This window comes from Dyella ginsengisoli (genome assembly GCF_044904665.1).
GTDB lineage: Bacteria > Pseudomonadota > Gammaproteobacteria > Xanthomonadales > Rhodanobacteraceae > Dyella_A > Dyella_A ginsengisoli.
The window spans coordinates 281,127-338,797 of sequence record NZ_JADIKM010000002.1 but is presented as its reverse complement, the minus strand read 5'-3'; the positions used below and the strand labels follow the sequence as shown (position 1 = coordinate 338,797).

The following is a 57,671-nucleotide window of genomic DNA, read 5'->3' as shown; positions in this document are numbered from 1 at the left end:
GCCGGGTGACATTCCGGCGTTCGCCCACGCGCTGATCGAAAAACTCGCCGCCTGACATCCACCGTAGGAGCGCACAGGGTGCGCTCCTACAGGGTCTGCGCCTGCCGATGCTTTTCAGGCCTTCTGCTTCAGCGCCTTGAGCACATCCTCCGGGCGGATCGGAATGTGCCGCAGCCGTGCGCCGGTGGCAGCGAAGATCGCATTGCCGATCGCCGGGCCGACCACCGTGGTGGCCGGTTCGCCGAGCCCGACCGGGACCTCGGTGCTGGGCAGGAACTCGATCGCCAGCGCCGGCACGTCCATCGTGCGCAGCGGGGTGTAGCGGTCGAGGTTGGTGTCGCGGATCTGTCCGCTGTCGAACGCGTTGCCCTCGTGCAGCGCCATGCTCAGGCCCCACAGCGAAGCGCCCTGCACCTGCGCCAGTGCACTGTCGGGATGCACCACGGTGCCGGCGTCCACGGCGAGGAAGAGTTTTTCCACCGTCACCTTGCCCGTGGCGCGGTCCACCTTCACCCGCGCGGCGCAGGCCACCCAGGTCGGCATGTCGCGTTCCTGGCCGAAGCTGGTGGCAACGCCCAGCCCGGTGTCGGCCGGCAGGCCCCGGCCCCATCCGGCCATCTCGGCCACGTGCCTCACCACCGCCGCCTGCCGCGCCGCGCCGCCCACCGCGTTGGGCGCGTTGCCGGCGTTCTTGCCGGTGGCGTCGAGCAGCTTGAGGCGGAACTGCACCGGGTCGGCGCCGACCTTGTGCGCGGCCTCGTCCATGAAGCTCTCCAGCGCCCAGTTGGTCCAGCCGGGGCCCACCGAGCGCAGCCAGCCGGGGCGGAACGCGCGGTTGGCCAGATCGTTCGACAGCGCGCGCACGCGGTGCTTGCCCACGGAGTACCAGTGGTCGGCGCCGGAAATGGAGAACGGATCGTACGGCTCGCCGTTCTTGCCCTTGGGCATGAAGCCCGGAACCAGCACCTTGGTCGGCCAGCCGGCGGCCGCGTCATGCTGCATGGCGACCACGTGGCCGTCCTTGTCGAACGCCATGCGCAGGCGCTGTACCGAGGGCGAGCGGAAGGAGTCGAAGCGCATGTCGTCGGCGCGGGTCAGGGTGAGCTTCACCGGCTTGCCCACGGCCTTGGCGGCCAGCGCTGCCGGCACCGAGTAGTCGCCGTTGAGCCGGCGACCGAAGCCGCCACCGAGCAGGTAGGTGCGCATCACCACCTGCTTCTCGTCCACGCCCAGCGCCTTGGCCAGGGTGGGCAGGATCAGCGACTGCCACTGGTTGCCGGTGTGGATCTCCCAGATGCCGTCCTTCTCCAGCGCCAATGCGTTCACCGGCTCCAGCTGAAAGTGGCTCACGGCGGCGGTGGTGTAGCGCTGCTCCAGCGCCGAGGCGGCGTTGGCGAACGCCGCGTCCACGCCCTCGTCGTCCACCACGGTGGAGCCGGCCTTGGGGTCGGCGATGAGGCGGTTGGATTCGTCCTCCAGCTCCTTGTCCGAGACGCTGGCGGTGTCGTCGTTCTGCCAGGTCACCTTGACCTTGGCGGCCGCCTGCATCGCCGCCCAGGTGGAATCGGCCAGCACCACCACCCAGCCGGGCACGGTGTTCGAAGGATCCTCCAGCGTGATCGAGCGCAGGTAGCCCTTCACCGACTTGGCGTCGCTGTCGTCCACCGCGACGACTTTGGAGCCGTTGCGGGTGGGCGGGATCTTCGGCGCGCCGTAGAGCATGCCATCGACTTCGGCATCGATGCCGTACACGGCGCTGCCGTTGGTCTTGCCGGGCACGTCGAGCGCGGCGGTGTCGACGCCGACCAGGCGCCGTTCGGACGGCGGCTTGATCGGCATGGCCTTCAATTCATCGGCCGAGAACGTGCGCGCGAGCTTGCCGGCCTGCACGATCTGCGCGTAGCTCACCGAGCGGCTGCCCGCATGCACGGCGCTGTTGCGCGCGGTGCAGGCGGCGGGTTTGGCGCCGAGCAGGCGGGCGCCTTCCTCGATCATCGCGATGCGCCCGGCCGCACCGGCCTGGCTGAGTTGCGGAAAGCTCTGCCACACCGACCAGCTGCCGCCGGTAACCATCGTGCCCCACTTCGGGTCGGTGTCGACGTGGTTGATGCGCACCTGCGACCAGTCCGCCTCCAGTTCGTCGGCGAGGATGCGCGCGAGCGCGGTCCCCACGTGCTGGCCCATCTCGGCGCGGATCACGTTCACCGTGATGGTGCCGTCCGGCGCGATGTGCACCCACAGATTGGGGTCGTAGCCGCCGCTGGCCAATGCCTGGGCGGGTGACTGTCCCGGCAGCAGCACCGAGGCGTGGGCGAACGCCATCATCAGGCCGCCACCGGCCGCGGCGGCGCCGATCAGGAAGCTGCGCCGCGACGGCGAGGCGGGCGCATCGGTGCCCGGATCGTGGCGAAGGAACTTATTCATGGCTCGCTCCCTGGATCTCGGCAGCGGCCTGCTTGATCGCCTCGCGGATGCGCGGGTAGGCCATGCAGCGGCAGAGATTGCCGCCCATCACCTGGTCGATGTCCGCGTCCGTGGGCGTGGGGAAATCGCGCAGCAGCGTGGCCGCCTGCATGATCTGCCCGCTCTGGCAGTAGCCGCACTGCGGTGCCTGGGTGGCGATCCACGCCTTCTGCAGCGGGTGGTCGCCGCTGGGCGAAAGCCCTTCGATGGTGGTGACGGTTTGCCCGTAGGCGGCACGCACCGGCGTCACGCACGAGCGGATCGCGCGGCCGTTCAAGTGCACCGTGCAGGCGCCGCACATGCCGATGCCGCAGCCGAACTTGGTGCCCTTGAGCTTGAGCGTGTCGCGGATCGCCCACAGCAGGGGCGTGTCGTCATCGACGTCCACCGTGACCGCTTGCCCGTTGAGTTGGAACTGGCTCATGGATCGAGGCTCCGCTGGATAGTGCGTGGAAGGGATTCAGTGCTGGCCGCTGGCGCCGCCGTCCGGCGTGCGCAGCGCAGAGACTTTGCTCGGAAGATCGGTCCACGGCGGCTCGTCGGTCTGCGTGCGGCGCAGCCAGGCGGCGAGCTGGGCGATCTCCTGATCGTTCAGCGCGTGCGCGTAGGCGGGCATGGCCAGGCCGGGCAGGCCTTCGTCGGTGCCCATGCCGTGCAGGATCACCTGGATCAGCGTCGACGGATCGGGGCTGGTCAGCGCGCTGTTGAGGCCCAGCTCGGGCCGCACCGCCGCCGGCATCGGGCCGCGGTTGTAGTGGCACGAGGCGCAGGCGGCTGCGTACAGGTGCGCGCCCGGATCGATGTCCGCGTTCACCGGCACACCGGCGCGCGTCATCGCCTGGGCCAGCGCGGCGTCGTTGCCGGTGCGCTTGGCATCGCCGCCCATGCGATCGGCGACATACACCGCGATCGCGTGGATGTCGCTGTCCGGCAATCGGGAAAGGCCCTGGTGGATCACCTGCGACATCGAGCCGGCCGCCACGCCGTGCAGCGCGGTGCCGCCCTGACGCAGGTAGGTTTCGATCTCCGCCGTGGTCCAAGCCAGCGGCGCGGGATTGGCGGCGGTGAGCGCGGGCGCGTACCAGTGGTCGACCACGGCGCCGGCGTAGCGCTGGTCGCCCATCTTTTCCGCGCCGAGCTGGTTGCGCGGGCTGTGGCAGGCCGAGCAGTGCGAGAGGCCTTCGGCGAGATACGCGCCGCGATCCCACTCGGCGCCCTTGCTGCCGTCCGGCGCGAACGCGCGATCGCGGAAGAACAGCAGCTTCCAGCCCGCCTGCAGCGCGCGCACGTTGAGCGGGAACGGGATGTCCGGCGCCGGCGTGGCCGCCTTCACCGGCGCGCGCGTCATCAGGAAGGCGTAGAGCGCATGCAGGTCTTCGTCGGTGACGAGATTGAAGTGCTGGTAGGGGAAGGCCGGGAACAGATGCGAGCCGTCGCGCGCCACGCCCTTGCGCATGGCGCGCACGAAAGCGGCTTCCGACCAGCGGCCGATACCGGTGTCCGGATCGGGCGTGATGTTGCTGGAGTAGAGCGTGCCGAATGGCGTCGCCATGGCGTAGCCACCGGCATAGGGCTGGTCGGCGCGGGCGGTGTGGCAGCTGGCGCAGTAGCCGGCACCGGCGAGCATTTCGCCGCGCGAGACCAGGTCGGTGGCGAAGCTGTTGGCCTGCGGTGGCGCGATGGGATCGATCGTGCGGCGCCACGCCAGCGCGAACAGGCCGATGACGGCGAGGACGAGGAGTGCGACGAACCCGAGCAGAAGACGTTTGATCATGGCGATGCCTGCCGTTCCTTGAGTAAAGGCGTTGGACGAACGAGATCGTTCCACGTGCAGCGCTGCTTTCGCGGGCCGTCCGGCATGCATCCCCCGCGCGACGGTTGCGTCGCGCCCGCATGGCGGCCTCGACGCACTCTACGCCGAAGCCGCGGCAGTTTCATGGCGCTGGCGCGCCTCAGTCCTCGTCCGGATGCGGCTTCCACGATTCGCTCAGCTGCTTCTGCACCGGCGGCGGCACCGGTTCGTAGTGGCTCAGCTCCATGCTGTAGCGGCCGCGCCCGCCGGTGACCGCGCGCAGCTCGGTGGCGTAGTCGCCCAGCTCGGCCAGCGGCGCCTGCGCGCGGATCAGCAGCTCGCCGCCACGCTGCAGGTCGGTGCCGAGGATGCGCGCTCGCTTGCCCGCCAGGCCGCCGGTGATGTCGCCCACGTGCTGCTCGGGAATCGCCACCTCCACGTCCACGATCGGTTCGAGCACGATCGGCCGCGCCTTGCCCACCGCGTCGAGGAAGGCCTTGCGGCCGGCGCTGATGAAGGCGACTTCCTTGGAGTCGACCGCGTGATGCTTGCCGTCCAGCACCGTCACGCGCACGTCCTGCAGCGGGAAGCCGGCCAGCGCGCCGTGGTCCATCGCCTGGCGCACGCCCTTCTCGATCGCCGGCAGGAACTGGCCGGGGATCGCGCCGCCCTTCACCGCGTCGACGAACTCGAAGCCGTCGCCCCGCGCCAGCGGCTCCACCTTCAGCAGCACTTCGCCGAACTGGCCGGCGCCGCCGGTCTGCTTCTTGTGCCGATGGTGGCCTTCGGCCGTTGCGGCGATCGTCTCGCGGTAGGCGATGCGCGGCGGATGGCTGAGCACCTCCACGCCGTAGCGCTCGCGCATGCGTTCGAGGGTGATCGCCAGGTGCAGTTCGGACAGGCCGCGCAGCACCGTTTCGTTGAGCTCGCGCCGGTGCTCCACGCGCAGGCAGGGATCTTCCTCGGCCAGCCGCGCCAGCGCCTGCGCCAGCTTCTGCTCCTGGCCCTTGTGCTTGGGCTCCAGCGCCAGCCCGGCCATCGGTTGCGGAAACGCCATCGGTGCGAGCTGGATGCGGTCTTCGTCGTGCGAGTCGTGCAGCACGGCGTCGAAGTGGATGTCGTCCACTTTCGCCATCGCGGCGATGTCGCCCGGCACCGCCTGCTCGATCTCCACGTGGCGATTGCCCTCGATGCGCAGCAGGTGGCCGACCTTGAACGGCTTGCGGCCATCGTCGACGAACAGCTGGCTGTCGCGGCGCACCGTGCCCTGCCACACGCGGAAGATGCCGAGCTTGCCCACGAACGGATCGTTGACGATCTTGAACACGTCGGCGACCACGTGGCGCGCCGGATCGGCGCGCACCTCCACCGGCTGGTGGCGCGCATCGAGGAACGGCGGCGGATTCGCCTCACCCGGATGCGGCAGCAGCCGCTCGGCCAGTTCCAGCAGCTCGGCTGCGCCGGCGCCGGTGCGCGCACTGACGAAGCAGATCGGCAGCAGATGCCCTTCGCGCAGGCACTGCTCGAACGCATCGTGCAACTGCGCCGGCGTGATCGCTTCCTCGCCGGTATCGAGATACGCGCCCATCACCGTCTCGTTGATCTCCACCACCTGGTCGAGGATGCGCTGGTGCGCCTCGGTCAGCGAGGAGAAGTCGGTGACACCCTCGCGGTGGAAGAACGCGTCGAGCACGCGCGCGCCGCCGTCGGCCGGCAGGTTCACCGGCAGGCACTCGGGGCCGAACGCCTCGCGCAGTTCGTCTACCAGCGCGGGCAGCCGTGCGCCTTCGCTGTCGATGCGGTTGATCACCAGCACGCAGGCCAGGCCGCGTTGGCGCGCGTGCTCCACCATGCGCCGGGTGCCGTGCTCGATGCCGTTGGCCGCGTTCACCACCACCGCCACCGTGTCCACCGCCGCCAGTGCGGCCAGCGCCGGTCCGCGGAAGTCGGCGTAGCCGGGGGTGTCGATCAGCTGGATGCGGCAGTCGCCGCGCGTCACCGCGGCCAGGCAGCTGTCGATCGAATGCCCGCGCGCCTTCTCCTGCGCATCGGTGTCGGAGAACGTGTTGCCGCGCTCCACCGAGCCGGTGGCCTGGATCGCGCCGCCGGCAAACAGCAGCGCCTCGAGCAACGTGGTCTTGCCGCTGCCGGCGTGCCCGGCCAGGGCGATGTTGCGGATCTGCTCCGTGCGATGGCCGTGGGCGTTCATGACGACCTCCGATGCTTCAGCACGCGAGCGGTACGGAAGCCGGCCCACCGCGCGCGGCGCGGCGACCGGCGAACGTGGTTGGCGAGCGGGGTGCTCCTCGATACGGACATGACAGAACCCTCCCTGGCGCAAGCGCGGGTCCCGTGCCGGCATGAACGGCGCCGCACGAGGCCGCGTGGCGCGGCAGACGTTGGCGGGCCGTCATGGCTGTCCGCGGCGCGTGGGCGTCGGGGCGGTCATGGCGGAGAGGCGGCGAAGGCCGCGCGCAGAGGGTTCTCCCATCCCCGCACGCGGTCAAGCTGCACTGCGGCTGGCAGCGGGAACCCCGCGCGGCGCCCACGGTCTGTGCAACGCGCGATTCACGCGGCGTTTGCGACGGGCTCGCATGCTGGCGAGTCCGCATTCCCCGCCAACCCCGCCGAGGCCGATCATCGAACGCACGCCGCCGCTCGACCCGCATCGCTGGACGCCCGCGCCCGGGCTGGTGCCGCTGGATCCCGCCACGCGCGAGCTGCTACGCACGCTGCGTGATCGTCGGCCTTCGCGTGTCGAACGCCGGTCGCGCCTGCTGGCCTGGATGCTGGTGGTGGTCCTGCATGCGTTCTTCGCGGTGGTGCTGTGGCGCGAGACGCAGCCGGGTCCGCCGCGCGCGTTCGCGACCAGCGCCGCGACGTCGAGCGAGCCGGTGTTGCAGGTGCGCTTCATTCCGCGTGCCGAGTTGGCCGCGACCCGCGTCGCTCCGCCGCCCGCGCTGCCGCGTCCGCCGCCGCGGCCGAAGCCGGTGCGCGAGCCGCCGCGGCCGGACGCGATGCGCGTCGAGGTGCCCGGGCCGGCGCCCGCGGCGTCCAGCAGCGTGTCGCCCGCGCCGCAGCTGTTCGATCGCAACGGCGTGGCGCAGTTGCCCGCCGTATCCGCCAGCACGGCCGCGCCGGTGCCGGGCTACGTGCAGCGCAAGCCGACCGGCGACATGCAGGTGATGGATCACACCTCGCCGCTGCCGTACAAGGCCACGCGCTTCGAACAGTATTTTCCGCCGCCGGGCGAGAACGCGGCCCAGGCCGGGCTGCGCAAGGTGGTGGCGCCGCTGTTCAAGCAGCATGCGGTGAACCTGCCGCGCGGCGTGCACCTCAAGTGCAGCCTGCTCGGCGGTTGCTCCGATCCGCCCGCACCACCGCCGCCCAACGACGGCGACGAGCGCCTGAGCATGGCGCCGGCCGCGCCGCTGGCGAAGGATCCGCATCCGCCCGTGCCGCCTTCGCTGCAAACCTGCATTGCGGCGTGGCGCAGCGAAGGGCCGCTGCCCTACGGCTGCCCGGTGGACACGCCGGCCCGCGCGGTCGACGAGGAAGTGCGTCAGTGCATCGCGCTGTTCCGCGCCGGCAAACGCCTGCCCACGTGGTGCCCGGCCGACACCGTCCGGCGCGCGCAGGCGAAGGACGCGCTGCCAAAGAACGCGCTGCCGGACGGCAAGCGCTGAATCGCCGCCGCCGCGGCATCGTTGGACGGCGCACGCCGTTACACTCGCCCGCATGCCGCTGCCGCCTTCGGACCGCCCGGTCCGCCACCCCGTCGTGATGCTGGAATCGCCCCGCGAGGCGGCCGAGCGGGCGCGTGTCTACCGGCGCGGCACGCGGCAAAAGCCGCGCGACCGCTGGCTGCGCGCGGTGGCGCTGATCGGCAGCCTGCTGCTGCACTTCGCCGTGCTGGTCGGCGCGGTGCTCGGTCCCGCCTACGTGCCGCCCCCGCCACCGGAGCACCCCGGCGACGCGCTGCAGGTGCGCCTGATCGAGAAGAAGAAGGAAGAGCCGCCGCCCCCGCCTCCGGTGCGCGGCACGCCGCCGAAAGAGCGCGGTCCGGTGCACCGCGGCGGCGCTGCGCGCGTGGCCGTGCGCACGGCCCGGACCGACGCGACCACGCCCGAGCTTCCCGCCGTGCCCGCCGCCGAACCGATCCCGGTGCCCACGTTGCAGCCGCCGGTGATCGACGTGGCCAAGCGCACCAGCGTGCCGGTGGCGCAGCAGGCCGTGGCCGCGCCGCCCCCGCCGCTGAGCCTGCCCACGCCCGCACCCACGCCGGATCTCGCCCCGGTGCCGCTGGCCGCCGAGCCACCGACCATCACGCTGGATACGCCGCCTGCAGCCAAGCCCGTGCCGCCGGCGTTCCAGCCCGAGCCGCCGCGCAAGCCGCAGCTCGAAGGCAACCGCCCGATCCCGCCACCGGCCTCGCTGGCGATGCCCGAGTTGCCCGCACAGGCGGTGCCGACACTCGCGCCGCCGACCGTGGCGCTGGACACGCGTGTGCCGCCAGCCGTGGCGCCGACCAGCGTGGTGCTGGCGCGCCCGCAAGTGGCGGCGGCTGCCGCGCCGCCGGTCCCCGATCTGCAGCCGGTGCCATTGCCCGCGCAGGCCGCGCCCCAGGTCAACCTGCAGCCGCAGATCAGCGCGCCCGCGCCGATCGTCGTCGCCACCGAGCGGCCGCAGGTGCAGGCGCCCGCAATAACCGTGGCCGCCGCCGAGCCGCAGCTGGAGGCCGTGCCGGTCGCGCCGCTGGCGCCAAGCCTGATCGAACAGCCGCGCGCACCGGCGCCAGCAGCGCCGAAGTTGGACGTGCCCGCGCCGCCGGTGGCGGCGATCGCGGTGGCGCGTCCGGCGATCGCCCGGGCGCCTGCCGCCGTGGCGCCGACGCCCGCTGAGCCCGCGACGGCGCAGGCGGCCAGCGCGGCGCCGGCCACTGAAAAAAGCGCAGCGAACCAGGCGCCCGCCAGCGCGCCGGATGCCGCCGAAGCGCGCGCCGCCGATCAGCCCAGCGCTGCCGCGGGCGAGCGTGACGTCAGCACCGCGCCCGACGCCACGCCGCAGGGCAGCGACAACGCCACGCCCGGCTCGCCCACCGGCAAAGAGCAGTCCGCGCCGGTGATCGGCAAGGACGGCAGCCTCGTCTTGCCCGCGCCGGGGCAGGGCACTGGCAGGGAGCATGCCGGCAGCACCGCGGGCAACGCAGCCACCGGCGCCAGCAGCGGGCAGCCCGGCGACTACATCCAGCTCAAGCCGCACGGCGACGTGCAGATCATGGAGCACCGCGCCCCCAACCTCGGCTACAAGCCCACCCGCTTCGAGCAGGATTGGGCGCCCGAAGGGGAGAGCTCGATCGACACCGCGCTGCGCCACGCGGTGGAAAAGACCACGGTGAAGCACACCTTCCACCTGCCGCGCGGCGTGCGCATCGAATGCGGGGCGATGCCGCTGTTCCCGATGGCGCTGTTCGGCTGCCACAACCCCGACCCCATTGCCAAGGCGGTGGAGCCGGAGCTCTACCAGCGGCTCAACCTGCCGTCGGCCCCGCTCGCGCCGCCACCGCCCGCACCGGCGGCCAGCGTGCCGAAGCCGGCGGTGCCGATCCTGCTGGACAACACCGTGCAATGCGCCAACGCCCGCGTCGCCGGTGGCCCGCTGCCGCCCGGCTGCGCCAGCGCCGCGAACGCGCCGCCGAAGCCGCCGATCGCTCCGGCCCGCGCGTCCAGCTCGTGGGTGCCGGCGAGCGACCAGTTCCAGTGAGGGGGCGTCGATACGCGCGGCGCATGGGCGCGTGAGGTTTCCCCTGGGATTCGTGCGCATCGCAGTGGCTGGCTGTCGGGGCTGAAGCCCCTCCCACAGTTTCGGCAGGCGCCAGCGCATCGCGAGTGGTCCGGGCAGAGCCTCCTCCCGACATCCCGAAAGGCTGCGGTATCTGTGGGAGCGGCTTCAGCCGCGACGCCTTTCTCCGGAAGATGCGCGATGCCGCGGGTCTGTCTCAAGCCAGCGTGCGCTGCACCAGTGCAAGCAGTTCGCGCTCGATCGCGAACACGTGCGGGTCGTCGGCGCCGAGTTCGCGCAGGGCGTCGGCCAGGTGCAGCAGGTAGTCGCGGTTGGGTCCGCTGGGGCCGTGCGAGGCGGCGATCTGCCGGGCGATGGCCTGCTTGCTCGCGGGGCCGAGGAAAGCCGCGTTGTCGGCGGTGGCGATGTAGACCACGCCTTCCACGTCGCGGCCGTCGTCCAGCGTGAGTGCGGTGGCGAGGCGCAGGTAGCCGTTCTTCTCGCGGTGGTCGAGCGGGGCGAAGATGGCGGGCGTGATGCGGTAGGCCACGCCGGCGCAGATGGCGCTCTCGCGCGGCACCAGGGTGACCACGCGGCCGGGCGCATCGGGCGTGCCGCGATGGTCGTGCGAGCCCTGCCAGAAGCGGCGCGTCCAGCCGCGCAAACGGGCCGGCCGGCGCTCCAGAAAGGCGAAATCGGTCTTGTAGATCAGCGAGCCGTAGCCGAACAGCCACACGGTGTCGTGGTCGTCGAAGCGGGTCATGCGCCGGTTGATCGCGGTGGTGTCGAGCACGGCGGTCAGCGCTCGTCCGCCGGCGGCTCGATCGCCCGCAGCAGGGCGTGCAGCTGTTCGCGCAGCGATTCGATGTCGCCCGCGGGCAGGGCGATCTGGCAACGCATGCCGGCGGGGATCTGGCCGGCGCGACGCTTGAGCGCGCGTCCCTGCGGCGACAGCGCGATGCGCACGCAGCGCTCGTCGGCCGGGTCGCGCGTGCGGGTGAGCAGGCCGTTGGCTTCCATCCGCTTGAGCAGTGGCGTGAGCGTGCCGGAGTCGAGCATCAGCGCCTGGCCGATCTCGCCCACGGTGCACGGCGCGTGTTCCCACAGCACCAGCAGCACCAGGTATTGCGAATAGGTGAGGCCGAGCGCATCGAGCGCGGGCCGCGCCAGCCGGGTGACCCGGTTGCTGGCTGCGTACAGCGCGAAGCACAGCTGGCGCTTGAGGCACAGCGGCGAGGCGTCGTCGTCGGGCGGGGTAGAGGTGGGAGGTTTGGAAAGGGAGCGGCTCATGGCGCGAGGGTGCAGCACGCGCGCGGCGCGGACAAGCCATCGGATGGCCCGCCCGCGCCGCGCGGTGGGTCAGGCCAGCGCCGGGTAGTCGGTGTAGCCCTTGGCGCCGCCGCCGTACAGCGTGTCGGCGTCCAGCGCGTTCAGCGGCGCGTTCTGGCGCAGCCGGTGCGACAGGTCGGGATTGCTGATGAACGGACGGCCAAACGCCACCAGGTCGGCCTTGCCGCTGGCCACCGCGTCGATCGCCATGGCGCGGTCGTAGCCGTTGTTGACGATCCACGCGCCCCTGAACGGCTTGCGCATGGCGGCGTAGTCGAACGGCTGCGGCGCGCGGTCGCCTCCGGTCTCGCCCTCGATCACGTGGATGAAGGCGAGATCAAGTGTGGCCAGACGTTCCACCGCGCGATTGAACAGCGCCTGCGGATCGCTGTCGGCGATGTCGCCGAACGAGGTCAGCGGCGACAGCCGCACGCCGGTGCGGCCGGCCCCGATTTCCTTCGCCACCGCCTCGCACACTTCAAACAGCAGCCGGGTGCGGTTCTCGATGCTGCCGCCGTAGGCGTCGGTGCGCTGGTTGGACTTGTCGCGCAGGAACTGGTCGATCAGGTAGCCGTTGGCGGCGTGCACCTCGACCCCGTCGAAGCCGGCCTCGATGGCGTGGCGCGCGGCCTGGCGGTAGCTGTCGACCAGCGCGGGAATTTCGTCGAGTTCCAGCGCACGCGGCATGGAGACGTCGCTGAAGCCCTCCGCGGTGAACACCTTGGCCTCGGCACGGATCGCCGACGGCGCCACCGGCGCCTTGCCGCCGGGCTGCAGCGAGGTATGCGAGATGCGGCCCACGTGCCACAGCTGCAGCACGATGCGCCCGCCGGCGGCGTGCACGGCGTCGGTCACTTCCTTCCAGCTCTTTATCTGCCCGGGCGAATGGATGCCCGGGGTGGCGATGTAGCCCTGGCCTTCCGGCACCACCTGGGTAGCCTCGGCGATGATCAGCCCGGCGCTGGCGCGCTGGCTGTAGTAGGTGGCCTGCAGGTCGCCCACGGTGTTGCCCTCGCCCGCGCGGTTGCGGGTGAGCGGGGCCATCACGATGCGATTGGGCAGCTTCAGCTCGCCCACGGTGATCGGCTGGAACAGGACGTCGACGTCGGCCGAAGCGGCGTGATCGGTCATGGAAACTCCTTTTGGGGGATGGTTCGGAGGGTGCGGGCGCAGCGACCGGGAAACCGGACGGCACCGCGTCGGTGCTCGCTCAGGGATGGGGCTGGCTAGTCATGTTTCAAGCAATTGAATTGTGTGCAATGTAATGTGCTCACCCTGTGACGCTGCCTCGCCTCAGGCGTCGAGCCGAGTGCGGTGCCACCACTGCGAGAAGCTGGCGCAGGCGCGCTCCACCGGCGCGAACAGGCGCGGGGTGGGGCGCAGCGCGCCGTCGGCGCGAAGCTGGCGTAGTTCGCTACCCAGGTGCGGATCGTCCACGCCATGCACGCTGCGCGCGCCGGCCAGCGCCACGTGCAGCGACGCCACGTCGCCGTACCAGCAGTGCGCCGCAAGCGAGTCCTGCAGCCCGGCCACAAACGCCCAGCGCCCCGGTGACCACGGCCAGCGCGCGTGCCATTCGGCCACGGCGATGGCCACCGTCACCGTGCCTTCGGGCAGATCGGCCGGCGGCGCGCGCAGCGCCCAGGGGTGAATCAGCCACACGTCGCGGCCGGCGACAGCCCGTGCATCGGGTGCGGCGTAGCCAGCGTGCGCGGGCGGCGCGTGCAGCAGCGGCGGTTCGTCCAGCGCGGGATCGGTCAGGCGGATGCCCGCGGCAGCGGCGGCATCGGGATGCCGCGCCATGCGGTCCAACGCCTCGTAGCTGCGGTCGACCACCGTGCCGGGGCTGTGCCAGTCGCGCGGCGCGTACCTGGCCACATTCTCGGCATTGAACAGATACGGCTTGTGGCTGCCGGTGCCGGCCACCCACTGCCAGCTGAGGTGATTGCTGGCCAGGTCGCCGTCGAGCAGGTGGCCGTAGAGCCAGTCGGCGCCCGCACGCCAGTGCACCTTGCGCAGGTGCACCACGTAGCTGGCCAGCCACATGCGCCCGTGGTTGTGCAGGTAACCGGTGGCGTACAGCTCGGCCACCGCGCGGTCGACCGCCGGCACGCCGGTGCGGCCTTCGCGGAGGTCCGGCGGCAGCTCGCGCGCGTAGGCCGTCTCCGGCAGCGGGCCGTCGTGCAGCGAAGCGAAGATGGCGTCGCCGCGGTGGCGCCACACGTGGTGGAAATACTCGCGCCAGCCGAACTCGTAGACCAGCTTGTGCTGCGGAGCCAGCGCGAAGCGTGCGGCAATGTCGGCGTGCACGTCGGGCAGGGTCAGCACGCCGTGGCTGAGGTAGGGCGACAGCCGCGTCACCGCGCCCTCGATCGCATTGCGGCTGCGCGCGTAGTCGGCCGGGCGCACGGCGGCGAGCCGGGCGAGCGCGGCTTCGCGTGAGGCGGGAAAGAAAGGCGTGCTCATGCGAACAGGTCGGCTTGCGGGGAGGGAGCGGCGTCGCCGGAACCGCGTCGACGCCGGGTGGTGGGCGGCAGGCCGCTGCGGCGCGAACCGTGCCGGGCCTGGATCGCCTGCGCCTCGTCGCGCGCCTGCGGCTCGCGCCGGATCGCGTACAGGCGCCGTTTCGCCTCGGCCACGGCCAGGCGCTCGTCGACCACCGGCAGCGGGTAGTCGCTGCCCAGCACGCAGCCAGCGCTGCGCTGCTGCGAGGGCGCCATGCGCCACGGCTCGGCCAGCAGCGGCAGCGGCACGCGCGCGAGCTCCGGTACCCAGCGGCGGATGAACACGCCGTCCGGGTCCTGCTCGCGCGCCTGCTTGGTCGGCGAGTACACGCGCAGCGTGTTGATGCCGGTGGTGCCGCTCTGCATCTGCATCTGGCTCCAGTGGATGCCGGCCTCGAAGTCGAGGAACTGGCGCCCCAGGAACAGCCCCGGCTCGCGCCAGTGCAGCCACAGGTGGTAGGCGGCGAAGCTCACCAGCATCGCGCGCATGCAGGCGTCGACCATCGGATAGCCGGTCTGCCCGGCGCACCACGCCTCGAGGCGGGCGCGGTCGAACGCGCCCTCGCGCAGCCCGTCCGCGCTGCGCGCGAGGTTGCGGAACTCCATGGACGGCTGCGTCTCCAGCTTCTGCATGAAGTGGCAGTGCCAGCGCAGCCGACCCGCGAAGCCGCGCAGTGCGCGGCGCACGAACGCATCGTCGCTGCGCGCGATCGCCGCCTCGGTGGCGTGATGCACCCGACGCAGCGAGAGCATGCCGAAGGCGAGGTAGGGACTCAGCCGGCTGCCGCCGGTTTCGGCGCTGAGCGGGCTGGAGATCGCCTTCAGATAGCGGTGGTCGAGGAAGCTCGTCAGCGTGGCCTGCGCGGCCGCTTCGCCGGAGCGCTGCAGCGTCCTGCCGTGGGCGGGAAGGCCCAGTGCGCGCAGGTCCGGCACGTCGTCGTTCACCAGCGCGGCGGCGCCGCGCCAGCGGGCCGGCATGTCGACCGGCACGGCGCCCATCCGCGCCTGCCAGCGGCGTGCCCAGCCGTCGCGCGTGCGCAGGCGTCGCACCACGCCGGTCTGCGCCCATTCCTGCCATCGCACACCGCGTTCGCGACACCAGGCGGCGACGGCGCGGTCGCGCTCGAAGCTCCAGCCCGGGCCGGTTTCCTCGTGGCTGAGCAGATGGGTGAACGCAAACGCTGCGCGCAGCGCGTCGAACACGGCACGCACCTCGCCCACCCGCACCAGCAGTGGCAGGCCGCGTGCGGCCAGCGTGCGGCGCAGTTCGCCCAGACCCTCCAGCGCGAAGGCGACGTGCTGGCTGTCGCACTCGGCGCTGGCTAGCCACGCCGGCTCGATCACGTACACGGCGGCGGCCGCGTCGAACTGCGCCGCCGCGGCGAGTGGGGCGTGGTCGTCCGTGCGCAGGTCGCGCTTGAGCCAGATGAGAGCGGTTTGGGGCATGGCCCCAAGGTACGGACGGCAGCGCGGTCGGGATGCGGCGCAGTGGATCAGGCGAGCGTGGGCGGACCGCACCGCGCGGGTGCGGCTAACGGCCGGCCCGCTGTCCTCCGACTTCCGCGCGCCTCGCCGTGGCCGTGCCTGGCCGCTCTCCACGCGCGCTTCGCGGCCGAGTCTGCCCCGGACCTGGTCCGGGGCAGGACGGCGTGAATCACAGCAGGCGCAGCAGTTCCTTCATCAGTGGCAGCCGGCGCACGCGCACCGCCGTGGCGCGGAACACCGCGTTGGCCAGCGCCGGCGCAGCGGTGGGCATGGCGAGGAAGCTGGCGCCGGTGGGCGGGCGGTCGTCGTCGGCCACCACGATCACCTCGACCGTGTTCGGCAGCTGCGCCATCGTGGCCAGCGGGTAGGCCTTCCAGTCGTGCTGCTGCACCTGGCCGTCCTTCACCGTGATGGCGAGGTTGAGCGCCTGCGAGAGCGCGTCCAGCGTGGCGCCGGCGAGCTGGCCTTCCAGGCCCTTGGGGTTGATCACGCGGCCGACGTCGGCGACGCAGACGACGCGCTCGATGGTCAGCTGCTCACCTTTCATGGAGGCCTCGACCGCGTGGGCCACGTAGGCACCGCCGAGATGCCAGCTGGCGATGCCCAGGCCGTTGACGGTGTGCAGCCAGTCGCCCCAGCCGATGCGTTCGGCGGCGAGCTTGAGCACGTTGGCGAGGCGACCGGTGTCGAGCGCGCCGCCGTTGGGCAGCGGCAGCTGGCGCGCTTCGCCAAGCAGGCGCAGGCGGGTGTCCAGCGGGTTCTCGCGCATCACGTGCGCGATCTCGTCGATGAAGCTCTCCACCGCAAACGCGTTGGCGACGTCGGGCATGCCGCGCATCGGGCCTCGCGGCGTGGCGGACTGCAGGGCATACCAGTCGCTGCGGAAGTTGGGCACCAGCCCGCCCGGCAGCTGGCCGGCGCTGGCCTCGGACATCCACAGGCGATCGTCCGGCACGCCGCGGCCGACCAGCGCGGGCGCGCTGGCGATGCGCTGGTTCCAGGCAGTCACCTTGCGCTTGCGATCGATCACCGCCTGCATCGTGTGCACGCTGCCGGAGCGGTAGAAGTCGTGGGTGAGGTCGTCCTCGCGCGTCCACAGCAGACGCACGGGTTTGTCGAGCATCTTCGCCAGCATCACCGCTTCGGCGACGAAGTCGTGGTCGAGCCGGCGACCGTAGCCGCCGCCCACGCGCGGCACGCGGATGTCGATCTGCGCGGCGGTGAGGCCGGTGAGGCGCTGCACCACGGTCCAGGCGTCCTGCGGCGCCTGGGTGGGGATGACGAGTTCGGCGCGGTCCTTCTCCAGCCGCACCGTGCAGTTCATCGGCTCGGCGGTGGCGTGCGCCAGCCACGGCTGCACGTAGGTGGCCTCGATGCGGCGGGCGGCCTTCTTGCCGGCGGCGATGACGTCGCCGTCGTCGCGTACGCGCGTGGTCGGCGCGGCGTCGGCGGCCGCCAGCAGTGCGAGCGCCTGCTGTTCGAGCGCGGCGGTGGATTCGCTGCCGGCGGCGCCCGGTTTCCACTTCACATCCAGCGCGGCGCGGCCCTGCAGGGCCGCCCAGGTGGTTTCCGCCACCACTGCCACGGCAGCGGAGCGCGGCGTGGCGCCGACCGACTGGCCCGCTTCCGGCGCCAGTTGCAGCACCTTCAGCACGCCCTTCACGGCGAGCGCCTTGCTGGTGTCGATGCGGTCCAGGCTGCCGTCGGGCCACGGGCAGTGCAGCAGCACCGCAACCACCGCATCGCCGGGCGCGTGGTCGATGGCGAAGCGCGCGGCGCCGGTGACCAGCGCCAGCGCGTCGGCGTCGCCCGCGGGTTGGCCGATCAGCGTGTAGCGGTCGGGCGTCTTCAGTGCGACGGGGGCCTTGGGCGGATCGATCCGCGCGGCGGCCTGGGCGAGGCTGCCGTAGTCCAGGCGGCGGCCGTCGCGGCTGATCACGCGGCCGGCCTCGCAGCGCAGCTGGTCGGCCGGCACGCCGAGCTGGCGCGCGGCGGCCTGGGCGAGCAGCCAGCGGGCCAGGGCGCCAGCCTGGCGCAGGTCGTTCCACGCCGCCGGCACCGAGCTGCCGGTGCCGCCGAGCTGGTGGCCGTAGACGAAGCGGGGCTTGCCGTTGGCGTCCTCGGTGGCCGGCCCCAGCCCGATCACCTTCACGCTGGACCAGTCGGCATCGAGTTCGTCGGCAATGATGCGCGCCAGCGCGGTGGCCGCGCCGGTGCCGGTTTCCGGGTCGCGCGCGCCGATCAGCACGCTGCCGTCGGCGTTGATGCGCACGTAGGCGCCAAGTCCGTAAAGCGTGTCGCCCAGCCAGCCGGCGGGCACCGGTGCGTCGGCGGCGTCGACCAGCGGAATGCCCACCACCAGCGCGCCGGTGGCGCCGGCCAGCACCTGCAAGAAGCGGCGGCGCGAGAGCTCGATGCGGCCGCTCATGCCTGCGCTCCCTTGGCGGTACCGGCGCGCTGGAGTGCCTTGCGCACGCGGCTCTGGCAGCCGCAGCGGCACAGGTTGGGCAGGGTGTCGATGTCGGCATCGCTTGGATGCGGGTGGCGGCGCAGCAGGTCGACGCCGGCGATCAGCCAGCCGGCGGTGCAGTAGCCGCAGCCGATCGCGTCCTCGTCGATAAAGGCCTGCTGCAGTGGATGCAGGGCGCCGTCGGCGCCGGCCAGGCCCTCTACCGTGGTCACCTGGCGGCCGGCCAGCTTGCCCATCGGCACGGTGATGGCGGACGTCGCCTTGCCGTCGATAAGCACCAGGTCGGCGCCGCCCAGGCCTTTCGCATCGGCGTACTTGGTGCCGGTGAGCTGCAGCACGTCGCGCAGGTACCACAGCAGAGGCATGTCGGGATCGCCGGTGTGGCGGTAGCCCTCGCCGTTGATCTGCAGCGCGATGCCGGCGCGGATTTTCTCCGGGACGATGGTGTTTTCCGGAACGTCCAGATGATCCTGGCCCTGCAACTGCGCCATCTAAAGCACTCCCGTCAGCGAACGCGGCATTTTCGCATCACGCGATGCGATTAGGGGCGCGCGGCACTGAACAAGCGGCGCCACACGAAGTACACCGGCACGCCGGCCAGCATGATCAGCACGCCGATGCCCGCGTTCATCGGGTTGCTGCGCATGGTCTCGATCACCACCCAGCCGATCACGCCGATGAACACCAGCGGCAGCAGCGGATAGCCCGGCACGCGAAAGCTGGCCGTGCCGCCGTCGTGGCGGCGATACCAGAACAGCGTCGCCACGCCGATCGCGCAGGCCAGCCAGTCGGCGAAGGTGGCGTAGTCCAGCAGCTGGCCGTAGCTGCCCGACAGCACCAGCACGATCGACCACCCCGCCAGCAGCACCAGCGCCAGATTCGGCGTGCGATGCACCGGGTGCAGCCGCGCCACCGAGCGGAAAAACAGGCCGTCCTCGCCCATCACCTGCAGCACGCGCGCACCGGCCACCACGGTGATGTTGCAGAAGCCCAGCGTGGAGATGGCGATACCCAGCGCGATCACCTTGGCGCCCACGGTGCCGAACACGCGCTGCATCACTTCCGCCGCCGGCGCGGTGCTGGCGGCGAGGCCGTCATGGCCGAGCGCTGCGAGGTAGGCCACGTTGACCAGCGCGTAGGCCAGGATCACCCCGAGCATGCCCAGGAACAGCGCGCGCGGCAGCGTGCGCTGCGGCTGGTCCACTTCGCCGGCGAGGTTGTTGAGGTAGGTGAAGCCGGAATAGGCGAACAGCACCGGCAGCGCCGCGCCCATGAAGCCGACGCCGCGGCGCGTCTCGTCCGCGCCGAGCACCGCGTGCGCGCCGGCGCCGATGCCGGCCAGGTACAGCCCGCAGGCCACCAGCGCCGCCACCGCCAGCAGCTTGAGCAGGGCGAAGGCGTTCTGGATGGTGGCGCCCAGGCGGATGCCGAACAGGTTGATGCCCGCCACGAAAGCCAGCGCGGCGGCGGCCAGCGGGGTGGCCGCGCGTGGCGGCAGGTCGAACAGCGCCGAGGCGTAGCTGGCGAAGATGGTGGCCACCGCCGCGGTGGAGCCGGAGTAGATCACTAGCAGCATGGTCCAGCCGAACAGGAACCCGGCCAGCGGCCCGAACGCCTCGCGCAGGTAGACGTAGATGCCGCCCGCGCTGGGCCGGCGCGCGCCGAGCTCCGCGTAGCAGAGCGCGCCGATCAGGGTGAGCACGCCAGCGCCCACCCACATCGCCAGCAGCGCCAGCCCCGATTCGGTTCGCTGCGCCGCGATGCCCGGATTGAGGAAGATGCCGCCACCGATGATGCCGCCAATCACGATCAGCGCCGCATCCAGGGGGCGCAGGGCGCGGACGTAGCGGGCGGTGCTGCTGACGGAATCGCTCATGCTCGGGCTCGAGTTTTTGGACGGGCGAGCATGGCGTGCCGGAGCCTGGCGCGGCAAGCCCCGCGCCGGACAGGAAAAAGCCGGCCGCGACGGGTGCGCGGCCGGCCGGTGGGGCCCGGGCGTGCGCGGGCACGCCGGTCATGCGCGGAAGATCAGAAGCGGTAACGGCTGCGCAGGAATAGGTCGAGGTTCTCCACGTCCAGCGTGCCGATGCCGGCGCCCGGGGTGAAGTGCGGCGCGCCCCGGTAGAACCAGTTGTCGCCGGCGTTGACGCTGTTGAACGGCGAATAGCGGCCGTAGCCGAACACGTTCTGCAGGAAGTACACCTGCGGATTCCACAGCCCGATGCGGTGCCCCGCGCTCTGCCGCAGCAGGGCGGTGATGCCGCTGAGCTGCGGCGCCACGAAGCTGGTGCCGCCCCAGCCCGAGGTCACCCCGCCGTCCGTGGTGGACACCAACAGGTAACCGGTTTCCGGATCGGCATTGAGCGAGATGTCCGGCAGGTTGCGGCCGTGGAAATGGTTGGGCAGCTTCAGCAGCGTGGTCGGGCCCGCGCTGGGATCGTTGTAGTCCAGCGTCTGCTTGTTCTCCGTGGCCCGCACGCCGCGCGTCAGGAACTGGTACGCCGGCCGGCGCCAATAACTGCTCACGCCGCCACCGCCGCCCACCGAAAACAGGTCGACCGTGCCCGGCCCGAAATAAGTGTCGAAGTAGCGCTGCAGGTAGCTCCAGCCCCACACGCTTTCCTGCGTGATCGAGGCCACCGGGTTGCCGCCGAAGGCGAAGCGGACCGGTGTGGTGGTGCCCCCTGCCGCCGTGATGTAGGGATCGGAGGCCGGCGAATCCACCGTCAGCGGCGCGGTGAATTCACCCACGCCCGTGCCGCGGCCGAGGCCGCGCACGGTGTCGTAGGCGCCCGAATCGCCGCTCGCCGCAAACACCGACTGCCCCTGTGCCGCGGCCTCCATGAAGATCTGGTGGAACGCGCGCAGGCTGCCCACGTCGGTGGTGTCGTTGACCTTTGCGCCGTTCACGTTGAGTGCGGCGAAGCTGAAGACCTCCGGCATGCCCCAGCTGGTGGAGATGCTGTCGGCACAGTTGTCCGACACCGCCTGCCCAAATGCGTCGAGGAACCCCGACGCGCCGTTCGGGGCGTCGTACACCAGCACGCGGGCAAAGGGCGCCAGGCCGCCGGCCTGCTCCACGTCCAGTGCCGTCTCGCCGCTGCCGTCGTTGATCCCGGCCCCGCCGTCGACATGGATCCGCTGGATGCGGTACGGCTTGGTGACCAGGCCAATGCCGCTCCAGTAGGTTTCCGCATCGGCCGGGTCGAAATCCGCCAGCGTGACGATGGCCACGGTGGAGCCGGCGCCGCGGATGCCGCGCTGGTAGAGCGGGTTGATGTTGTAGAAATTGGCCACGTCGCCCACGGTGTACTCGCCCGGCTGGCCGCTGGCGGTGGGATTGCCGGCCGCGCTGGCGCTGCGCAGGGCACCCGTTACGTTCAGGCCGCCGAGCCGCGACCGGGTTTGCGCCAGCCGCGGCGTGTTGAGGCGGTGGGACAGGTAGGTCGATTCGTTGTCGAGGCCGAGCGTGGCGATCACCGAGTCGGCCAGTTCGGTCGGCATCACCAGCGCGGCGGACGGGCGATGGAACACCTTGCCGGTGGCCAGCGAGCGATAGTTGTGGATCGGTGCGCGGAACGCGCGGCTGAACTGGCTGAGGCTGCCGCTCACCCGCACAGTGATGCGATTGGCGAGCACCTCGCTGCGCAGGCCCCGCGCGGCCAGGTAACGCTGCACGCGCGTGATCTGGGCATCGGTGGCGCCGTAGCGGCGGGCAAATTCCGCCGTGCTGAGAAACTTCTGGAAGTTCGCGCTGCCGGGCGTGACGGTCTGCTGGATGAATCGCTCCAGCCCCGCTTCGTCGTGCAGCTTGAGCATCAGGGTGACGTTGACGGGCCGGCTGGATCGGGCGACGCCCATGTCCAGTCGCTGTGGCGCGTCGGCGGCATGTGCAGTGCCGGCGAGCAGGAGCGTGAGTGCGGTAGCCAGAGTGGTGTGGCGGAAGGTGGTGAGCATGTGCGGATCTCCCTTGAGCGAGCTGAGGCTGGAGGACTCTCCGCGGGCGATGCGAAGCCGCGCCCGTTGTTCTCCAGCCCCGCTGTCGAGCGCGTCATCGGATGGATGACCCCGTGTATCCCTGCACGCCGCCGCCTTCCCCCTGTCGAGGGCTGCGTCGTCCGCCGAGCTTGCTCCCCTGGTAGCGCGAGGGAATGTGAAATCCGGGCGGCGGTTACAGCGTGAGCTCGCCGCGGATGGTCAGCGCACACGAACCGCCGATGGTGATGGCCCCGCTGGCCTCGTCGCGGGCCACGTCGACCAGGCCGTCGCGACCGACCTCGCGGCCCTGGCTGGCGCGGTAGCGCGGGCCGTAGCGGGTGTCGCCGCGCGCGGCGAGGAACGCCATGATCGCGGCATTCGCGCTGCCGGTGACCGGATCCTCCGGGATGCCGTCGGCCGGGCAGAACGCGCGCACCGCCATCGCGGCGGTGCCGTCGGTCTCCGAACCGAACACGCTCACGCCGACGGCGGCGTTGTGCTCGCACAGCGCCGCGATGGTGGCGAGATCGGGTGCCAGCGCGCGCACGGCGGCGGCGCTGCGCAGATCGCACACCAGCCAGTGCGGCCCGTTGTCCACCAGCGCCGTGCCCGCTTCGTCCAGCGGTGCGGGCAGCGCGGCGGCGAGCCCCTGGCGCAGCGCGGCGTCCAGCGCCGTGATGCGTGCCGGCGGCGCCTGCACGTGGATCACCCGAGATGCGCCGTCGCCTTCCACCCGCACCATCAGCAGGCCGGCGGCGCATTCCTGCACCAGCGCGCGCTTGCCCGCATCGACCAGGCCGGCCTCGATCGCCGCGTAGGCGCTGCCCACGCTGGGATGGCCGGCGAACGGCAGCTCCTGGCGCGGGGTGAAGATGCGCACGCGGTAGTCGGCCCCGGGCGTGGTCGGCGGCAGCAGGAAGGTGGTCTCGGACAGGTTGGTCCAGCGGGCGAACGCCTGCATGGTGGCGTCGTCGATCCCTTCGGCGTCGATCACCACGGCCAGCGGGTTGCCGAGCATGGGGCGGTCGGCGAAGACATCCAGTTGCATGAATCGGCGCAGGGGCATGGCAATGTCCGGAAGGCAGGATTCGGCACCTTGCCAGCGCGATGTCGTGCCGGCAATCGCTGCGAAGTCGTCGATATCGGAACCGACCGGCAGACACGATGCCGCCGAACTTGCTACCGTGCGCGCCGCCCGCAAGTCATGCGGCTAGCGGGCGGCCATTCAACATCACAGGGAATCCAAGCATGAGCAGGAAGCTTGCGGCGGCGTGCATCGCCGCCATGGCATGGGCGTCGGCGGCACATGCCCAGGACGCGCGGTTTTTCGTCAGCGGCGCACTCGGCGCCACCGATGGCCGGCTGGACGGGCCGTATGCGGGCGATCATCGCGACGGCAGCGACGTGGCCGGGGCCGTGCGCGCGGGCGCGATCTGGCAGGGGCCGATCGCCTGGGGCATCGAAACCGGCTACGTCGATCTGGGCAAGGTGTCCGAGCAGTACATCGTCAACCTCGCCAACGTGAGGAACGAGGCGCACACCCGCGGCACCCTGCTGGGCGGCAACGCCACCTATCGCTTCGACGCACCCTGGTATCTCTGTACCCGCGGCGGCTGGCTGCACAGCTGGACCGACCTGCACGCCAGCGCAAGCGGCTCGTACGCCACCGCCGCCAGCACGACGGCCAGCGGCAACGGCTGGTACCTGGGCGTGGGCGGCGGCTACGACATCAGCGAGCGTGCCAGCGTGGGCCTGCACTACGACTTCTATCATCTGAAGGCGTCGAGCAACGGCGCCGACGTCAGCGGCCACGTCGGCACGCTGATGGTGCAGCTCGAATATCGTTACTGACCGGGCATCCAAACCGCGCGGCCTCGCGCTGCGCGGTTTGGCCGGGTCCGGCCACTGGGGCAAAATAGTCGGCTGGCGCCGCCGAGATCCCCCCGGCGGGCCCCGCCCCGAGCCGCTCATGACCACCATCAAGCAATCCGACCTGATCCAGTCCGTTGCCGACGCGCTGCAGTACATCAGCTACTACCACCCGGTCGACTACATCACCAATCTGGCCGCCGCCTACGAGCGCGAGGAGTCGCCCGCGGCCAAGGATGCGATGGCGCAGATTCTGATCAACTCGCGCATGGCTGCCGAGGGCCATCGCCCGCTGTGCCAGGACACCGGCATCGTCACGGTGTTTCTCAAGGTGGGCATGGACGTGCGTTGGGAGGGCTTCACCGGCTCGCTGGAAGATGCCGTCAACGAGGGCGTGCGCCGCGCCTACAACGATCCGGACAACAAGCTGCGCGCCAGCGTGCTGGCCGACCCGGCCGGCAAGCGCAGCAACACGAAGGACAACACGCCGGCGGTGATCAACGTCTCGATCGTGCCGGGCGGCAAGCTCGACGTGATCGTCGCGGCCAAGGGCGGTGGCTCGGAGGCGAAGAGCAAATTCGCCATGCTCAACCCGTCCGACTCGATCGTCGACTGGGTGCTCAAGACTGTGCCGACCATGGGCGCCGGCTGGTGCCCGCCGGGCATGCTCGGCATCGGCATCGGTGGCACCGCGGAGAAGGCGATGCTGCTGGCGAAGGAGTCGCTGATGGAGCACATCGACATCCAGGAGCTGATCGCGCGTGGGCCGGCCAACCGCATCGAGGAGCTGCGCATCGAGCTGTACGAGAAGGTCAATGCGCTGGGTATCGGCGCGCAGGGCCTGGGCGGCCTGACCACCGTGCTCGACGTGAAGATCAAGGATTACCCGACCCACGCGGCCAACCTGCCGGTGGCGCTGATCCCCAACTGCGCCGCCACCCGCCACGCGCACTTCACCCTCGACGGCTCCGGCCCGGTTGCGCTCGATCCGCCTTCGCTGGAGCACTGGCCCAAGCTCACCTACAACCCGACCAACGCGCGCCGGGTGAACCTGGACACCATCACCCAGGATGAAGTCGCCAGCTTCAAGCCGGGCGAAGTGCTGCTGCTCAACGGCAAGCTGCTGACCGGCCGCGACGCCGCGCACAAGCGCATGGTCGACATGCTCAACAAGGGCGAGCCGCTGCCGGTCGATTTCAACGGCCGCTTCATTTACTACGTCGGCCCGGTCGACCCGGTGCGCGACGAGGTGGTCGGCCCGGCCGGCCCCACCACGGCCACGCGGATGGACAAGTTCACCGAGCAGGTGCTGGCGCAGACGGGATTGCTCGGCATGGTCGGCAAGGCCGAGCGTGGGCCGGCGGCGATCGAGGCGATCAAGAAGCACCGCTCGGTGTATCTGATGGCGGTCGGTGGCGCGGCCTACCTGGTGTCCAAGGCGATCAAGGCGTCGAAGGTGGTGGGCTTTGCCGACCTCGGCATGGAGGCGATCTACGAGTTCGAGGTGAAGGACATGCCGGTGACGGTGGCGGTGGACTCGGCCGGCACATCGGTGCACAAGACGGGGCCGCGGGAGTGGCAGGCGCGGATCGGGAAGATTCCGGTCATTGTCGAGTAAGAATGGTGCGCGCAGCGCACGCCGTTCCCTTCATCGTCGTCATTCCCGCGAGAGCGGGAAGCCACTTCGATCGTGGCTCTCTTGTTCCAGGCCGGATCAACAGCTAGAGCGTTTCGTCCGCCTGCGGCGACCGAGTCACTTTCTCTTGGGTCGCCAAGAGAAAGTAACCAAAGAGAAGGCGACCCTCCTCGGCGCTTGCTGGGCTTAGCCCGGCAAGTCCGTGAGCCGCGACCGGGCTTTTCGACAGTGCATCCATGCACTGACGAAAAGGCATCGGCATCCATGCCGATGCCCCTGCGGGCCTTTCGTCCGCAGCTCACCGCCTCACAAGGGAGGTGGAGATCAAAAGCAACGGCAAAAGCGGTGGCGATCGCGTAAGCGATCGCCACGCTTCGGCGCGCTTCGCGCGTGGCTTTTGACCTTTCCTCCCCTCTGCAGCGGCGGGTGGGCGGAGGAAAAGCCCGAAGGGTGGCCGGCATGGATGCCGGCCAGTTTGGCGTCAGTCCATGGATGGGCTGTCGACAAACCCCGGAGCCCGCCCGCGAACGTCGCCGGTCGCAGACCGGCGGGGCGCGGAAGCGGGGTGGCCTCTCTTTTGGTTACTTTTCTCTGGCCACACACAGAAAAGTGACTCGGTCGCTGAAGGCGAACGAAACGCCGTTGCTCTGCCGCCTTCGGGCGATGTCCGCAAATCGCCACCGATTCGCCCATTTGTCTCTACGGGCAATCCAGAGAAATTCACAGAGTCGGTGTATTTGGCAGTCTAAACGTCCAAAATCGAAGCCCGGTTGCAATCGGATTGCCGCAGCGCAACACTGGCGAACCTTCCACGCCACTTGGCCAAACCACCCGTGACCCCGCCCGCCCCCGCGCCGCTTCCCGCGGACGCCCCCTGGATCGTGATGAAGTTCGGCGGCACCTCCGTCGCCACGCTTCCCCGCTGGCAGAACATCCGTGAGCTGGTCGCCAGCCGCCGCGCCGAAGGCGCGCGCGTGCTGGTCGTCGTCTCCGCGCTGACCGGTATCACGGACGCACTGAAACAGCTGTGCGGCGAGGGCGACCGGGCGAAACGGGTGGCGGCGGCCGACGCGATCGCGCAGCGCCACTATGACCTGCTGGCGCACATGCAGCTGGAGACGCCGCCGACGCTGGCCGAACGGCTGCGCACGCTGGCCGAACTGGCCGACAAGGGTCCGGCCGAGCTGGGCGAGCTGGCCTGGTCGGCGCAGGTGCAGGCGCACGGCGAGCTGATGTCCAGCGCACTGGGCGCGGCCTTCCTCAGCCACAGCGGCGTGCCGACCGAGTGGGTCGACGCACGCGAATGCCTGAGCGCGATCGCGTTGCCCAACCAGAACGAGCGCACCCGGCTGCTCTCGGCGATGGTCGATGCCCGTCCGGACCCGGCGCTCAATGCACGCCTGGCCGGGCGCGGCGAGGTGTTCATCACCCAGGGCTTCATCGCCCGCGAGGCCGACGTCGAGGGCAGCCGCCGGCGCACGGTATTGCTCGGCCGCGGCGGATCGGATACCTCGGCCTCGTACTTCGGCGCCCTGCTGAAGGCGGCGCGGGTGGAGATCTGGACCGACGTGGCCGGCATGTTCACCGCCAACCCGCGCCAGGTGCCGGGTGCGCGCCTGCTGCAGAAGCTGGACTACGAGGAGGCGCAGGAAATCGCCTCCACCGGCGCCAAGGTGCTGCATCCGCGCTGCCTGTCGCCGCTGCGCGAGCCGCGCGTGCCGCTGCTGATCAAGGACACCAACCGGCCGGAGCTGGAAGGCACGGTGATCGGCCCGGAAGTGCGCGAGCATGCGCCCAGCGTGAAGGCGATCAGCGCGCGCAAGGGCATCACCCTGGTGTCGATGGAGTCGGTCGGCATGTGGCAGCAGGTCGGCTTCCTCGCCGACGTGTTCGCGCAGTTCAAGCAGCATGGCCTGTCGGTGGACCTGATCGGCTCGGCCGAGACCAACGTCACCGTATCGCTGGATCCGACCGAGAACCTGCTCGACTCCGATGCGGTCGCCGCGCTGGCCTCGGATCTGGCCAAGGTGTGCCGGGTCAAGGTGATCGCGCCGTGCGCGGCGATCACCCTGGTCGGCCGCGGCATGCGCTCGATGCTGCACACGCTGTCCGGCGTGCTGGCCGAGTTCGGCCAGTTGCGCGTGCACCTGATCTCGCAGTCGTCGAACAATCTCAACCTGACCTTCGTGGTCGACGAGAGCGTGGTCGACGAACTGCTGCCGCACCTGCACGAGCTGCTGATCGCTGCCGGCGCGCTGCGCACCGACGACAGCGCGTTGTTCGGCCCGAGCTGGCAGGCGCTGTACGGCAGCGGCGAGGCGCCGGTGGCGGCCTCCGCCTGGTGGCGCGAGGCCGAGCGCGAGCGCCTGCTGGCGATCGCTGCCGAGGCCACGCCGCGCTACGTCTACCACCTGCCCACCGTCCGGGCGCAGGCGCGCGAGCTGAAGACGCTGGCCGCCGTGGATCGCCTGCACTACGCGGTGAAGGCCAACACGCACCCGGCCATCCTGAAGGCCATCGCCGAAGAGGGCTTCGGTTTCGAGTGCGTCTCGCCGGGCGAGCTGAAGGCGGTGATCGCGGCGGTGCCGGAAAGCGCGCCGCTGCTGTTCACGCCGAACTTCGCCCCGCGCGAGGACTACGCCTGGGCACTGACCACGCGGGCCACCGTGTCGCTCGACTCGCTGTACCCGCTGGAACACTGGGGCGACACCTTCCGCGGCCGCGAGATCGTGCTGCGGCTGGACCTGGGCCGCGGCCTGGGCCACCACGAGAAGGTGCGCACCGGCGGCAGCGGCAGCAAGTTTGGCCTGCCGGTGGAGCAGCTCGATGCCTTCCTGCGCCTGGCCGACCGCCACGGCGTCACGGTGCGCGGCCTGCACGCGCACCTGGGCTCGGGCATCCTCGACGCCGGCCACTGGGGCGAGGTCTACGCCCAGCTGGCCAGCCTGGCCGAGCGCATCGGCAGCGTGGCCTTCCTCGACATCGGCGGTGGCCTCGGCGTGCCCTCGCACCCGGGCGAGGCGCGGCTGGACATCGCCGCGCTGGACAAGGTGCTGCGCGAGGTGAAGGCGGCCTATCCGCACTACCAGCTGTGGATGGAGCCGGGCCGCTACCTGGTGGCCGACGCCGGCGTGCTGCTGGCGAAAGTCACCCAGCAGAAGGGCAAGGGCGCGCTGCGCTACCTCGGCGTGGACACCGGCATGAACAGCCTGATCCGCCCGGCGCTGTACGACGCCTGGCACGAGATCGTCAACCTCACCCGCCTGGACGAACCGGCCACCGCGCTGGTCCAGGTGGTCGGGCCGATCTGCGAAAGCGGCGACGTGCTCGGCACCGACCGCCGGATGCCCGAGGCGAGCGAGGGCGACGTGGTGCTGATCGCCCAGGCCGGGGCCTACGGCAAGGTGATGTCCTCGCCCTACAACCTGCGTGAGGACGCGGAGGAAGTGATCCTCGACTGACGGCGTTCTGCCTCCGCCTTGCCCCTGAAGCGACGGGCAGGGCGGAGGCGGCGCCGTTAGAATCTGCGCTTGCGCCGAGCCGCGGCCGGCGAGGGAGATTTACGTGAGCCATCCGATCCAACCGCGCCTGACCCAGGTGTTCCGGTTCCTGCATGCCCGCTACGCCGACGGCGTGGCCGAGCTGAGCTACGCCTTCGACGACGGCGAGCCGCTGGTCGAGCGCATCCGCTTTCCCGCGGCCCCGGTGCTGCCAGCGGCCCGGCAGCCGGCTTTCGACGCGGCGCTGAAGCTGCTGCACCTGGTCGCCGGCGTGAGCTACTACAAGGCCGGCGTGCCGCCGCAGATCGAGGTGACAGAAGGCCCGCTGGACGACGCCACCGCCGACCTGCTCGACGCGTTGTACCTGCACGGCCTGGCCGAGTTCGCCTACCGCAACGGGCTGGACCTGCGCGGCCGCATCCATTTCCCGCGCGGCGGCCAGGCATTGCCTGCGGCGCCTGCGCTGGGCCTGCCCAAGCGGACCTTGGTGCCGATCGGTGGCGGCAAGGACTCGCTGGTCGCGGTCGAGGCGATCAAATCCGTCGGCGGCGACGCCACCGCGACCTGGGTCGGCAACTCGCCGCTGATCGCCGCCTGCGCCGAGCGCACCGGCCTGCCCACGCTGAACATCCAGCGCGAGCTGGCGCCGGGTCTGTTCGAACTGAACCGGCTGGGCGCATGGAATGGCCATATCCCGGTGACCGCGGTGAACTCGGCGATCCTGGCGGTGGCGGCGATCCTCTACGGCCACGACTCCATCGCCTTCGCCAACGAGCGTTCGGCCTCCGCGGCCACGCTGGAGTACGACGGTCAGCAGGTGAACCACCAGTGGAGCAAGGGCTACGCCTTCGAGGCGCTGCTGTCCGACTGGCTGCACTCGCACGTGGCGGCGGACCTCGATTACTGCTCGCTGCTGCGCCCGTATTCGGAGCTGGCGATCACCCGCGCGTTCGCCAAGCTCACGCCGTATTTCGACAGCTTCTCCAGCTGCAACCGCAACTTCCGCATCCTCGGTCCCAAGCCGGTCGACCGCTGGTGCGGGCAGTGCCCGAAGTGCCATTTCGTGTTCCTGGCGCTGGCGCCGTTCCTGCCCAAGCCGCGGCTGCTGACCATCTTCGGCCGCAACCTGCTGGACGACGAATCGCAGGCCGCCGGCTTCGACGCGCTGCTGGAATACCAGGACCACAAGCCGTTCGAGTGCGTGGGCGAGGGTGCCGAGGCGCGGGCGGCGATGTACGCGCTGAGCCAGCGGCCGGAGTGGGCCGAGGATGCACTCGTCGCACGTTTTCGCAGCGAGATCCTGCCGCAGCTCGACGCCTCGCAGCTGGCATTGGAGCCGTGGCTCCAGCCGTCCGGCGAGCATCGCGTACCGGCCCGGTTGCAAGCCGCGCTGGCGGCGATCGGTTGATGTGCCGCGATGCCTCTGCGCGATCACGCTCGCGAGCGATATCCCCGGTTTTGATCGTGGTCAGCAGCAACCGTCTTGCCCGCGAGCGCGCTCCGGCCGGGAGTGATCGTGCATATCGATGAGCTTGCCGGTCATCGCGTCGCCGTCTGGGGTTTCGGCCGCGAAGGGCGTGCCGCGATCGCCGCGATCCGTGCGCGGTTGCCGCAACTTACTTTGACGCTGTATTGCAGCGAGAGCGAAGTGGAGGCCGCACGCGCATTCGACCCGGCGCTTACTGTGTACGGCCACGAGCCGGATGCGGTGGCGCTGTCGGCGTATGACGTGGTGGTGAAGTCGCCCGGCATTTCCATCTACAAGCCCGCCATCACCACCGCGCAAGCGCAGGGCACGGTGTTCACCTCGGGCACGGCGCTGTGGTTCGGCGAGAACCCGGCCGCGCGGGTGGTCGCGGTGACCGGCACCAAGGGCAAGAGCACCACCACCGCGCTGATGGCGCACCTGGCCCGTTCGCTCGGCGCACGCACCGCGCTGGCCGGCAACATCGGCCTGCCGCTGCTCGAACTGCAGGGCCAGTCGGCCGAGCTGTGGGCGGTGGAATTGTCCAGCTTCCAGACCGGCGAAGCCGGCCCGCTGGAACTGGCCGTGGTCACCAGCCTGTACGAGGAGCACCTGGACTGGCACGGCTCGCGCGAGCGCTACGTGGCCGACAAGCTCCGGCTCGGTGACGTGGCGCGCACGCTGCTGGTGAACGGACAGCAGGCCAACCTGATGGCGCTCACGGCCGGCCATCCGCAGCGGCGGTTGTTCGGCGATGCGGCGGGCTGGCACGTCGCGGGCGGCTTCATCCGCCGCGCGGATCGCGAGGTGTTTCCGGTCGCGCAGCTTGGCGTGCCCGGGCTGCACAACGCGCTCAACGCCAGCGCCGCGCTGGCTGCGCTCGAACTGCTCGGCTACGACGCGCTCGCAGCGGCGCCCGCGCTGGCCAGCTTCCGTCCGCTGCCGCACCGCCTGCAGCCGCTGGGGCGGCACGACGGGCTGGACTGGATCAACGACTCCATCGCCACCACGCCGCCGGCGGTGGTCGCGGCGTTGGAGAGCCTGCCCGGTCGCGACGTCAGCGTGCTGGTGGGCGGCTACGACCGCGGCGTGGACTGGGCGCCCTTCGTCGACTACGTGCAGGCGCATCCGCCGCGGGTGATCGTGTGCATGGGCGCGAACGGGCCGCGTATCGAGGCGGCGCTGCGCGCGGGCGCGGTGGCTTGCCCGGTGCTGCGCGTGGCCGACCTCTCCACCGCGGTGGACGAGGCGCGTGTGAGCACGCCAGCGGGCGGCGTGGTGCTGATGTCGCCCGGCGCGCCCAGCTTCGACCAGTTCAAGGATTACGCCGAACGCGGCCGCCGCTTCGCCACACTGGCCGGCTTCACCGCCGACGCCACCGGCATCGATGGCCTCGGCATCCGCTGACGCGCCGATCGCCTGCCCGCTGTGCGGCTCGGCGAGCGGCGATCCGTGGCGCGAGACCTCCGGCGTCTACCGGCACTGTTCGCAGTGCGACCTGGTCAGCCGCGACCCGTCGACCTGGCTCGATGCCGAGGCCGAGCGCGCGTACTACGGCACGCACGACAACCGCATCGACGATCCGGGCTACCAGCGCTTTCTCGCCCAGCTGGCCGAGCCGTTGATGGCGCGTCTGTCGCCGGGAGCGCGCGGCCTGGACCACGGCTGCGGCGCCGCGCCGGCCCTGGCCGCGATGCTCACCGACGCCGGCTTTCCCACCGTCGGCTACGACCCGTTCTTCGCGCCGAATGCCGCCTTGCTCGACGTGCGCTACGACTTCGTCACCTGTACCGAAGTGCTCGAGCACCTGCACGATCCACGGCGCGAGCTCGCCCGTATCGACGCCATGCTCCAACCCGGCGGCTGGCTCGGCCTGATGACCGAGCTGCGCCCGCCGATGGCCGACTTCCCCCACTGGCACTACCACCGCGATCCGACCCGCGTGGGTTTCCATTCGGAGGCCTCGCTGCACTGGATCGCCACGCGCTTCGGATGGCGGGTGGAGAGCGTGGGTCGGCGCGTGACCCTGCTGCGCAAGCCGTAGCGAGAAGCCGCCGGTTTCCGCGCGAGACGAAGTGCAGGCCGCCACTCGGCCGGTGACTTCCGCGTCGACGCGCGCGCATGAAAAAGGGCGCGACGTTTCCGCCGCGCCCCTCATTCAACGCGAGATCTGCCTTACCAGATCTTCACGCGCTGGGCCGGATCGAGGTACATCGTCTGGCCCGGCTTCACGTCGAACGCCTGGTACCAGTCGTCCAGGTTGCGCACGGTCTCGGCGCGGAACTGCGCCGGGGCGTGCACGTCGGTGTTCACGCGCTGGCGTGCGGCGGCGTCGCGGAGCTTCGAGCGCCAGGTCTGGCCGTAGGCGATGAAGAAGCGCTGGTCGCCGGTGAGGCCGTCGATCACCGGTGCCGGCTTGCCGCCCAGCGAGGCGTGGTAGGCGGCAAGCGCAGCGGTAAGGCCGGAGACGTCGGCGATGTTCTCGCCCAGCGTCTGCTGGCCGTTCACGTGCAGGCCCGGCAGCACTTCATAGGCGTCGTACTGCTTGGCCAGTTGCTGGCTGGCCGCCTCGAAGTGCTTGAGGTCGTCGGCGGTCCACCAGTTCTGCATCTTGCCCTGCGCGTCGAAGTCGGCGCCGGTGTTGTCGAAGCTGTGGCTGATCTCGTGGCCGATCACCGCGCCGATCGAGCCGTAGTTGGCGGCCGGGTCGGCCTTCGGGTCGAAGAACGGCGCCTCGAGGATCGCCGCCGGGAAGTTCAGCGCGTTCTGCAGTGGCAGGTTCACCGCGTTGACCGTCTGCGGCGTCATCCACCACTCGCCGCGATCCACCGGCTGGCCGATCTTGGCCTTCTGGTGGGCGTACTCGGCCGCTTCGGCGCGCAGATGGTTGCCCAGCGCATCGTCCGGCTTGATCTCCAGCGAGGCGGTGTCGCGCCAGGTGTCGGGGTAGCCCACGCTGACCCGCAGCGTCTTGATCTTCTCCTTGGCCTTGGCCTTGGTCGCGGGGGTCATCCACGCCAGCGTGTCGATGCCCTGGTCGAAGGCGTGCACGATGTTGCCGACCATCGTCTCCACCTCGGCCTTGGACGAGGCGGGGAAGTAGTGCTTGACGTAGATCTGGCCCACGGCATCGCCCAGGTCGGTGCTGGTGGCATCGATCGCGTCCTTGCTGCGCGCGCGTTGCTGCGGCACGCCCTGCAGGGTGCGTGCGTGGAAGTCGAACGCGAGGTCGGCGTAGCCTTTGGGCAGCAAGGTGGCGTAGCGGTCCAGCGTGTGGAAGCGCAGCAGGGTCTTCCATGCGGCCAGCGGCTCGCTGCCGACCAGCTTGGCGAGCCGGGTGGTGGCCTCGGGCTGCCATACGTCCACAGTCTTGAGGCCGGTAAGGTCAGCGGCCTGGAAGTAGGCGTTCCAGTCCAGCCCCGGCGCCTTCCTGGCGAAGTCCGCCATCGACCACAGGTTGTTCGCCTTGTGCACGTCCTGGCTGTCGACCAGGCTGGTCTGCGCCTGGGCGATCTTGGTCTCCAGCGCCAGCACGGTATCGGCCTCGGCTTCGGCGTTCTTGTCGCCGGCCTGCTTGAGCAGGGCGGCCACGTAGGTGCGGTACTTGGCGCGGGTTTCCTTCATCGCCGCGTCGTCGGACAGGTAGTAGTCGCGGCTGGGCATGCTCACGCCGCCCTGCAGCAGGTAGGCGATGTTCTGCGACGGGTCGGTGAGACCCTGCGTCACGAACAGGCCGAACAGGTGATCGGTGTGGAAGTTGGTGGCGTTGATCGGATCGACGTCGGCGCGCAGTTCGCTGCCCAGCACCTTGGCCAGGTCATTGCGCGAGGCGATGCCCTCGATCGCGCTCAGCTGCGGCTGCAGCGGCGTGAGCCCGGCTTTCTCGATCGCGTCGGTGTTCATGTAGGCGGCGTAGTAGTCGGCGATCTTGCGCTCCGGCGACGTCGCCGCCGGGTTGCCCTGGCCGGCCTGCTCGATCAGCTCGGCGGTGCGCTTCTGCGCCTTCTCGTACAGCGCCAGGAAGGCGCCGGTGCTGGAGCGGTCGTCGGGAATCGGGGTGTTCTTCAGCCAGGTGCCGTTGGTGTACCGGAAGAAGCCGTCGCCGGCGGGCTTGGAGGTGTCCATGCCGGCCTGGTCCACGCCGGACGGGGTTGCTGCCGCGGTCGCCTTCGGCGCTGCGGCCGTGCTGGCGGGGGCCGGTGTCTTCTCGGTGGGAGCTTCGGAATGGCCGCAGGCGGCGAGGGAGGTGCACACGGCGGCGGCGAGAATCCAGCGGGCTGAGGTCATGGGTGGCTCCGGAGCGGAAAAGTCCCCCACGATACCCCGCTGCCTGCACGCTCGCAGCATGACGAATGGCCCGCGCACCGTGGCGGGGCTGCGCTCAGTGCGCGTCCGGCGCGGGCGCTGCGCTGGTTGCGGCGGGCCGGCAGAACGGCACGATCACCAGCGCGGCCAGGAACATCCAGGCCATCAGCCGGAACGCGTCGTTGAAGCCCAGCGTCAACGCGTCGCGCGCCACCACGCGGGCCAGTTCGCCCTGGGCCATCAGCGCGGCATGGGGGGTGTCGCTGGTGACCGTGGCGATGCGTGCAGCCAGCGCAGCGACCATGCCGGGCGCATGGCCGCCCGCCTCGCCCATCGCTTCGCCCAGGCGCAGCACGTGTTCACGGGTGTTGTCCTGCAGCCAGGTGTTGACCACCGCGATGCCGATCGCGCCACCGAGGTTGCGCATCAGGTTGAACAGCCCCGAGGCATAGCGCAGCTCGTTCGCGGCGAAGCCGCCCAGCGCCAGGTTCACGCTCGGCACGATGCACAGCATGATCGCGAAGCCACGCAGCATCTGCGGCGCGAGCAGGGCGGCAAAGCCCCACTGTGGCGTCATCGCCGAGGCCAGCCACAGGCTCGCGGCGAACAGCGGCAGGCCGGCGGCGATCATCCAGCGCGGGTCGATCTTCTGCGACAGCCGTGCAGCCACCACGGTGCTGGCGATCTGCGCGATGCCAGTGACGAACACGGTGGTGCCGATCTGCAGGCTGTCGTAGTCGCGCACGCGGCCGAGGAACACCGGGATCAGGTAGGTGGCCGAGTACAGCCCGAAGCCGATCACCAGGCTGAACAGGCAGGCGAAGGCGAAGGTCAGTTTGCGGAACGGCGACAGCTTCACCACCGGCATGTCCGAACGCAGCGAGCGCTCCATGAACAGCCCGAAGCCGACCAGCGACAACCAGGCCGCGGCGGCGATCGTCGGATCGCCCAGCCAGTCGTGCCGCGGGCCTTCCTCCAGCACGTATTCCAGTCCACCGAGGAACGCGGCCATCGCGCCCAGATGCACGTAGTCGATGCGCTTGAGCATCGCCAGGTTCGGCCGGTCCACCTTCACGAACAGTACCGACAGCGCGGTCACCGCGATGCCCGGCGCAATGTTGACGTAGAAGATCGCGCGCCAGCCCACCGCATCGGTAAGCCAGCCGCCGACGGTGGGGCCGAGCGTCGGTGCGAGTACCGAGACCATGCCGAGGATCGCCGGAATCATCGCGCGCTGCTTGCCGGTGAACAGGGTGAAGCCGGTGGCGAACACGGTCGGCACCATCGCGCCGCCGACGAATCCCTGGATTACCCGGAACGCGGTCATCGAGTGGATGCTCCAGGCCATGCCGCACAACGCGCTGGCCACGGTGAACAGGCCGGCGGACAGCGCGAACAGCCAGCGCGTGGACAGCGCCTGCGCGAGGAAGGCGGAGAACGGGATCATCACCAGCTCGGCCATCAGGTAGCCGGTCTGCACCCAGCTGATCTCGTCCGGTCCGGCCGAGAGCCCGGCCTGGATGTCGTTGAGCGAGGCGGCGACGATCTGGATGTCGATCAGCGCCATGAACTGGCCGAAGGCCAGGATGCCGAAGATCAGGTACTTGCGCGACAGCGGCAGGTCTGCCGGTGCGACGGGGGTAGCGGAGAAAGTCAGGAGAGCGTTCATGCGGAGCCTCTTGCCAAGGCGTGATCTTTTGATATGATAAGCATCATATAAAGCGAGCGGGAAGTCCACATGCGCTACGACACCGAACACAAACAACGGACCCGCACCAAAGTGCTGGAGGCGGCAGCCCAGGCGATTCGCAACGACGGCCCGGAGCGCATCGGCGTGGCCGCGGTGATGGCCGAGGCCGGGCTCACCCACGGCGGTTTCTACGCCCACTTCAAGTCGAAGGACGAACTGGTCGCCGCGGCGATCGGGCAGATGTTCGAGGAATCGCGCGCCCGGCTCGCGCGGGAGACCGACGGCCGCGGGGCGAGGGAAGGCCTGGCGGCCTACGTCGATTTCTATCTGTCGGCCAAGCATCGCGATGCGCGCGGTCGCGGCTGCCCGATCGCTGCGCTGGCTTCGGATGCACCGCGGCTGTCCGACAACGTGCGCGCCGCGTTCGCCGAGGGCGTGGCGCGGCTCACCACGGTGCTGGCCGAGAAGCTCGAGCAGTCCGGTACGGACGAGCCGCAGATGGCTGCACGCTCGATGGTGGCCGAATTGGTCGGCGCGTTGTCGCTGGCGCGGGTCGAGACTGATCCGGCCACGTCGAACGCGATCCTGCGCGACTCGCGCACGCAACTGAAGCGCCGTTTCGGCCTGGAGAACGTGTCATGAGCGCCGACGGCACCAGCGGAGTTCCGGCATCGACATCGACGCGCGCGCCACTGTCGCGGCGGCGCTGGCTGGTCGCGCTGGTGGCGGCTGCGGCAGCCGCAGCCGGAATGGCGGTGATCGCCATGCCGAACCGCAGCGAGTCCACCGACAACGCCTATCTGCAGGCCGACAGCTCGGTGGTCGCGCCGAAGGTGCGCGGACTGGTGGCGGAGGTCCTGGTGGAACACAACCAGCGCGTGCACAAGGGCGATCCGCTGGTGCGGATCGATCCGGAAGAATTCGACGCCAAGGTGGCGTCGGCGAACGCCGCGCTGCGCGATGCCGAGGCCGGGGTCGCCGCGGCACGCGCCGCCCTCGTCTCGCTGGATGCGGAAGAGCGGCTGGCCGACGCCAACGTGCGCGCCGCGCAGACCGGCATCCGCTCCGCCGAAGCGCAGCGCGCGCTGGCCGAGGCGGACCGGCGCCGCTACGACGCGCTGGTTGCCTCCGGCGCGGTAGCGAAGCAGGACGTGGAGCGCTTCCGCGCCGCCGCGGTGACCGCCCAGGCGAACGCCGCGCGCAGCACCGCGGATTTCGCGGTGAGCCGCGACCAGGCCGCCGTGACGCGCGCCCGCCGCGCCCGCCTGCAGGCCGATCTGGCGCGTGCCGAAGCCGCCGTCGCCAACGCCCGCGCTGCGCTGGATCTGGCCCGACAGGATCAGACCAACACGTTGATCCGCGCACCGATCGATGGCGTCGTCGGCGATCGCCAGGTCGAACCCGGCGACTACGTGCAGCCGGGCTCGCGCCTGCTCACCGTGGTGCCGGTGGACGCGCTCTACGTGATCGCCAATTTCAAGGAGACGCAGACCGCGCGCATGCTTGCCGGTCAGCCGGCAGAGATCGAGGTCGATGCACTTCCGGGCCGGACCCTGCACGGGCGCGTCGACAGCTTCGCCCCGGGAAGCGGTTCGCAGTTCTCGCTGCTGCCGTTCGAACCGGGCACCGGCAACTTCACCAAGATCGTGCAGCGCGTGCCGGTGCGCATCCGTTTCGATGCGCACCAGGCGGCGCTGGCGCGATTGCGGCCTGGACTGTCCAGCACGGTCTCCGTGCGGTTGCAGCCGGCCGACACGCGTCAGGCGTCGCGCTGACGGACGCTTCTTCTTTCTTTGCTGCTGGCGAAGCGATGGCGCTTCGCCCGCTTCCCCTTTTCGCCATCGTTTGCTGGAGACACTTCCATGAAGATCCAAGGCAGTACGGCGCTGGTCACCGGCGCCAATCGCGGACTCGGCCTGGCCTACGCCAAGGCGCTGCTGGCCGCCGGTGCACGCAAGGTCTATGCGGCCGCGCGCGATCCCTCCACCGTCACGCTGCCCGGCGTGGTGCCGCTGCAGCTGGACGTGACCAATCCGGCCGAGGTGGCCGCGGCCGCGGCGCAGTGCGGCGACGTGGACCTGGTGATCAACAACGCCGGCGTCACCACCGGTGGCGCGCCGCTGCTGGGTGACGAGGATGCGCTGCGCCAGACGATGGAGATCAACCTGTACGGCATCCTCGCGGTGAGCCGTGCGTTCGCCCCGGTGCTGAAGAAGAACGGCGGCGGCGCGCTGGTCAACATGCTTTCCGCGCTGAGCTGGATCAGCCTGCCGACCACCGGCGCCTACTCGGTCACCAAGGCCGCCGCCTGGGCGCTGAGCAACGGTCTGCGCAACGAGCTGCGCGGGCAGGGCACCCAGGTGGTCAGCGTGCACGCCGGCTACATCGATACCGACATGGTGCGGCACGTCGATGCGCCCAAGACCAGTCCCGAGGCCGTTGCCGCCGCGGTGATCGCCGGCATCGAGGCGGGAGACGAGGAAGTGCTGGCGGACGACACCTCGCGCCAGGTGAAGCAGGGTTTCGCCGCGTCGGTCTACCTCAAGGCACCCGGCGGCTGAGCAGGTGGGCAAAGCCAGCCGCACAAGCACGCCGGCTGGCTCGCTCCTGCAGACTCACTTTTCCAGCCGGTAGTTGAAGCTGGCGCGGCTGAAATCGGTGGCGTTCTGCGCCTCGAAGTTCCAGCGCTTGCTGAGCCGGTAGCGCAGGGTGATCACCTGACCGGGCTCGAACAGACCGACGCCGTAGCTCAGGTAGAGCCGCGGCGACAGGTATTTGCCCACGGTGAAGGCCGAACTGCCGCCGAGCGCCTCGTTGCTGGATACGCCGATGTCGTCCACGCCGAGCTGCGAGCCGATGCGCTTGGCCAGCAGGTCGCCGCCGGCCGAGCCCAGCGCCTGCGCGGCGGAGTTCACCATCGAGCCTTCGCCACCCTTCACCTCGGACAGTGGCTTGCCGGTGATCAGGTAGGAGAGCGCGTCGGACTGCTCCATCACCGGTTGCGAGAACACCGTGAGCACCGGGCGCTGCGCGGTGCCGGCCACGTACAGGCCGACCTTCTGGCCTTCGTCGACAGTGGCATTGGGGTTGAGTTTGCGCACCGCGCGGATGTTCAGGCGCGGGTTGTCGATCGGCGTGCTGGCGAACAGCAGCTGACCCTGCTCGATGGTGAGGTTCTGGCCGTAGGCGCGATAGGTGCCGGCCACGTCCACCTGGCCCTGGCCGGTAGTGGCGCGACCGGGGCGCTCGCGCACCACCAGCTGGCCGCGCAGGTTGCCGTCCAGGCCCATGCCGACCACGTGGGTGCGTGGCCCAAGCTCGACTGCGACGGTGGCGCTGATCGGCAGCGCCGCGGTTTTCACTTGCTGCGACTGCTCGTCCAACACGACGACATCGGGTGATGCCCGGGTCGCGCCGGCGCCGGGCAGCCTGGCCAGGTCGACGTCGGCGCTATCCAGCGCAACGCGGCCGGTGATGTCCACGCCCTGCGCGTCCCGCCTGACCACCAGGTCGGGCGATACCACCACTCTCGCCGCCGGAATGTCCGCTGCCGTGAAGCGGCTGCCCTTGAGGGTGAGCTCGGCGGTGCTGCCATCGGCCAGGCCGGCGCTGCCCTGGATCGCCAGCGTGCCTTCGCCGGAGCGCACCTGGCCATCGATCTGCAGCGTGCGGGCGTCGGCGGTGGTCAGGGTGACCTGGCCGTCGCTGAGCTTGAGGCCGGCCGAAGGCACTTCCGCGGCGAAGCCGTCGACGCGGGCGTTGCCGCCGAGCGCGGGACGGTCGAGCGTGCCGCCGATGGTGAAATGCCCGGCCAGCGCGCCCTTCACGTTGGCCAGCTCGCTGGTGAACAGCTCGACCGCGGCCAGCTGGTTGAGGCGCAGGTCCAATGTTCCATCCAGCGTCTGTGCCGGGCCGTGCATGTTCACCTGGCCGTCCAGACGGCCATCGTGGTCGAGCTCGGCATGCACGGTGGCGCGCTGGTCGCCGGGCGCCAGCTGCGCCTGCAGGGCGAGCTGGCGATAGGCCAGCAGCGGCTGGTCGGCATGATCGGTGTAGGTGACGGTGCCGGCATCCGAGCGGATCGAGGCGTGGCCGGTGAGCGCGCCGCCCGCGCTGCGGCGCAGCTGGCCGTCACCGTCGAGGCTGCCATCGGCGCGCAGCGGCAGGTCGGCCATGCCGGCGGCGTTGAGGATCAGTGCCAGCGGCAGGGCGCGCAGGCGGTAGCTGGCGTCGAGATTGCCGGCCTTGTCCCGGCGGCCGGAAGCGCACAGCAGCGGATCGCCGGCGCTGAGGCACAGTTCGCCCAGGCTCGCCGCGCCGTCGCGATAAGCCAGCGCGGTGGGCTGCTGCAGGCGCCAGCGCGGCAGGCCCTGCGGGGCGAGGTCGAGCCGGCCCAGCGTGGCGCTCCACGCGCCGTTCTTCAGTGAACCGTCCAGGGCCAGGTTCACCGACAGCTGGCGGCCGTCGGCCTGCAGCGCGAGCCGATGGGTCGCCTGGCTGCCTTCGGCGAGCAGGTGCAGGCGGTCGAAGGCGAGGCCGCCGGCCACCAGCAGGCCGCGACCGTCCACGTCGAGCTTGCCGCTGGGAGCGCTGACGTCGGGCACGCCGACGATCAGCCGCAGCGCGTCCAGATGCTGCTGCTGCCAGCGCAGGCGCTGGCCCTGCAGCGTGCCGTTCACGCTGAGCCGCGGGATCTTGCCGCGGATGGCGAGATGGCCGTCCAGACGTCCGCCCGCTTCGGGCAGCCAGTCGGCCAGCGAGGCGATCGCCAGCGTGAGCTCGGCGTCGTTGCTGGCGCCTGGCCTGGCGGCGAGACGCACCGTGCTGCTGCCGGAGGCGAGCTCGAGCGTGCCGTCGAGCACCTGCGCCGGTGAGAGGTGCAGTCGGCCGCGTCCACGTACCGAGCGCTGGCGCAGTGTGCCGTCGAGTCGGCGCAGGTCCAGCGTGGCATCCAGCCCCTGTGCTTGCCGTGAGCCGGTGCTGGCAAGGTCGGCGTCGAGCGCGCCGCTCCAGCCGGCGAACAGCTGGCCGGGATCGAACCGCTCGGCAGTGGCCTGCAGTTGCCAGGCGAGCGCCGGCTGCAGGGTCAGCGTGCCGGAGGCATCGAGGTGGCCCTTGGCCTGCACCACGCGCAGCGTATGCAGGGCGATCTGCCGCGGCGTGCCGTCCAGGTCCAGCGCCAGCTGCGCCATCTGCCCCGGCGGGCCGACCGCGAGCTCGCCGCTGGCGTGGTACTGCGCGGCGCTGCCCTTGGCGGAAAGATGGCCCTCGCTGGCAAGCGGCTGGCCGACCAGCCCGGTCGGCAGCGTTACGCCCTTCCAGCGCAGGTCCAGCGCGGCGGTGACCGGTGCGACGGACAGCTGGACGAGGCCGCTGGCATCGAGCTGGCCGGGAATCTGCGGCGAGGAAAGCGTCAGCTGCTCAAGTTGCAAGGTGTCGAAGTTGTCGCTGAAGCGTGCGCGCAGCGGCTTGAGCTGCACGGTGTAATCGTTGAGATCGACGCGCCCCTCCACGCTCCCGCCGCGACGGTCGCCGCTGGCCTGCAGCGAGGCGGCCAGGGCGGTGATCGTCGAGTCGGGGCCGAGCAGCGGCGCGGGGTCGAAGCGCGGCGCGTCGAGCGTGGCCGTCCACGGATAGTCGCCGCGCGGCGCCAGCGACAGCTTCAGCGTGGCCGCGGCCGGCTGGGTGAGCGCCAGCGTGAGGTGCGCCTGCTGGCCGTCGCTGCGGGCCTGGAACGAGCCGGCGTACTTCACCTTGGCCACGCTCCAGTCGAAGCGCCCTTCGCCGCGGCCGCGATAGTCGCCGCCGACGGCCAGCTCGCCGGTCAATTGCATGTTGCCGTCGGGGCCGCGCAGGTCGAGCTGGTGCAGGCGCAGGCCGTCGTGGGTCCAGGCACCGGCCAGGTCGAGCCGGTCGGAGGCGAACAACGCTTGCGCCTTCCCGTTGCGATCGGGCTGGGTGATGCGCACGCTGCCCACGTGGGCGCGATCGACCACGATGTCCAGCGGTGGTCGCAGGCTGAAGCTGGATTCGCTGGCAGTCGGCGGCGCCGCTGGCGCCAGCGCCACGACGATGCCGTCGGCCTGCAGGTCGAGCAGGTGCAATTGCCGGCGCAGCAGTGGCCACACGGCCAGGTCGACCCGCGCCTGCGCCACGTGCACGTCGAGGCCGCTGGCGCCGCGATAACGCAGATCGTGCAGCGTCAGCGGACCGACCAGCCGCCCTTGCGCCTGGCCCACCTGCAGCGCGCCGCCGGTGGCGCTCGTAGCGCGCGCCAGCGCAAAGCGCAGGCCCGCCCCGGTGCCGAGCAGCCAGAAGCCGGCGGCGCCGAGCAGCGCGATCAATACGAGCAGGCCCAGCGCGAGCACGCGCGGCCAGCGGCGGCGGACGGTGGTGGACGGGGTGGCTGCGTCGGTCATGCGCGCCTCCTCACAGATCCGGTCCGATCACGATGTGCAGCTCGATGCCGTGCTTCTCGGTACTGTGCACCGGGGTGCCCAGGTCGACGCGGATCATGCCCACCGGCGACAGCCAGCGTACGCCCAGGCCCGCGCCGATCTTGGGCCGGTAGTCGGTGCCGCTGAACGCGTTGCCGGCATCGACGAACGCGGCCATGCCCCAGTTCTTCGTGAAATAGTGCTCCACCTCGGTGCTGGCCACCAGCAGGTTGCGCCCGCCGATCACGCGGCCATAGCTGTTCTTCGGCCCGATCGACTGGAAGCCGTAGCCGCGCACCGAGCGGTCGCCGCCGGCGAAGAAGCGCAGCTGCGGCGGCAGCGCGTCGAAGTTGCCGGTGGAGGTGATGCCGGCGCTGCCGCGCAGGATCAGCCGGTTGCGGCCCTTGAAGGCGCGGATCCACTTGGCGTCGGCGGTGAGCTGGGTGAAGCGCGTGTCCGACAGCAGCGTGCCCGCAGTGCTGCGCACGGCCAGGTTCACCGACCAGCCCTTGCGCACGAAGATCGGGTTGTCGCCCTTCTTGCGCGCCAGCGCGGCTTCGGCGAACAGCAGCTTGCTGCGCCCGCGCTCGATGCCGGGCGCGTTGTCCGGCTCGTTGCCGCGCTTGCCCACGGTGAACGTGCCGATCAGCGCGTGCGCGCCCAGCGTACGTGTCCAGCCGTGCCACAGGCGGGTTTCGTTGCCGACCAGCTCCAGCGTGCGCGACTGCGAGGTGGTGGTGTTGGCATCGCGGAAATTGGCGCCGACATTGAGGCTGCGCTGGTTGGGGCCGGGCAGGGGAATGGAATACAGCGTGGACAGCGTCTTCAACCGCTGCGCCACCACCAGCTCGTTCTTCCAGGTGTGGCCGCGGTCGTTGACCCAGCGCTTTTCGATACCGCCGCGCAGGCCGAAGCCGGTGTCGGTACCGATGAACGGTCCGCCGGTGTAGACGGTGCGCTTGGCCGGCACCAGCTCGACCTTGACGGTGACCGTGCCGTCTTTGGCGTCGTCCACGTTGGGTAGCACGTTGACCACCGAGAAGTAGTCCGCGCCGTTGAGCGCCTGCTGCAGGTCCAGCAGCTGGTCCTGCGAAAAGTAGTCGCCGGGCTTGAACGGTACGTAGCGATCGAGAAAGCCTTCGCGGAATTGCGAGCCCTCGAAGTGCACCGCGCCGAAGCGGTAGCGCGGACCGGCTTCCCACGCCAGGCGGATCACCGCGCTGTGACTGGCGCGAGTCACCTCCACCCGATGCGTGACCAGCTTCGCGCCGAGGAAGCCGTGCGCGGTGAGCTGGCCGCTCAGCGCGTCGCGCGCGGCGGCGTAGGCGCCGTGGTTGAGCGTCTGTCCCTTGAGCTTCTCGATCGCGCGCTGGGCGCCGCGGATCGGGCCGATCGCGGCGGCGCCGGCGTCGAGCGCCACGTTCACCCCGGTGATCTTCACCGGCTCGCCGGGTTTCACGTGCAGCGTGACGCGCCAGTCCTTGCCGACCGGCTGCAGGTCCGCATCGACCGAGGCCTCGTAATAGCCGTAGGGGCGCAGCGCCGCGCGCACCTGATCGGGAGCGCGGTCATAGAGGCGACGTACCTGTGCGGCGCTTACCTCGCGCGTGGCGTACTGCGACAGCTCCACGCCGGCCGTGACCGCGCCCTTGAGGTCATCGCCCACGCCGTCGACCACCAGCGTCACACTCGCCTGCGCCGCCGCGGGAAGCAGGGCGAGCAGGGCGAGCAGGCTCAGGCGTCGGAGGCGGCGCATGACGTGAGGCTACGTCCTTGTCGGATGGCGAATGCGGCGTGGCAGCTTACCGGAGCGCAGGTGCGCATCCGATGAACGCGGCGGCGCAGGCCGCTCCCGGCCCGCGTCGCCGCGCGCGATGGAATCGGCCGTTCAGCCGGCCTTGTCGCCCGCCTTGTGCGCGATCCACGCGCCGATCACCGCCGAGAAATACGGGATCGACTGCGCGCCGAGGATGAACATCCACAGCGTGCCCTCGATGTAGCGCGTGCCGTAGGACAGCGCCATGCCGACGATGCAGCCCACCAGCGCCAGCGCCATCAGCAGCTCCTCGCGCACCGGGGCGAAGGCGGCAAAGCCCGACTCGCCCAGCCGCCGGCTCTTGGCGGTCACCACGAACGAGGTCTTCTCGCGGGTGAGCCCGTGCAGGATGCCGCGGGCGATCGCGTGGCTCAGGCTCATGCTGGCCAGCGAGGCCATCAGCGTGTCGTACCAGCTGCACGGCACGCGCGCGCGGTAAAGCACGATGCCGAAGATCGCCTTGGCGAAGAAGAAGCCGATCACCGGAATCAGGAACAGCTGCATCGGCAGGGCGAAGTACTGCGGATAGGCCACCATGCCGGCGGTCCAGAACAATGCCATCAGCGTGAAGATCAGATGCAGCGCGTCGGCGAACCAGCTGAACCAGCCGGTGAGGAAGTGGAATCGCTGGCCGGCCGAGAGCGGCCCCTTCTTCACCATCCAGCTCCAGCGGCCCTTGAGGATCTGCATTGCGCCGAACGCCCAGCGGTAGCGCTGGCTCTTGTACGCCTTGAAGTCGGCCGGGGTGAGGCCCTTGCCCATCAGCTCGTCGACGTAGACCAGCTCGTAGCCGGCGTGCATCAGGCGCAGGCCCAGCTCGGCGTCCTCGCAGATGGTCCATTCGGACCAGCCGCCGGTGCCTTCCAGCGCGCTGCGCCGGACCATGGTCATGGTGCCGTGCTGGATGATCGCGTTGCGCTCGTTGCGGTGGTGCATGCCGATACGGAAGAAGCCGTCGAACTCCCACGCGGTCATGCGGCGGAAGCGGTTGTGCTCGAAATCGCGATGCGCCTGCGGGCACTGCACCACCGCCACCTTCGGGTCGTGGAAGTAGCCGGTGAGGGTGGACAGCCAGTCGTGGCGCACCTCGTAGTCGGCATCGATCACCGCCACCACGTCGGCGCGCGGGTCGGTTTCCTTCAGGCCGAAGTTCAGTGCACCGGCCTTGAAGCCCGGCCACGGCTCCAGGTGGAAGAAGCGGAAACGCGGGCCGAGCTGCTCGCAGTAGGCCTGGACCGGTTTCCAGATGTCCGGGTTCTTGGTGTTGTTGTCGATCACCAGCACTTCGAAGTTGTCGTAGTCGAGCGCGGCCAGCGAATCGAGCGTGATCTGCACCATCTCCGGCGGCTCGTTGTAGCAGGCCAGGTGGATCGACACGAACGGCTGCTTTTCCGGCGGGTCGGGGCGCAGCATGCCGGCATGGCGGATCCAGCCCCGGCGCCACAACACCTCGGTGAACTCGAAGCCGTTGATCAGCAGGATCGCCAGGATCGCGATCTGCGCCGGGAACAACAGCGTGAGCATGGTCCAGTCGATCCAGCTCAAATAGAAATTGAACGGCAGCGTGGACGACCACACGATCAGCCCGCAGGCGAGCTGGATCAGCGCGGCGAAGAAGAAGCGGCCCATCAGCTTGAAGCGGCTGAAGCGCCGGCCGAACCACAGCATCGGGATCAGTGCCAGCAGGCTGGCGGCCAGCGCCTTCCACGGCCAGGCGGTGTCCTCGGTGACCGGCCCGGTGAACGGGAACTTCATCTGCCGGTCGGCATTGAACATGCCCCAGTACGCTCCGGTGCGGCCCTCGCCTAGGTTCTCCTTCCACGGCTGGTCGAACGCTTCCAGCAGGTAGTAGTCGATATTCCGCACCTTGGCCGCGTTGAGCCAGTGGCGGATGAAGATCGCCTCGTTGGACACCGACGGGCGCGCGTATTTCTGGCGGTCGCCGTTGGACGGCCAGCCGATCTCGCCGACCACGATGTGCCGGCCTGGATACAGCCGCTGGATATTGTCGTAGGCGCCGAGGGCGGCGTTCAGCGCATCGTCGCGGTCGGGGTCCACGTTGGTGCCGATGCCGTTCCAGAACGGGAACAGGTGGATGGTGATGAAGTCCACGTGCTCGGCCAGCTCCGGATACTTGATCCAGATGTAGTCCGGCTCGGCGATCGACACCGGCTGGCGCACGTGGGCACGCACGCGGTCGAGGTAGCGGATCATCTGTTCCACCGGCAGATCGCCGCGAAACAGCACCTCGTTGCCCACGATCACCCGCTCGATGGTGTTCGGGTAGCGGTTGGCCAGCGCGATCAGCTGGTCGATCTCGCGCTCGTTGTTGCGCTGGCGGGTGTCGATGTTGGCGCCGGCCATCACCTTGAGCCCGTCCTGCCGCGCCAGGCGGTAGATCTGCGGGTTCTCCTGGGTGGTGTAGGTGCGGATGCGGCCGGTGTACTTGCGCAGCAGCTTCAGGTCGCTGTCGATCTGTGCGTCGCTGGGGAAGTCCTGCTTGAGCGGGTTCTGGTAGCGCTGGAACACTGACACCGAGAAGCCGTTGATCGGCCCGTGCCACTCGTCCGGACCGTGCGGCTGGTTGCCCCACCACCACAGGCCGATGTTCATCGCGGCCACGACCAGGGCAAGCAGGAGGGCAACCAGCAGGGGATGGCGACTGTCGTTCGTTGCTGGTGTGGCGCTCAAAGAAGATCCCCGGGAAAGCCCCTGCCATGTGGCCGGAAAAGCCCGGGGAGCTTACCGAAACGCGGTCGGCGGGCCAATAAAACTCCCGTTAGGCGCTCAGCCGGGCATCAGCTGTGCGCCCCACGCCGACGGGTGGCGGGGCGTCCGCGCGAAATAGTTTGCGCGCGCGCCCGCAACGGGGGATTCTGGCCTTACCGCCCTCCAAAGCACTCCCCTCGATGCTCGCGCCGTCGACCGATCCGGGACAGATTTCGCAGGAGCAACTCGTCCAGCTGCTTGAACTGCAGCGGGGCGTGCTGGATATCGTGGCCCGCGACGGCGCTCTCGCTGCTCGCATGGAGTCGGCCTGCCGCCTGTTCGAGGCCACCGCGCCGGGGCTGGTCGCCACGGTGATGCGGCTGGATGCTTCGGGCCGGCTGTACTTTGCCTGCGCGCCGAGCGTGCCCGCCGCGGTGCTGGATCGGCTGAACCATGTGGCGCCAGGCCCGGATGCGGGCTCGTGCGCGCATGCGGCGTGGTCCGGGCAGCCCACCTACGTCGGCGATGCGCTGAACGATCCGCGCTGGTCGTCGGTGCGGCCGGCGGCCGCCGAGCACGGCATTCGTGCGTGCTGGTCGTCTCCGGTACGCGCGCGCTCGAACGAGATCGTGGGCACCTTCGCGCTGACTTCGTTCGATGAGCGTCTGCCCACACGCTTCCAGCGCCAGTTGATGGAGCTGGGCGCCAGCGCCATCGGCCTGCTGCTCGACCAGGAGCAGGAGCGCGAGCGTCGCCGCGCCGACGAAACCGAGCTGCGCCGCATGGCCCTGGTGGCAGCACGGGCGCCGGCCGGTGCGGTGATCACCGACCAGGCCGGCCGGATCCAGTGGATCAACGACGGCATGCGCCAGCTCGGCGGCTACGAGGCGGCGGAGCTGGTCGGCCGCCTGCGGCGCGATGTGCTGCTGGGCGAGCGAAGCGACCCGGCGGTGCTCGACAACCTGCACCAGGCGATCGCCGCCGGCCGTGACTTCCATGCGGTGCTGGTGAATTACCGGCGCGACGGCCATCCCTACACCGTGCAGCTCACCGGCACGCCGCTGCGCGACGCGGACGGCCGTTGCGAGGGCGCCATGCTGATGGAAGTCGACATCAGCACGAGCCGCCGGCTGTCCGACTTCAACGCGCTGCTCGCGGAAGTCACCGAGTGCGTGGCCAGTCACGACGACGAGCACGCACTGCTGCAGCGGATCTGCGAGCTGGCGGTCAGCCGTGCCGATCTCAAGCTGGCGTGGATCGGTCGCCCGGGCCGCGACGGCTGGTTCGAGTTTCTGGCCAGCGCCGGCGAGGCCAGCGGATACGCCGGCGAGCTGCGGGTGAGCGAGAACCCGGCCGTGCCGGAGGGCAACGGCGCCAGCGGGCGCACCTGGCGCGAGGGCCGCAGCTACTACAACCGCTCCGTCCTGCGCAGCAGCTTCCTGGCACCGTGGCATGCGCTGGCGGCGCGCTTCGGGATTGCCGCCAGCGCCACCTTGCCGATCCGCCGCGGTGGAGTGATGTGGGCGGTATTCACCGTCTATCACGCCGAGGAGGATGTCTTCGACACCGAGCTGCGGGCCGTGCTGGAGGCGCTCGCCAGCAGCATCTCGCGTGGCCTGGACCGGATCGACCTGTTGCGCCGCGAGCGCGAGATCCAGGCGCTCAACCTGTCCATGCTCAACAGCACCACGGTGGGCGTGATCCTGCTCAACCAGCGTCGGGTGGCGCGCGCCAACGACCGCGCCGCCAGCCTGCTGGGCGCGCGCGACCCGCACGAGCTGATCGGCCGCAACGCGCTCGAGCTCTACGCCGACCGGCAGGAGGGCGAGGCGATTCCCGCGCGCATCGCGGAGGCGTTCGCCCGCAGCGGACGCGCCGTGTTCGAGGTGCCGGCACAGCGGCTGGACGGTGGCGAGGTGTGGCTGCGCATCGAGGGCACGCCGTTCGAGCAGGAAGGCTTCGACCAGATCTGGTCGCTGGTGGATATCACCGAGCAGCGTCAGGCGGTGGCGGCGCAGGCACTGATGGCACGCGCGCTGGCGTCGGTGAAGGAGGGCGTGATCATCACCGATGCCGCGCAGCGCATCGTCTACATCAACTATGCCTTCGAGGAGCTCACCGGCTACGAATTCGAGGAGATGCGCGGGCGCAACTGCAACGTGCTGCAGGGCGCGGACACCGACCAGCGCACGCGCCGGCGCATCCGCGAGGCGCTCGGGGCGGGGCGCTCGTTCGAGGGCGAGATACTCAACTACCGCAAGGACGGCACGACCTTCTGGAACCTGCTGGCGATCACCCCGCTGCGCGATGCGGCCGGCGCGATCAGCCACTTCGTGGGCGCGCAGCGGAACATCGACGACATCCGCGCGCTGCGCGACCGGCTCGAGCATCTCGCCTTCCACGACGACCTCACCGGTTTGCCCAACCGTCGCGAGCTGGATCGCCACTTGCCCGAGGCGATCGCGGCGGCGGTGGCGACCGGCACGACGCTGGCCGTGGGCAAGATCGACCTGGACGACTTCAAGACGGTCAACGACGCTTGGGGCCATGCCGTCGGCGACCAGCTGCTGCAACGCCTGGCCGCACGCATGCTCGGGCAGGTGCACCCGGGCGACTTGCTGGTGCGTGTGGGTGGCGACGAGTTCGTGGTGGTCTTCGAGGGCCTGCCGGTCGATGACGCGCAGGCGGCGCTGGAGCGGCGCATCGCGCACCTGGGCGAGGCTTTCGCTGGGTCGGTGGGGCTGTCGACCGAGATTGCCGCGGAGCTCTCGCCCAGCATGGGCGTGGCGTTGCTTGCGGTCGACGGCAGCGAGGGTGGCGGCCTGCTGCGCGCGGCCGACGAGGCGCTGTACCGCGCCAAGAGCAGCAAGCGCAGTCGCCCGCGCTGGTGGGTACTGCACGGCGCTGCGCTGGAGGCCGACGGCAACGTCGAGCAGAGCCTCGATCCCTACGGTGCCGAGGCAGCCGCGCTGTTGGGCAAGATGCAGGGGCACCTGGACGCCGTGCTCGAGCGCTTCATCGAAAATTTCTACCAGCGACTGGGCGACGAGCCCGAGGCCCGCGAAATCCTCGATTGCCTGCTGCCGGAAGACATCGACCACCTGCGCGTGCGCCAGTGTGCGCATCTGCGCTCGCTGGTCGCTGCCGACGCCACCCGTGAGCGGCTGGACGAAGCGAGCCACCTGCTCGGTCGCGTGCACGCGCTGGTTGGCATCGACAGCGTCTATCTGGTGCGCTGGATGGCGGTGTACCGCGAGATGGTCAGCAAGCACTTCAATGCGCAGCCAATGCGGGCGCGCGAGCGCTACCAGCTGATGCAGGTGGTGGAGCAGCGCATTCAGGACGACATGCAGGCCCAGCTGCACGCCCAGGCGCAAACCCAGGCGCAGTTCGTCGCGCTGGTGATGCAGGCGTTGCCCGGTGCGGGCGCCTCGTGGAACAGCACCATGAGCCGCGAGCTGGCCGAGCTGGCGCAAATGCCCGGCATCGGCTGCGCGATGCTGCTGCGACAGAGCTCGCAGGGCGTGTTCAGCATCGAGGCCAGCGCCGGCCGGCTGGCGCCATCGGTGATGCGGATCTTCGCCGCGGCCGAGCGCACTGACGGATCGTCCACGCTGTCGCCGCCTGAGGGTTCGCTGCTGATGCAGGCGTGGGAGTCCGCCACGATCTGCGTGTCGCCGTCGTTGCTGCACGATCGCCATCTGGCCGGCTGGGGCGCGCTGGCCGAACAACTGGCCACGCTCGGCCTGCGCACCGGCATGCACGTGCCAGTGCTCGACGGGCAGGGGCAGCCCGTGGCAATGCTGTCCGTGCTGGGCCGGTTCCCCCACCAGTTCGCCAACCCGACGATGCAGCAGTTCAATCGCAATCTCCAGCAGCGCTGGAGCGAGATCTGGCAGCGCAGCTCGCGGCCGCCGCCGCCGGTGTCGCAGGAGCAGGCCATCGTCTATCGCGAGCGGCTGTTCAAGGGCGGACTGGCGATGTACGTGCAGCCCGTGGTGGACCTCCACGACGGCCACCTGGCCAAGGTGGAGGCGCTGGCGCGCTTGGTGCTGGAGGACGGCAGCGTGATCGGCCCGGACGCCTTCATTCCCCTCTTGCGCCATGCCGAGCTGGATCGCCTGTTCCTGCTGGGCCTGGATGCCGCGCTGGCTGCCCTGGTGGAGTGGGAAAGCCAGGGGCTGGTGCTTGACGTGGCGCTGAACCTGCCGCCGCAGACGCTGGTCGATCCGGCCTGCGCCACCTGGGTGGCCGAGGCGCTGGGGCGCCATCGCGTGGCGGCGCATCGGCTCACGCTGGAGGTGCTCGAATCGCAGCGGCTGGACGAACTCGCGCGCGATGCCGGCGTGCAGCGGCTGATCGCGCTGGGCGTGCAGCTGGCGATGGACGACCTGGGCTCCGGCTACAGCAGCCTGCGCCGGCTGGCGAGCCTGCCGTTCAGCACCATCAAGGTCGACCAGGATCTGCTCAAGCGCCTGCGCCAGGACCCCATCCAGACGATCAGCCTGATGAGCGCGGTGATCCAGATGGGCCGCGACTTCGGCTGCGACGTGGTGGTGGAGGGGCTGGAAGATCGCGGCATGATCGAGGTCGCCCGCCTGCTCGGCGCGCGCTACGGGCAAGGTTTCGGGCTGGCCCGGCCGATGCCCTGTGGCGACCTGGTGGGCTGGAGCCGCCGCTATCGCCCAGAAACCGCGCCCGCGCCGATCAGCACCGGGATCGCCGCCGTCGCGTTCCAGTGGTGGTCGATCCGCCATCGCCCGCTGCACGCCAGCGCGCTGGACAGCTGCCCGATGACGCCGGTACTCGCCGCGCTGGGCGACGAGGCGACGATCGCTGTGCGCTTGCACGATTGTGTCCACCGTGACTCGCACGACGATGTCGCCGCACGCGATCTGCTCGACGGGCTGGAATCGCTGGTCCGCGCAAGCGCGCGCCCGGCCTGATCCCGCGGCACGGGTCGATACGCCTTGCAACGAAAAAGCCCGCCTCGCGGCGGGCTCGTCCTGAGCGACGCGCGAGCGCTTACTTGAGCAGCGAACGCAGCATCCAGGCGGTCTTCTCGTGCTCCTTCAGGCGGCCGGTGACCATGTCGGCAGTGCCTTCGTCGCCGGCGGCCGAGGCGGCCTTGATCGCGCCGCGTGCGGTGTGCGCCACGATCTCGTGGCCTTCCACCAGCTGGCTCACCATCTCCTTCCAGTCCGGCACGCCGGACTCTTCCTTGACCGCGCTGAGCTTGCCGAACTGGCTGTAGGAGCCGGGGGCGAACACGTCGAGCGTGCGGATGCGCTCGGCCACTTCATCGGCAGCCAGCCACAGCTCGTTGTACTGGGTCTCGAACATCGCATGCAGGGAGTTGAACTGCGGGCCGGTGACGTTCCAGTGGAAGCTGTGGGTCTTCAGGTACAACGAATAGGTGTCGGCCAGCAGCTTGGAAAGGTGCTTGGCGACCGACTCGCGGTCCTTCTTGGCAATACCGATGTTCATGGCCATGGTGCGCTCCTTGTGCGATGGAAATCGTCGGGAATCCAGCATAGTCGCGCCGCATGACGCTGGGAAATCCATCCTGCCGATGCCGGCGATAGCCAGCCGCTATCATGTGCGGTCCCATGAACGATTCCGCCGCCCACGCTCCTTCCGCCTCCCCCGACGCGCGCCTGCGCGAGCTGCGTCGCGCCCTCGACGGCGTGTGCAGCCGCGACTTCGGCCGCCTGCTCGGGCGCTGGCGCGGACTGTCGCGCCAGCCCGATGGCGCAAAGCTCGACGCGCTGGCCGCGGCGATCGAGGCGTCGGTAGCGAAGCGCCGGGCGCGCGTGGCCGCCAAGCCGGCGGTGAAGCTCGACGAATCGCTGCCGATCACCGCGCGCGCCGACGAGATCGTCGAACTGATTCGCAAGCACCAGGTGGTGGTGATCGCCGGCGAGACCGGCTCGGGCAAGACCACCCAGTTGCCCAAGCTGTGCCTGGCCGCCGGCCGCGGGGAGGCCGGCATGATCGGCTGCACCCAGCCGCGCCGGCTGGCCGCGCGCTCGGTGGCCAACCGGGTGGCCGAGGAGCTGGGCACCGGCATCGGCGACCAGGTCGGCTTCCAGGTGCGCTTCACCGACAAGGTCTCGGACCGCACGCTGGTGAAGTTCATGACCGACGGCATCCTGCTGGCCGAGACGCAGGGCGATCCGTGGCTGTCCAGCTACGACACGCTGATCATCGACGAGGCGCACGAGCGCAGCCTCAACATCGACTTCCTGCTCGGCTACCTCAAGCGCCTCGCCGCGAAGCGGCCGGAGCTGAAGATCATCGTCACCTCGGCGACCATCGACACCGCGCGCTTCGCCGAGCATTTCGACGGTGCGCCGGTGGTCTCGGTGGAGGGGCGCGCCTACCCGGTGGAAGTGCGCTGGCGTCCGGTTGACGGGGATTTTGCCGGCAAGGGGCGCGGCGACATGCAGCAGGGCAGCGCCGAGCACATTGCCCATGTGGTCGACGAAATCGTCGCCGACCGCAGCCTCGGCGGCGGGCCCGGCGACGTGCTGGTATTCCTGCCCGGCGAGCGCGAGATCCGCGACGCGCACCTGCTGCTGTCGCGCCGGCAGTACCGCGAAACCGAGATCCTGCCGCTGTACGCGCGGTTGTCCGCCAGCGACCAGGACCGCGTGTTCAAGCCCGGTCCGAAGCGCCGCGTGGTGCTGGCCACCAACGTGGCCGAGACCTCGCTCACCGTGCCGCGCATCCGCTACGTGGTCGACACCGGCACCGCGCGGGTCAAGCGCTACAGCCAGCGCAGCCAGCTCGAGCGGTTGCACGTGGAGCCCGTTTCGCAGGCCGCCGCGGACCAACGCAAGGGCCGCTGTGGACGCATCGGTCCGGGCATCTGCTATCGCCTGTACGACGAGGCGGAGTTCGCCACGCGTGCGGCCTACACCGATCCGGAACTGCTGCGCTCCTCGCTGGCCAACGTGATCCTGCGCATGCTGGCGCTGAAGCTGGGCGACGTGGACCAGTTCCCGTTCCTGGAGGCGCCCGATCCGCGCGTGATCGCCGACGGCTATCGCCGCCTCGCCGAAATCTCCGCGATCGACGAGCGCCGCGAGCTCACTGCCATCGGTCGCGAGCTGGCGCGCCTGCCGATCGACGTGCAGCTGGCGCGCATGCTGGTGGAAGCGCGCCGGCTCGGCTGCCTGCGCGAGGTGCTCACCGTGGTGAGCTTCCTCAGCATCCAAGACCCGCGCGAGCGCCCGGCCGACGCGCGAGCGCAGGCCGACGCGGCGCACGCGGCGTTCACCGATCCGAAGTCCGACTTCCTCGGCGTGCTCAACCTGTGGCGCGCCTATCACGAGGCCAGCGAGGAGCTCACGCAGTCGAAGCTGCGCGACTGGTGCTCGCGACACTTCCTCTCCTTCCTGCGCCTGCGCGAATGGCGCGAACTGCACCGCCAACTGCTGCTGGTGGTGGACGAGCTGGGCTGGAAGCAGGATGCCGATGCTCCTTCTCCCTCGACGCAGCCGGGAGAGAAGAGGGCTGGGATGAAAGGGTCAACCTCGCCAAAGACAGGCGCCGAAGCCGGCAAGACTCCCTCTCCCCTGGCGCAGCCGGGGGAGAGGGCTGGGGTGAGGGGGCGCGCTTCGCGCAGTGAAGCGCCAGGCGCCCGACGCACGAGGAGCGATCGTCGCGAGCCACCGCGCCTCACCCCAAACTCTGGATCGAGTCCAGAGCAGGCTCTTTCCCCGCGGGAGAGAGGGAGCAAGGTCGCCGAGCAGGTTGTCGATGAAAAAGACGCTGCGCGTCTGTTCGAGTCGATCCACCGCGCCCTCCTGGCCGGCCTGCCGACCCAGGTCGGGCGCAAGGACGAGAAGGGCGTGTTCCGCAGCACTCGTGAGCGCAAGTTCCAGATATTCCCCGGCTCGGCGCTGGCCAAGCTGCCGCCGAACTGGGTGTTCGCCGCGCAGATCCTCGATATCGGCGGCAAGGTGTGGGGCATGATGTGCGCCCGCGTCGAGCCGCAGTGGATCGAGGAGCAGGCCGCGCAGCTGGTGAAGTCCAGCTGCCGCGAGGCGCACTGGTCGAAGAAGCGCGGCTGCGTGGTGGCCTACGAGCAGGTGAGCCTGTTCGGGCTGAACCTGGTCGAGCGGCGCGCGGTGACGTTCCAGCAGCAGGATCCCGCGCTGGCGCACCAGATCTTCCTGCGCGAGGCGCTGGCGCGCGGCGACATCGAGGCGAAGGTGGATTTCCTGCGCGCCAACCAGCGCGTGCTGGAAGACGCCCGCGGCATCGAGGCGAAGCAGCGGCGCGAGGGGCTGATCCGCCACGAGGACGAGCTGGTCGCGTTCCTCGAGGGCAAGCTGCCCGAGGACATCGCCAGCAGCCGCGCTCTGGAGGCGTGGTACCGCAAGGCACGCCCGGCCGAGCAGGCGGCGCTGCGCTGGTCGATCGACGACGTGATGGTCGGTGGCGCGGGACTCGATCCCAAGGCGTTTCCGGCCAGCCTCGAGATGGGCACGCAACGCTATCGGCTGGAATACAGGTTCGTGCCCGGCGACGACGCCGACGGCGTCACCCTGCACCTGCCGCTGGCCATGCTCAACGCGCTGCCCACCGCGCGTTGCGAATGGCTGGTGCCCGGCCTGTTGGCCGAGAAGGTGGCCGAACTGATCCGCGGCCTGCCCAAGGCGCAGCGGCGCAACTTCGTGCCCGCGCCGGATTTCGCCCGCGCCTTCGTTGAGGCCGAAGCGCCGCGCGACGAGCCGCTGGCGAAGGCGCTGGCCGCCTTTCTCAAACGCACCACGGGCGTCGAGGTCACCGCCGCCGAGTTCGCCGCGGTGGAACTGCCGCCGCATTTCTCCATGCGCTACCGCCTGCACGACGAGAGCGGCCGCACCCTGGCCGCCTCGCGCGATCTCGCCGCGCTGCGCGCGCAGTGGGAAGGTCAGGCGCGCGAAGCGTTCTCGCGCAAGACCGACGTGGAGCTCACCCGCGAGGACGTGACCAGCTGGGATTTCGAGGAGATTCCCGCGCAGGTGCGCTCGGCCGGCGGCCTGCTGGCGTTTCCCGCGCTGGTCGATCTGGGCGAGACGGTGGCGCTGCGCGTGTTCGAGCGTCGCGACGAGGCGGCCGAAGCGCATCGCGTCGGCGTGATCCGGCTGCTGCGCAACGCGCTCGCCGCCGACATGAAGCAGGCGCGCCGTCGCCTGCCGATCGCCAACGCGCTGTCGCTGAAATACGCGCCGCTGGGCAGCATCGACAGCCTGCGCGAGGATCTGGTCGAGGGCGGCTTCGCCGACCTGCTCGAGCGCCACGAGCTGGACGTGCGCACCGCCGGTGCCTTCGAAGCGCTGCGCACACACGCGGTGCGCGAGTTGTTCGCCTGCGCGGTGGAGCGGCTGAAGCTGGCCGAGCCGATCATCGAAGCGCAGGCGGAGATGAAGCCGTGGCTGCAGCCGCCGCTGATGGGGTTCGCCCGCGCCAGCTACGACGACCTGCACGAGCAGCTCGACGGGCTGCTTACCGCCGGCTTCGCGCGCGAGCTGTCGATCGCGCGGCTCGCGCATCTGCCGCGCTACCTCAAGGCCATGCGCCTGCGCGCCGAGCGGCTGCGGCAGGATCCCTCGAAAGACCAGCAGCGCATGCTGCAGGTGCTGCCGTACTGGCGCGCCTACCTCAACCATCGCGCGGAAGGCCGCGACGACCTGGACGAGCTGCGCTGGCTGATCGAGGAATGGCGAGTGTCGCTGTTCGCGCAGGAACTCAAGACCGCCGAGCCCGTGTCGGCCAAGCGGCTGGCGCGGGCGCTGGAGGCGCTGGAAGGCGGCTGAGCGGCGGTTGCCGGCTCAGTTGGCCGGACGCACGCGGGCGCGGGTGTTGTAGCCATCCACCTGCAGCCACCAGCCGCCGAACAGCGCGCGCGTCACCTGTACGCCGGGGCGCTCGATCGCATGACCGGTGGCCAGCGTGCTGTCGTCGCTGACCTGCCAGCGCTGGCCGTTCTCCAGGGTCAGCACCGTGCCTTTATGCCAGCCGACAAACGAGCCGGCGATGCGGCTGTCGACGGCGGCCTTGGGGCTGCTGCTGTGGCTGACCGCGCTGGCGGTGGGCATGGTCGAGGCGGGCACCGCGTCGACCATCGCGTTGGGGTGGGTCGCCAGCCATCGCTCCAGCACGGCGAGCTGTGCCGCGCTGAGGTGGTCCAGGCCGGCGTCGCGGAATGTGGCTTCACCCATGCGCTGCCGCAGCGGGTCGACGTCCGCGTTTTGCGCCCCCGCAGGCACCGGCGCGACCAGCAGCAGGACACAGAGCAGTCGGAGCGTAGGCAGCGGGACCGGGCGCATGGCGTTCTACCGTGATGATGTGGGGCCGGCGCACAGCGTACCGGACCGCACGGCGGGCGGGCAGGGCGGCCGCGCCGTGGCCGGGCTCGCATAGAATGCCTACTCGCTCCCATGGCACCG

At 70.3% G+C, this 57,671-nt stretch carries 35 protein-coding genes (1 of these 35 only partly in view); 14 read left to right on the top strand and 21 right to left on the bottom strand.

The annotated features are described in order from the left end of the window. On the top strand, positions 1–55 hold the end of the coding sequence (locus ISP17_RS08465; protein WP_404632047.1) for a type 1 glutamine amidotransferase domain-containing protein. It extends 491 nt beyond the left edge of the window; the window shows 55 of its 546 coding nt (coding positions 492–546); its start codon lies beyond the left edge, outside the window; the stop codon is at positions 53–55. A gap of 59 nt (positions 56–114) precedes the next feature. Here ISP17_RS08465 and ISP17_RS08460 read toward each other — a convergent pair whose 3' ends face one another. The 4 genes from ISP17_RS08460 to fusA all read right to left on the bottom strand — a co-directional run bounded on the left by ISP17_RS08460 (position 115) and on the right by fusA (position 6,464). Beyond that, positions 115–2,424, bottom strand: coding sequence for a xanthine dehydrogenase family protein molybdopterin-binding subunit (locus tag ISP17_RS08460; protein ID WP_404632045.1), 2,310 nt, complete (start codon positions 2,422–2,424; stop codon positions 115–117). Then, the gene (locus tag ISP17_RS08455; RefSeq protein WP_404632043.1) at positions 2,417–2,887 is read right to left on the bottom strand and encodes a (2Fe-2S)-binding protein; all 471 of its coding nucleotides are present in this window, start codon (positions 2,885–2,887) and stop codon (positions 2,417–2,419) included. Before ISP17_RS08455 ends, ISP17_RS08460 begins: the two co-directional genes overlap by 8 nt. 36 nt (positions 2,888–2,923) lie before the next feature. Further along, entirely contained in the window at positions 2,924–4,237 is a 1,314-nt protein-coding gene (locus ISP17_RS08450; RefSeq protein WP_404632041.1) for a c-type cytochrome, read from the bottom strand. Between the two features lie 178 nt (positions 4,238–4,415). Then, the gene (fusA, locus tag ISP17_RS08445) at positions 4,416–6,464 is read right to left on the bottom strand and encodes an elongation factor G (RefSeq protein ID WP_404632039.1); all 2,049 of its coding nucleotides are present in this window, start codon (positions 6,462–6,464) and stop codon (positions 4,416–4,418) included. 385 nt (positions 6,465–6,849) lie between these two features. Here fusA and ISP17_RS08440 point away from each other — a divergent pair, with 385 nt between their 5' ends. Both ISP17_RS08440 and ISP17_RS08435 read left to right on the top strand, forming a co-directional pair. Then, positions 6,850–7,941 carry a hypothetical protein gene (locus tag ISP17_RS08440; protein WP_404632037.1) on the top strand — a complete coding sequence of 364 codons (1,092 nt, stop codon included), beginning with the start codon at positions 6,850–6,852 and terminating at the stop codon, positions 7,939–7,941. Between the two features lie 97 nt (positions 7,942–8,038). Continuing rightward, positions 8,039–10,018, top strand: a complete 1,980-nt coding sequence (locus tag ISP17_RS08435; RefSeq protein WP_404632035.1) for a hypothetical protein — start codon at positions 8,039–8,041, stop codon at positions 10,016–10,018. A 235-nt stretch (positions 10,019–10,253) separates the two neighbouring features. Here the strand turns inward: ISP17_RS08435 and ISP17_RS08430 are convergent, their stop codons facing one another. The 10 genes from ISP17_RS08430 to ISP17_RS08385 form a co-directional block, all read right to left on the bottom strand. Further along, on the bottom strand, positions 10,254–10,829 hold the full coding sequence (locus tag ISP17_RS08430; RefSeq protein ID WP_404632033.1) for a gamma-glutamylcyclotransferase: 576 nt from the start codon (positions 10,827–10,829) through the stop codon (positions 10,254–10,256). Positions 10,830–10,834: 5 nt separating this feature from the next. Further along, entirely contained in the window at positions 10,835–11,326 is a 492-nt protein-coding gene (locus tag ISP17_RS08425) for a MarR family winged helix-turn-helix transcriptional regulator (protein WP_404632031.1), read from the bottom strand. Between the two features lie 69 nt (positions 11,327–11,395). Further along, on the bottom strand, positions 11,396–12,496 hold the full coding sequence (locus tag ISP17_RS08420; RefSeq protein WP_404632029.1) for an alkene reductase: 1,101 nt from the start codon (positions 12,494–12,496) through the stop codon (positions 11,396–11,398). A 162-nt stretch (positions 12,497–12,658) separates the two neighbouring features. Continuing rightward, positions 12,659–13,831 carry an FAD-binding domain-containing protein gene (locus ISP17_RS08415; protein WP_404632027.1) on the bottom strand — a complete coding sequence of 391 codons (1,173 nt, stop codon included), beginning with the start codon at positions 13,829–13,831 and terminating at the stop codon, positions 12,659–12,661. Further along, a complete protein-coding gene (locus tag ISP17_RS08410; RefSeq protein ID WP_404632025.1) occupies positions 13,828–15,315 on the bottom strand; it encodes a cryptochrome/deoxyribodipyrimidine photo-lyase family protein in 1,488 nt (495 codons plus the stop codon). Before ISP17_RS08410 ends, ISP17_RS08415 begins: the two co-directional genes overlap by 4 nt. 208 nt (positions 15,316–15,523) lie before the next feature. After that, entirely contained in the window at positions 15,524–17,782 is a 2,259-nt protein-coding gene (locus ISP17_RS08405; protein ID WP_404632023.1) for a xanthine dehydrogenase family protein molybdopterin-binding subunit, read from the bottom strand. Continuing rightward, on the bottom strand, positions 17,779–18,315 hold the full coding sequence (locus ISP17_RS08400; RefSeq protein ID WP_404632021.1) for a (2Fe-2S)-binding protein: 537 nt from the start codon (positions 18,313–18,315) through the stop codon (positions 17,779–17,781). The genes ISP17_RS08405 and ISP17_RS08400 overlap by 4 nt, the downstream gene beginning before the upstream one ends. A gap of 50 nt (positions 18,316–18,365) precedes the next feature. Further along, positions 18,366–19,700 carry an APC family permease gene (locus tag ISP17_RS08395; protein ID WP_404632019.1) on the bottom strand — a complete coding sequence of 445 codons (1,335 nt, stop codon included), beginning with the start codon at positions 19,698–19,700 and terminating at the stop codon, positions 18,366–18,368. Between the two features lie 152 nt (positions 19,701–19,852). Further along, positions 19,853–21,781, bottom strand: a complete 1,929-nt coding sequence (locus ISP17_RS08390) for a S53 family peptidase (protein ID WP_404632017.1) — start codon at positions 21,779–21,781, stop codon at positions 19,853–19,855. 214 nt (positions 21,782–21,995) lie between these two features. After that, positions 21,996–22,868, bottom strand: a complete 873-nt coding sequence (locus tag ISP17_RS08385) for a PhzF family phenazine biosynthesis protein (RefSeq protein WP_404632015.1) — start codon at positions 22,866–22,868, stop codon at positions 21,996–21,998. A 182-nt stretch (positions 22,869–23,050) separates the two neighbouring features. Here ISP17_RS08385 and ISP17_RS08380 point away from each other — a divergent pair, with 182 nt between their 5' ends. From ISP17_RS08380 to ISP17_RS08355, 6 genes are all read left to right on the top strand, one after another. After that, a complete protein-coding gene (locus tag ISP17_RS08380; RefSeq protein ID WP_404632013.1) occupies positions 23,051–23,653 on the top strand; it encodes an outer membrane protein in 603 nt (200 codons plus the stop codon). A gap of 118 nt (positions 23,654–23,771) precedes the next feature. Continuing rightward, complete coding sequence (locus ISP17_RS08375) at positions 23,772–25,289, top strand: fumarate hydratase (protein WP_404632011.1); 1,518 nt, start codon at positions 23,772–23,774, stop codon at positions 25,287–25,289. A gap of 851 nt (positions 25,290–26,140) precedes the next feature. Further along, complete coding sequence (locus tag ISP17_RS08370) at positions 26,141–28,768, top strand: bifunctional aspartate kinase/diaminopimelate decarboxylase (RefSeq protein WP_404632009.1); 2,628 nt, start codon at positions 26,141–26,143, stop codon at positions 28,766–28,768. Between the two features lie 103 nt (positions 28,769–28,871). Further along, positions 28,872–30,215, top strand: a complete 1,344-nt coding sequence (gene murL, locus ISP17_RS08365; protein ID WP_404632007.1) for a UDP-N-acetyl-alpha-D-muramoyl-L-alanyl-L-glutamate epimerase — start codon at positions 28,872–28,874, stop codon at positions 30,213–30,215. A 108-nt stretch (positions 30,216–30,323) separates the two neighbouring features. Further along, a complete protein-coding gene (gene murD, locus ISP17_RS08360) occupies positions 30,324–31,679 on the top strand; it encodes a UDP-N-acetylmuramoyl-L-alanine--D-glutamate ligase (RefSeq protein WP_404632005.1) in 1,356 nt (451 codons plus the stop codon). Continuing rightward, entirely contained in the window at positions 31,660–32,316 is a 657-nt protein-coding gene (locus tag ISP17_RS08355) for a class I SAM-dependent methyltransferase (protein ID WP_404632003.1), read from the top strand. Before murD ends, ISP17_RS08355 begins: the two co-directional genes overlap by 20 nt. 131 nt (positions 32,317–32,447) lie before the next feature. On the opposite strand, the gene ISP17_RS08350 is transcribed toward ISP17_RS08355, so the two are convergent. Next, entirely contained in the window at positions 32,448–34,559 is a 2,112-nt protein-coding gene (locus tag ISP17_RS08350) for a M13 family metallopeptidase (RefSeq protein WP_404632001.1), read from the bottom strand. A gap of 94 nt (positions 34,560–34,653) precedes the next feature. Further along, positions 34,654–36,246 carry a DHA2 family efflux MFS transporter permease subunit gene (locus ISP17_RS08345; protein ID WP_404631999.1) on the bottom strand — a complete coding sequence of 531 codons (1,593 nt, stop codon included), beginning with the start codon at positions 36,244–36,246 and terminating at the stop codon, positions 34,654–34,656. Positions 36,247–36,315: 69 nt separating this feature from the next. Here ISP17_RS08345 and ISP17_RS08340 point away from each other — a divergent pair, with 69 nt between their 5' ends. From ISP17_RS08340 to ISP17_RS08330, 3 genes are all read left to right on the top strand, one after another. Further along, positions 36,316–36,909 carry a TetR/AcrR family transcriptional regulator gene (locus ISP17_RS08340; RefSeq protein ID WP_404631997.1) on the top strand — a complete coding sequence of 198 codons (594 nt, stop codon included), beginning with the start codon at positions 36,316–36,318 and terminating at the stop codon, positions 36,907–36,909. Beyond that, positions 36,906–38,042: an HlyD family secretion protein gene (locus tag ISP17_RS08335; RefSeq protein ID WP_404631995.1), complete on the top strand. Its 1,137-nt coding sequence runs from the start codon at positions 36,906–36,908 to the stop codon at positions 38,040–38,042. The genes ISP17_RS08340 and ISP17_RS08335 overlap by 4 nt, the downstream gene beginning before the upstream one ends. A gap of 87 nt (positions 38,043–38,129) precedes the next feature. Then, a complete protein-coding gene (locus ISP17_RS08330; protein ID WP_404631993.1) occupies positions 38,130–38,828 on the top strand; it encodes an SDR family oxidoreductase in 699 nt (232 codons plus the stop codon). Between the two features lie 54 nt (positions 38,829–38,882). Here ISP17_RS08330 and ISP17_RS08325 read toward each other — a convergent pair whose 3' ends face one another. The 3 genes from ISP17_RS08325 to ISP17_RS08315 all read right to left on the bottom strand — a co-directional run bounded on the left by ISP17_RS08325 (position 38,883) and on the right by ISP17_RS08315 (position 47,211). Further along, positions 38,883–42,686, bottom strand: a complete 3,804-nt coding sequence (locus ISP17_RS08325; protein ID WP_404631991.1) for a translocation/assembly module TamB domain-containing protein — start codon at positions 42,684–42,686, stop codon at positions 38,883–38,885. Between the two features lie 10 nt (positions 42,687–42,696). Continuing rightward, positions 42,697–44,460: an autotransporter assembly complex protein TamA gene (locus ISP17_RS08320; RefSeq protein ID WP_404631989.1), complete on the bottom strand. Its 1,764-nt coding sequence runs from the start codon at positions 44,458–44,460 to the stop codon at positions 42,697–42,699. 132 nt (positions 44,461–44,592) lie between these two features. Continuing rightward, positions 44,593–47,211: a glycosyltransferase gene (locus tag ISP17_RS08315; protein ID WP_404631987.1), complete on the bottom strand. Its 2,619-nt coding sequence runs from the start codon at positions 47,209–47,211 to the stop codon at positions 44,593–44,595. A 218-nt stretch (positions 47,212–47,429) separates the two neighbouring features. On the opposite strand from ISP17_RS08315, the gene ISP17_RS08310 reads away from it, so the two are divergent. Next, entirely contained in the window at positions 47,430–52,175 is a 4,746-nt protein-coding gene (locus ISP17_RS08310; RefSeq protein ID WP_404631985.1) for an EAL domain-containing protein, read from the top strand. Between the two features lie 79 nt (positions 52,176–52,254). Here ISP17_RS08310 and ISP17_RS08305 read toward each other — a convergent pair whose 3' ends face one another. Continuing rightward, positions 52,255–52,722, bottom strand: a complete 468-nt coding sequence (locus ISP17_RS08305; RefSeq protein WP_404631983.1) for a Dps family protein — start codon at positions 52,720–52,722, stop codon at positions 52,255–52,257. A gap of 104 nt (positions 52,723–52,826) precedes the next feature. Between ISP17_RS08305 and hrpA the strand changes: the two genes are divergently transcribed. Beyond that, positions 52,827–57,038 (top strand): ATP-dependent RNA helicase HrpA, encoded by a 4,212-nt coding sequence (gene hrpA, locus ISP17_RS08300; RefSeq protein WP_404631981.1) that lies wholly within the window; start codon positions 52,827–52,829, stop codon positions 57,036–57,038. Between the two features lie 15 nt (positions 57,039–57,053). On the opposite strand, the gene ISP17_RS08295 is transcribed toward hrpA, so the two are convergent. After that, positions 57,054–57,551, bottom strand: coding sequence for a hypothetical protein (locus ISP17_RS08295; protein WP_404631979.1), 498 nt, complete (start codon positions 57,549–57,551; stop codon positions 57,054–57,056). Positions 57,552–57,671 lie beyond the last annotated feature (120 nt).

Coding starts and splice junctions, on each gene's coding strand:
- ISP17_RS08390 (WP_404632017.1), bottom strand. CDS start 21,781: ATGCTCACCACCTTCCGCCACACCACTCTGGCTACCGCACTCACGCTC.
- ISP17_RS08405 (WP_404632023.1), bottom strand. CDS start 17,782: ATGAGCGGCCGCATCGAGCTCTCGCGCCGCCGCTTCTTGCAGGTGCTG.
- ISP17_RS08335 (WP_404631995.1), top strand. CDS start 36,906: ATGAGCGCCGACGGCACCAGCGGAGTTCCGGCATCGACATCGACGCGC.
- fusA (WP_404632039.1), bottom strand. CDS start 6,464: ATGAACGCCCACGGCCATCGCACGGAGCAGATCCGCAACATCGCCCTG.
- ISP17_RS08440 (WP_404632037.1), top strand. CDS start 6,850: ATGCTGGCGAGTCCGCATTCCCCGCCAACCCCGCCGAGGCCGATCATC.
- ISP17_RS08295 (WP_404631979.1), bottom strand. CDS start 57,551: ATGCGCCCGGTCCCGCTGCCTACGCTCCGACTGCTCTGTGTCCTGCTG.
- ISP17_RS08320 (WP_404631989.1), bottom strand. CDS start 44,460: ATGCGCCGCCTCCGACGCCTGAGCCTGCTCGCCCTGCTCGCCCTGCTT.
- ISP17_RS08310 (WP_404631985.1), top strand. CDS start 47,430: ATGCTCGCGCCGTCGACCGATCCGGGACAGATTTCGCAGGAGCAACTC.
- ISP17_RS08435 (WP_404632035.1), top strand. CDS start 8,039: ATGCTGGAATCGCCCCGCGAGGCGGCCGAGCGGGCGCGTGTCTACCGG.
- ISP17_RS08385 (WP_404632015.1), bottom strand. CDS start 22,868: ATGCCCCTGCGCCGATTCATGCAACTGGATGTCTTCGCCGACCGCCCC.
- ISP17_RS08460 (WP_404632045.1), bottom strand. CDS start 2,424: ATGAATAAGTTCCTTCGCCACGATCCGGGCACCGATGCGCCCGCCTCG.
- ISP17_RS08380 (WP_404632013.1), top strand. CDS start 23,051: ATGAGCAGGAAGCTTGCGGCGGCGTGCATCGCCGCCATGGCATGGGCG.
- ISP17_RS08450 (WP_404632041.1), bottom strand. CDS start 4,237: ATGATCAAACGTCTTCTGCTCGGGTTCGTCGCACTCCTCGTCCTCGCC.
- ISP17_RS08375 (WP_404632011.1), top strand. CDS start 23,772: ATGACCACCATCAAGCAATCCGACCTGATCCAGTCCGTTGCCGACGCG.
- ISP17_RS08340 (WP_404631997.1), top strand. CDS start 36,316: ATGCGCTACGACACCGAACACAAACAACGGACCCGCACCAAAGTGCTG.
- ISP17_RS08415 (WP_404632027.1), bottom strand. CDS start 13,831: ATGAGCACGCCTTTCTTTCCCGCCTCACGCGAAGCCGCGCTCGCCCGG.
- ISP17_RS08355 (WP_404632003.1), top strand. CDS start 31,660: ATGGCCTCGGCATCCGCTGACGCGCCGATCGCCTGCCCGCTGTGCGGC.
- ISP17_RS08425 (WP_404632031.1), bottom strand. CDS start 11,326: ATGAGCCGCTCCCTTTCCAAACCTCCCACCTCTACCCCGCCCGACGAC.
- ISP17_RS08395 (WP_404632019.1), bottom strand. CDS start 19,700: ATGAGCGATTCCGTCAGCAGCACCGCCCGCTACGTCCGCGCCCTGCGC.
- ISP17_RS08455 (WP_404632043.1), bottom strand. CDS start 2,887: ATGAGCCAGTTCCAACTCAACGGGCAAGCGGTCACGGTGGACGTCGAT.
- hrpA (WP_404631981.1), top strand. CDS start 52,827: ATGTGCGGTCCCATGAACGATTCCGCCGCCCACGCTCCTTCCGCCTCC.
- ISP17_RS08410 (WP_404632025.1), bottom strand. CDS start 15,315: ATGCCCCAAACCGCTCTCATCTGGCTCAAGCGCGACCTGCGCACGGAC.
- ISP17_RS08420 (WP_404632029.1), bottom strand. CDS start 12,496: ATGACCGATCACGCCGCTTCGGCCGACGTCGACGTCCTGTTCCAGCCG.
- ISP17_RS08350 (WP_404632001.1), bottom strand. CDS start 34,559: ATGACCTCAGCCCGCTGGATTCTCGCCGCCGCCGTGTGCACCTCCCTC.
- ISP17_RS08330 (WP_404631993.1), top strand. CDS start 38,130: ATGAAGATCCAAGGCAGTACGGCGCTGGTCACCGGCGCCAATCGCGGA.
- ISP17_RS08345 (WP_404631999.1), bottom strand. CDS start 36,246: ATGAACGCTCTCCTGACTTTCTCCGCTACCCCCGTCGCACCGGCAGAC.
- ISP17_RS08325 (WP_404631991.1), bottom strand. CDS start 42,686: ATGACCGACGCAGCCACCCCGTCCACCACCGTCCGCCGCCGCTGGCCG.
- ISP17_RS08305 (WP_404631983.1), bottom strand. CDS start 52,722: ATGGCCATGAACATCGGTATTGCCAAGAAGGACCGCGAGTCGGTCGCC.
- ISP17_RS08400 (WP_404632021.1), bottom strand. CDS start 18,315: ATGGCGCAGTTGCAGGGCCAGGATCATCTGGACGTTCCGGAAAACACC.